Source organism: Kitasatospora sp. NPDC059088 (genome assembly GCF_042738155.1).
GTDB lineage: Bacteria > Actinomycetota > Actinomycetes > Streptomycetales > Streptomycetaceae > Kitasatospora.
In genome coordinates, this window is sequence record NZ_JBHYGR010000077.1 from 1 (window position 1) to 42,740 (window position 42,740).

At 73.7% G+C, this 42,740-nt stretch carries 37 protein-coding genes and 1 tRNA gene; 18 read left to right on the forward strand and 20 right to left on the reverse strand.

Annotation, left to right across the window (positions count from 1 at the left end):
* Positions 1 to 320: 320 nt before the first annotated feature.
* From ACFWXO_RS28810 to ssd, 5 genes are all read right to left on the reverse strand, one after another.
* A complete protein-coding gene (locus ACFWXO_RS28810) occupies positions 321 to 890 on the reverse strand; it encodes a type II secretion system F family protein (RefSeq protein ID WP_380527141.1) in 570 nt (189 codons plus the stop codon).
* Positions 891 to 1,141: 251 nt separating this feature from the next.
* Positions 1,142 to 2,164 carry a type II secretion system F family protein gene (locus ACFWXO_RS28815; RefSeq protein ID WP_380527143.1) on the reverse strand — a complete coding sequence of 341 codons (1,023 nt, stop codon included), beginning with the start codon at positions 2,162 to 2,164 and terminating at the stop codon, positions 1,142 to 1,144.
* Between the two features lies 1 nt (position 2,165).
* Positions 2,166 to 2,387: a hypothetical protein gene (locus ACFWXO_RS28820; protein ID WP_380527145.1), complete on the reverse strand. Its 222-nt coding sequence runs from the start codon at positions 2,385 to 2,387 to the stop codon at positions 2,166 to 2,168.
* Positions 2,384 to 3,637 (reverse strand): TadA family conjugal transfer-associated ATPase, encoded by a 1,254-nt coding sequence (locus tag ACFWXO_RS28825; protein ID WP_380527147.1) that lies wholly within the window; start codon positions 3,635 to 3,637, stop codon positions 2,384 to 2,386. Before ACFWXO_RS28825 ends, ACFWXO_RS28820 begins: the two co-directional genes overlap by 4 nt.
* Before the next feature lie 83 nt (positions 3,638 to 3,720).
* The gene (gene ssd, locus ACFWXO_RS28830; RefSeq protein WP_380399521.1) at positions 3,721 to 4,845 is read right to left on the reverse strand and encodes a septum site-determining protein Ssd; all 1,125 of its coding nucleotides are present in this window, start codon (positions 4,843 to 4,845) and stop codon (positions 3,721 to 3,723) included.
* 873 nt (positions 4,846 to 5,718) lie between these two features.
* On the opposite strand from ssd, the gene ACFWXO_RS28835 reads away from it, so the two are divergent.
* A complete protein-coding gene (locus ACFWXO_RS28835; protein WP_375887701.1) occupies positions 5,719 to 6,516 on the forward strand; it encodes an HAD family hydrolase in 798 nt (265 codons plus the stop codon).
* Positions 6,517 to 6,922: 406 nt separating this feature from the next.
* On the opposite strand, the gene ACFWXO_RS28840 is transcribed toward ACFWXO_RS28835, so the two are convergent.
* Entirely contained in the window at positions 6,923 to 7,813 is an 891-nt protein-coding gene (locus ACFWXO_RS28840) for an oxidoreductase (RefSeq protein ID WP_380527150.1), read from the reverse strand.
* A gap of 219 nt (positions 7,814 to 8,032) precedes the next feature.
* Between ACFWXO_RS28840 and ACFWXO_RS28845 the strand changes: the two genes are divergently transcribed.
* From ACFWXO_RS28845 to acs, 3 genes are all read left to right on the forward strand, one after another.
* A complete protein-coding gene (locus ACFWXO_RS28845; RefSeq protein WP_375887599.1) occupies positions 8,033 to 9,040 on the forward strand; it encodes an ATP-binding protein in 1,008 nt (335 codons plus the stop codon).
* A 501-nt stretch (positions 9,041 to 9,541) separates the two neighbouring features.
* Complete coding sequence (locus ACFWXO_RS28850; RefSeq protein ID WP_375887601.1) at positions 9,542 to 11,905, forward strand: SulP family inorganic anion transporter; 2,364 nt, start codon at positions 9,542 to 9,544, stop codon at positions 11,903 to 11,905.
* 483 nt (positions 11,906 to 12,388) lie between these two features.
* Complete coding sequence (gene acs, locus ACFWXO_RS28855; protein WP_375887603.1) at positions 12,389 to 14,356, forward strand: acetate--CoA ligase; 1,968 nt, start codon at positions 12,389 to 12,391, stop codon at positions 14,354 to 14,356.
* Positions 14,357 to 14,459: 103 nt separating this feature from the next.
* Here the strand turns inward: acs and ACFWXO_RS28860 are convergent, their stop codons facing one another.
* On the reverse strand, positions 14,460 to 15,869 hold the full coding sequence (locus ACFWXO_RS28860; RefSeq protein ID WP_380527153.1) for a serine hydrolase domain-containing protein: 1,410 nt from the start codon (positions 15,867 to 15,869) through the stop codon (positions 14,460 to 14,462).
* Between the two features lie 368 nt (positions 15,870 to 16,237).
* Here ACFWXO_RS28860 and nhaA point away from each other — a divergent pair, with 368 nt between their 5' ends.
* The 4 genes from nhaA to ACFWXO_RS28880 all read left to right on the forward strand — a co-directional run bounded on the left by nhaA (position 16,238) and on the right by ACFWXO_RS28880 (position 19,870).
* Complete coding sequence (nhaA, locus tag ACFWXO_RS28865) at positions 16,238 to 17,632, forward strand: Na+/H+ antiporter NhaA (RefSeq protein WP_380527155.1); 1,395 nt, start codon at positions 16,238 to 16,240, stop codon at positions 17,630 to 17,632.
* Positions 17,633 to 17,913: 281 nt separating this feature from the next.
* Positions 17,914 to 18,390, forward strand: coding sequence for a phage holin family protein (locus ACFWXO_RS28870; RefSeq protein ID WP_375887612.1), 477 nt, complete (start codon positions 17,914 to 17,916; stop codon positions 18,388 to 18,390).
* Positions 18,391 to 18,473: 83 nt separating this feature from the next.
* A complete protein-coding gene (locus ACFWXO_RS28875) occupies positions 18,474 to 19,517 on the forward strand; it encodes an alpha/beta fold hydrolase (protein ID WP_380399505.1) in 1,044 nt (347 codons plus the stop codon).
* 143 nt (positions 19,518 to 19,660) lie between these two features.
* Entirely contained in the window at positions 19,661 to 19,870 is a 210-nt protein-coding gene (locus ACFWXO_RS28880; RefSeq protein ID WP_380527157.1) for a hypothetical protein, read from the forward strand.
* Positions 19,871 to 19,950: 80 nt separating this feature from the next.
* Here ACFWXO_RS28880 and ACFWXO_RS28885 read toward each other — a convergent pair whose 3' ends face one another.
* From ACFWXO_RS28885 to nth, 4 genes are all read right to left on the reverse strand, one after another.
* Entirely contained in the window at positions 19,951 to 20,652 is a 702-nt protein-coding gene (locus ACFWXO_RS28885) for a metal-dependent hydrolase (protein ID WP_375887618.1), read from the reverse strand.
* Positions 20,653 to 20,795: 143 nt separating this feature from the next.
* Positions 20,796 to 21,980, reverse strand: a complete 1,185-nt coding sequence (locus ACFWXO_RS28890; RefSeq protein ID WP_375887619.1) for a MarP family serine protease — start codon at positions 21,978 to 21,980, stop codon at positions 20,796 to 20,798.
* Between the two features lie 46 nt (positions 21,981 to 22,026).
* Positions 22,027 to 22,761 carry an NUDIX hydrolase gene (locus ACFWXO_RS28895; protein WP_375887621.1) on the reverse strand — a complete coding sequence of 245 codons (735 nt, stop codon included), beginning with the start codon at positions 22,759 to 22,761 and terminating at the stop codon, positions 22,027 to 22,029.
* A complete protein-coding gene (gene nth / locus ACFWXO_RS28900) occupies positions 22,758 to 23,672 on the reverse strand; it encodes an endonuclease III (RefSeq protein ID WP_380527160.1) in 915 nt (304 codons plus the stop codon). Before nth ends, ACFWXO_RS28895 begins: the two co-directional genes overlap by 4 nt.
* 210 nt (positions 23,673 to 23,882) lie before the next feature.
* On the opposite strand from nth, the gene ACFWXO_RS28905 reads away from it, so the two are divergent.
* Positions 23,883 to 24,509: an RraA family protein gene (locus ACFWXO_RS28905; protein WP_380527162.1), complete on the forward strand. Its 627-nt coding sequence runs from the start codon at positions 23,883 to 23,885 to the stop codon at positions 24,507 to 24,509.
* Between the two features lie 77 nt (positions 24,510 to 24,586).
* Here the strand turns inward: ACFWXO_RS28905 and ACFWXO_RS28910 are convergent, their stop codons facing one another.
* The gene (locus ACFWXO_RS28910; protein ID WP_380527164.1) at positions 24,587 to 25,405 is read right to left on the reverse strand and encodes an isocitrate lyase/phosphoenolpyruvate mutase family protein; all 819 of its coding nucleotides are present in this window, start codon (positions 25,403 to 25,405) and stop codon (positions 24,587 to 24,589) included.
* A gap of 112 nt (positions 25,406 to 25,517) precedes the next feature.
* Between ACFWXO_RS28910 and ACFWXO_RS28915 the strand changes: the two genes are divergently transcribed.
* Both ACFWXO_RS28915 and ACFWXO_RS28920 read left to right on the forward strand, forming a co-directional pair.
* On the forward strand, positions 25,518 to 26,555 hold the full coding sequence (locus ACFWXO_RS28915) for a DUF5937 family protein (RefSeq protein WP_380527166.1): 1,038 nt from the start codon (positions 25,518 to 25,520) through the stop codon (positions 26,553 to 26,555).
* A 152-nt stretch (positions 26,556 to 26,707) separates the two neighbouring features.
* On the forward strand, positions 26,708 to 27,382 hold the full coding sequence (locus ACFWXO_RS28920; RefSeq protein ID WP_030288117.1) for a Crp/Fnr family transcriptional regulator: 675 nt from the start codon (positions 26,708 to 26,710) through the stop codon (positions 27,380 to 27,382).
* A 102-nt stretch (positions 27,383 to 27,484) separates the two neighbouring features.
* On the opposite strand, the gene ACFWXO_RS28925 is transcribed toward ACFWXO_RS28920, so the two are convergent.
* The 5 genes from ACFWXO_RS28925 to ACFWXO_RS28945 form a co-directional block, all read right to left on the reverse strand.
* Positions 27,485 to 28,318 carry an MBL fold metallo-hydrolase gene (locus ACFWXO_RS28925; protein ID WP_375887634.1) on the reverse strand — a complete coding sequence of 278 codons (834 nt, stop codon included), beginning with the start codon at positions 28,316 to 28,318 and terminating at the stop codon, positions 27,485 to 27,487.
* Between the two features lie 40 nt (positions 28,319 to 28,358).
* Positions 28,359 to 28,532 carry a hypothetical protein gene (locus ACFWXO_RS28930; RefSeq protein WP_375887636.1) on the reverse strand — a complete coding sequence of 58 codons (174 nt, stop codon included), beginning with the start codon at positions 28,530 to 28,532 and terminating at the stop codon, positions 28,359 to 28,361.
* Positions 28,533 to 28,676: 144 nt separating this feature from the next.
* On the reverse strand, positions 28,677 to 29,546 hold the full coding sequence (locus ACFWXO_RS28935) for an NUDIX hydrolase (RefSeq protein WP_380527169.1): 870 nt from the start codon (positions 29,544 to 29,546) through the stop codon (positions 28,677 to 28,679).
* 69 nt (positions 29,547 to 29,615) lie between these two features.
* A complete protein-coding gene (locus tag ACFWXO_RS28940) occupies positions 29,616 to 30,083 on the reverse strand; it encodes a RidA family protein (protein WP_360227042.1) in 468 nt (155 codons plus the stop codon).
* Complete coding sequence (locus tag ACFWXO_RS28945; protein WP_094743074.1) at positions 30,080 to 30,238, reverse strand: DUF4177 domain-containing protein; 159 nt, start codon at positions 30,236 to 30,238, stop codon at positions 30,080 to 30,082. Before ACFWXO_RS28945 ends, ACFWXO_RS28940 begins: the two co-directional genes overlap by 4 nt.
* A gap of 350 nt (positions 30,239 to 30,588) precedes the next feature.
* Here ACFWXO_RS28945 and ACFWXO_RS28950 point away from each other — a divergent pair, with 350 nt between their 5' ends.
* Positions 30,589 to 31,662, forward strand: a complete 1,074-nt coding sequence (locus tag ACFWXO_RS28950) for an ArsA-related P-loop ATPase (RefSeq protein ID WP_375887644.1) — start codon at positions 30,589 to 30,591, stop codon at positions 31,660 to 31,662.
* Positions 31,659 to 32,900 carry an ArsA family ATPase gene (locus tag ACFWXO_RS28955; RefSeq protein ID WP_380527172.1) on the forward strand — a complete coding sequence of 414 codons (1,242 nt, stop codon included), beginning with the start codon at positions 31,659 to 31,661 and terminating at the stop codon, positions 32,898 to 32,900. Before ACFWXO_RS28950 ends, ACFWXO_RS28955 begins: the two co-directional genes overlap by 4 nt.
* Before the next feature lie 157 nt (positions 32,901 to 33,057).
* Here the strand turns inward: ACFWXO_RS28955 and ACFWXO_RS28960 are convergent, their stop codons facing one another.
* Positions 33,058 to 33,381, reverse strand: coding sequence for a WhiB family transcriptional regulator (locus ACFWXO_RS28960; protein WP_033333275.1), 324 nt, complete (start codon positions 33,379 to 33,381; stop codon positions 33,058 to 33,060).
* Between the two features lie 504 nt (positions 33,382 to 33,885).
* Between ACFWXO_RS28960 and ACFWXO_RS28965 the strand changes: the two genes are divergently transcribed.
* A complete protein-coding gene (locus ACFWXO_RS28965; RefSeq protein WP_380527174.1) occupies positions 33,886 to 36,141 on the forward strand; it encodes a transglycosylase domain-containing protein in 2,256 nt (751 codons plus the stop codon).
* A 156-nt stretch (positions 36,142 to 36,297) separates the two neighbouring features.
* On the opposite strand, the gene ACFWXO_RS28970 is transcribed toward ACFWXO_RS28965, so the two are convergent.
* A complete protein-coding gene (locus ACFWXO_RS28970) occupies positions 36,298 to 36,750 on the reverse strand; it encodes a GatB/YqeY domain-containing protein (RefSeq protein WP_375887651.1) in 453 nt (150 codons plus the stop codon).
* A gap of 141 nt (positions 36,751 to 36,891) precedes the next feature.
* Here ACFWXO_RS28970 and ACFWXO_RS28975 point away from each other — a divergent pair, with 141 nt between their 5' ends.
* From ACFWXO_RS28975 to ACFWXO_RS28985, 3 genes are all read left to right on the forward strand, one after another.
* A complete protein-coding gene (locus ACFWXO_RS28975) occupies positions 36,892 to 37,626 on the forward strand; it encodes a CGNR zinc finger domain-containing protein (protein ID WP_380527176.1) in 735 nt (244 codons plus the stop codon).
* 24 nt (positions 37,627 to 37,650) lie between these two features.
* Entirely contained in the window at positions 37,651 to 38,595 is a 945-nt protein-coding gene (locus ACFWXO_RS28980; RefSeq protein WP_380527178.1) for a metallophosphoesterase, read from the forward strand.
* Positions 38,596 to 38,695: 100 nt separating this feature from the next.
* A tRNA-Pro gene (locus ACFWXO_RS28985) sits at positions 38,696 to 38,769 on the forward strand.
* A gap of 275 nt (positions 38,770 to 39,044) precedes the next feature.
* Here ACFWXO_RS28985 and ACFWXO_RS28990 read toward each other — a convergent pair.
* The gene (locus ACFWXO_RS28990; RefSeq protein WP_380527180.1) at positions 39,045 to 41,861 is read right to left on the reverse strand and encodes an AAA family ATPase; all 2,817 of its coding nucleotides are present in this window, start codon (positions 41,859 to 41,861) and stop codon (positions 39,045 to 39,047) included.
* A 178-nt stretch (positions 41,862 to 42,039) separates the two neighbouring features.
* Between ACFWXO_RS28990 and ACFWXO_RS28995 the strand changes: the two genes are divergently transcribed.
* Positions 42,040 to 42,417, forward strand: a complete 378-nt coding sequence (locus ACFWXO_RS28995) for a nuclear transport factor 2 family protein (protein ID WP_380527182.1) — start codon at positions 42,040 to 42,042, stop codon at positions 42,415 to 42,417.
* Positions 42,418 to 42,740: the final 323 nt, after the last annotated feature.

Genomic DNA, 42,740 nt, shown 5'->3' on the forward strand with positions numbered 1-42,740 from the left:
GACATACGTGAGTCCGCTCATCAAGGTGCGCTCCCTCTAGGCGATGTGACCTAACGAGACACGACCACTGTGGGACACGGCATGTGCCGCGATACGCCTCGTGGTCATCCCGGCGTCCGAACGCCCGCGGTACCGCGCCACCCTGCGTACCCGGCCGGCGACCCCGCGGCTCTTCCGCCGCCACGCTCCCGGCAGGTGCTGGAACGGACGCCCGATGCTGGGCCTGGTCGCGAAAACTGCAGTCATCGATCTCTCCTGTCTGGATACTTACCGGTCCCTCTCGCGGGTCCCGGCCCGACGGGCCCGGACCCGACACCCACTCACATCGACCACCCGAAACGGCTGGTCAGGCCGATCACCACCGGCACCACTCCGATCAGGACGAAGGCCGGCAGGAAGCAGAGTCCGAGCGGCGCGGTGGCGAGCACCGCGGCCCGGCGGACCCTGACGTGGGCCGCCCGGGCGGCGGCGGTCCGCTGCTCCCGGGCCAGTTCGACCAACGGACCGGTCGCGGGAGCTCCACCGAGGCTCGTCCGGACCAGGCACCGCGCCAGCGGCGCCAGCGCCGCGTGCCGTGCGCCCAACCTGGTCCAGCAGAGCTCCGGCGGTGCACCCAGGACCAGTTCGGCCCCGATCGCGACCAGCCTCGGCCCCAGCGGTGCGCCCACGCTCCGCCCCACCGCCGCCACCGCCGCCGAGGGCAGCGCCGCCGCTCCGAGGCAGGCCGCCAACAGATCGGCGCCCAAGGGAAGTTGCCTGAGCAGCAACTGCTCCTCCAGCATCGCCCGGCGATCCGTCGGCGACCTGGCCCGGGCCGACCACCGGTGCACGCCCACCGCTGCCAGCACCCCGGCCACCGCACCGGGGCCACCACCGACCAGCGCCGCCACCGCCAGCCCCGCGACGACCGCCGTCGCCAGTCGCCGCCGGGGTCCAACCCCGCTGCGCCCAACACCGGTGCGCCCAACATCGCTGCGCCCGGGCCCGGTTCGACTCCGCACCTCCTCTCGTTCCCGCTGCCAGGCGAACGCCCTCCGTCCGGCGCTGCGCCCCGCCCCGTGCCGGGCCACCCCGGCCGCAGCCGCCGATAGCGCCACAGCCGTCACCGAAAGCCCGGCCGGCACCCACCCGCCCAGTCGCATCACCCCGCCCCCGCTCCGACATCGAGCGCCCACAGGCCCCCTCGCCGCCCACCGCCGCGCCGAGGCAGGCCCGTCACCCCAGGACGGCTCCCCACACCCCAGGGGGCCTCCAACGCGCCCTGGGCCGCCGCCCGGACGATCCGGGCCGTCCAGAGCACCCCCAGGCCCTCCAGCACCGCCCCCGCCCCCAGACAGCCGAGTCCGGCCGGGGTGTGCAGCAGGACCTCCACCGGACGGGCCCCGAGCGCTCCGCCCAGGAGCAGCCCCGCGCCCGGCAGGGCGGCCAGGACCGCGATCGTCGCGCGCGGTCCGGCCAGCTCCCCCGCGATCTCCTCGGTCAACGCCCGCTCGCCGCGCAGCGCCTCCGCGACCCGGTCCAGCGCGGCGGCCAGCCCCGACCCGCCGTCGGAGGCCACCCGCCAGCAGGCCGCGATCGCTGCCGCCCCGCTGCCTCCGGGCAGTTCGGCGAGCAGCTGGAGCGCAGCGGGGACGTCCCCGCCGTAGCGCCCCGCCGCCAGCCGGGCCACCGGCTCCGCGCCGAGCCGGCGCAGCCCGTCCGGGTCCGCGGCCAGCCGGGCCGTGACCAGGTGCAGGGCCTGCTCCGGGGTCGCACCACTGCGCAACTCCCCGGCCAGCGCGGCACACAGCTCCACCACCGCGGCGGCCCGCCGCCCGGCCTCGGCCTCCCGTCGCCGCCGCAGCCGCCACCTCCTCAGGGGGAGGACGGCCAGCACTCCCGCGAGCACCGGCACGGGCGAGGCGGTCGCCTGGCCGGCGACCAAGCCCACCGGCAGCGCCAGTAGTTCGGGCGCCAGCAGCCCAAGCAGCCGACCCCGCACCCGGCCCACCTCCTCCGGCTGCGGCCCGTGGACCGGGGGCCCGTACACCGGGGGCCCGCTGCCCGCCGGCACCAGCCTGGAGCGCCGCCCACCGGGTAGCTGCTCCTGGACCGCCCGCCACCCGACGGCGGCCAGCAGGCACAGCAACGTCACCCAGCAGAGCGCCGGTTGGACCTGCGTCATGTCACCCACCTCCCTGCCCTCGACCCTTCCGGCCCGCTGCCCCGAGCAGCACCAGGGCGCCCGTCGCACACGCGACCAGGAACAGCACGAACCCGATCTCCACCAGCCGCAGCTCCCGCTCGGCCCGGCCCGCTCCCGTCAGCGCCACCGCCGCCGCCACCGACACCTGGGCCGGCACCCACACCGGCACCACGGTCGAGACCGCCGCCACCACGGCCCTCATGGCGTCACCGCCCCGATCGCCACCCCGCGAGCGGCCAGCAGCCCGACCAGCCGTTCCCAGCCCGCCCCCGGCACCAGGCCGCCCGCGGATGGGAACCGCACCGCCGGGGTGGTCACCGCCAGCCCGTTGCCGTCCCCGGCCAGTGTGTGGATCTCCGCCACCCGGCGCCGCCCCGAGTCCGAGTCCCGGACCAGGTGCACCACCACGTCCAGCGCGGCCCGCAGTTGGCTGTGCAGGGCCGGGCGGTCGAGCCCGGCGAGCGAGCCGAGCGCCTCCAGCCGGACCGGCACGTCCGCCGCCGTGTTGGCGTGGACGGTCCCGGAACCGCCCTCGTGGCCGGTGTTGAGCGCGGCCAGCAGGTCCGACACCTCGGCCCCGCGCACCTCGCCGATCACCAGCCGGTCCGGCCGCATCCGCAGTGCCTGCCGGACGAGGTCCCGCAAGGTGAACTCGCCCAGCCCCTCCTGGTTCGGCGGTCGGCTCTGCAGTCGGACCACGTGCGGGTGGGCCGGCCGCAGTTCGGCGGAGTCCTCGGCGACCACGATCCGTTCGTCCGGACCGACCAGGCCGAGCAGGGCCGCGAGCAGGGTCGTCTTGCCCGAGCCCGTCCCACCCGAGACCAGGAGCGACAGCCGCGCCCGCACGATGCCGGCCAACAGCTCCGCGCCCTCCGGTGGCAGCGCGCCGCCCGCCACCAACTCGTCCAGCGTGAACGGCCGGGGCCGCCACACCCGTAGCGAGATGTGCGTGCAGCCGGCCGCGATCGGCGGCAGCACCGCGTGCAGCCTGGTGCCGTCCGGCAGTCGGGCGTCCACCCAGGGCCGGGCGTCGTCCAGGCGCCGCCCGGCCGCAGTGGCCAGCCGGTGGGCCAACCGCCGCACCGCCTCGGCGTCGGCGAACCGGACCCCGGTGGCCCGGTGCAGACCGCCGCCACGGTCGACCCACACCTCGTCCGGACCGTTCACCAGCACGTCCGTGACGTCGGGCGCCGCCAGCAGCCGCTCCAGCGGGCCCGCACCCACCAGTTCGGCGCGCAGCGAGCGCACGGTGTCCAGCACTTCGTCCCCGCCGAGCGGTGGCCGGGTGGCCCGCAGCACGGCTGCCACCGAGCCCGCCGTCGGGGCGGCCCCGGACTCGGCCAGCCGCAGCCGGACCGCGTCCACCAGCTCGGCCGACCGCTCCTCGCTGGCCGTCCGACCGTACGGGCAGGGCCCGTGTCCGGCCGGGCCCGGCCCGCCGGGCGGCGGCACGCTCCGGAGCGGCCGGTGCTCCCGCGCACCGTCGCCCGGGGCCGGGGCACCACCCCGCGTTCCTGTCCTGCGCAGACGGACCATCAGTACGCACCTCCTCCGACCGCCGACACCGGCGGCAGCACCTCGTTCAGGAAGCTCGCGCAGAAGCGCGCGAGCGGACCGCCCTCCCGTGTGCCGGGCGGGACGCCCTTCTCGACGTCCTCGGTCAGCCCCGGCTCCGGTTCCAGCTCCCCCGCCAGCTCCAGCCGCAGCCCGCGGGCGATCCGGTGGGCCGGGAGCCCGCCGGCCCGCACCGGCCGCACCACGGCCCGGACGTCCCCGAGCCGCATCCGGGCCGCCGCCGCGACCCGGTCGGCGGCCGCCACCGCACGCAGCTCGGCCGGGACGACCAGCAGCGCCAGGTCGGACTGCTCCAGCGCCTGCCCGGCGGCCGCGTCCAGGTGGCGCGGCACGTCGACCACCACCAGCCCGCCGCGCCGTCGGGAGGCGGCGAGCACGCTGCGCATGGCGGCCGGCGGCACCGTCAGGGTGTCGCCGCGGTCCCAGGACAGGCAGGACAGCCCGGAGAGCCGTTTGAGGGCCGGCAGCGCCCTGGCGAGTTCGGCCCCGCTGACCCGCCCGCGCGAACCGGCCAGGTCGGGCCAGCGCAGCCCGCGGGCCGTCTCGCCGCCGAGCAGGATGTCCAGGCCCCCGCCCAGTGGATCGCCGTCGAGGAGCATGGTCCGCCGCCCGGTCCGCGCGGCCGTGACCGCGAGGGCGCAGGCCAGGGTCGAGGCCCCGGCCCCGCCCCGGCCGCCGAGCACCGCGACGGTGACGGCCGGGGAGCCGACGCCCTCGGCCGCGTCCGCGATCCGGTCCAGCAGCCAGGCCTCGGCGTCGGGCAGGAACAGCACGTGCTCGGCGCCGAGTTGGACGGCTCTGACCCACACGCCGGGGTCGTCGAGGTCCAGCCCGAGCAGCAGGACCCCGCTGCGCCGGCCCAGCCCCGCGCAGTGCTCCGCCCGGTCGTCCCCGACCAGGACCAGCGGGGCGGCCTCCCACAACTCGCGCGGCGGCGGCGCGCCCCTGATCAGCCGGGGCTCGGTGCCCGCTGCCGCGCAGACCCGCAGCAGGTGCTCGGCCAAGTCCTCGTCCCCGGTGACCACGAGCGGCCCGGTGGCCGCGGGGCCCTCAGCGGTGACGTGGGAGGTGATCGGCGTCGACATGGTGTTCTCCCCTCTGTGCCGCGGCCACCAGGGGCTGCCGCGGCACGCGTCGGACGGTTCCGACGGACGGCCGCCAGGCAGACCTCTGGGAGAGGAAGGGGTGAGGCCCTGCCCGGCGACCGCCGCCGACCATCACGGTGGGGGGAGATCCGGATTCCGTCATCCACGTTCCGATTGCCTGTGGATAACTCGGGGGTTGTGGATGAAAACGTTCACTCGGACGGGGGGCTATTCGTCGAAGAATTGACGAAAGGGGGTCGCGGGGACGGCCCGGCCGTCCATCGCCCCCAGCCGACCACCCTCCCCACCCCCGCCCCAGCGGCCCTGCGCGCGCCATCAGGACGGCCCCGCGCGCCCCGCCAGGACAGTCCCGCTCACCCCCGCCGGAACGACCCCGGGGAGCCGATCGGAACCAGCCGTGGGCATCCTGCGCGTCATGAGCAAACGGCAACGCAGAGTGACGAAAGGTGGTGGACGGATCGAGCCGTCGACACCACCTGTACACCTCGGGAAGGACCGCGCGGAAGCCTGCGCGAAGGGCCTTCAAGCCCTGAAAATGGCCCCGGACGTGCGACGACCCCCGCCGGGGGGGAGAGCGGGGGTCGTCTATCCACAGCCCGACTCGGGGGGGAGGAGCCGGACCGGGTTAGCACGGTCGCGAACGATCCGTGACTTCCATGGTGTACCCGAGCGGCCAGAAACACAAACCCGCACGCCCACGAGTACACCGAATGGCGGGGTGTTTTGCGGCTCCCTCTATCCTCGGTTCCCGTGGACACCACCGAGAACGCCGACGACCACGCCGACGAGTCCCAGGGCGACCCCACCGGGCCCGAGGAGCCGAGCGCACCCGCCCGCCCCCGGCCGACCGGCCTGCGGACCGCCGCCTTCTTCGACCTCGACAAGACCATCATCGCCAAGTCGAGCGCGCTGGCGTTCAGCCGGCCTTTCTACCAGGGCGGCCTGATCAACCGTCGGGCCGTACTGCGCAGTGCGTACGCCCAGTTCGTCTTCCTGGCGGGCGGCGCGGACCACGACCAGATGGAGAAGATGCGCGAGTACCTCTCCGCGCTCACCCGGGGCTGGAACGTCCAGCAGGTCCGCGAGATCGTCGCCGAGACCCTGCACACCCTGATCGACCCGATCATCTACGACGAGGCCGCCTCACTGATCGAACAGCATCACGCGGCCGGCCGGGACGTGGTGATCGTCAGCAGCTCCGGCTCCGAGGTGGTCGAGCCGATCGGCGAACTGCTGGGCGCGGACCACGTGATCGCGACCCGGTTGAAGGTCGAGGACGGCTGCTACACCGGCGAGATCGAGTACTACGCCTACGCGGAGAACAAGGCCGCGGCGATCCGGGAGTTGGCCGGGACGGAGGGCTACGACCTCGCCGCGTCGTACGCCTACAGCGACTCCTCGACCGACCTGCCGCTGCTGGAGGCGGTCGGCCACCCCTCCGCCGTCAACCCCGACCGCGCGCTGCGCAAGGAGGCGCAGGCCCGGGAGTGGCCGGTGCTGGTCTTCGACCGGCCGGTGCAACTGCGACGGCGGGTGCCGGAGTTCTCCGCGCCGAGCGGTTCGGTGCTGACGGCCGTGGCGGTCGGGACGGCCGCGGTGACCGCCGGGGTGATCTGGTACCTGGCCCGCCGGCGCCGCCCGGCCGCCTGAAGCGCCCACCGGAAGACCTTGATCCACCGCAATCCGGTGCGATCCACCGGGAAAGCCCTGAAACGGGCAGATCAGCACAGACTTCCCGTTTCGGGTTCCCCTTTCGGCCGAAACGCGATACAAAGGAAGCACGGCCCGCGAGACCCGGTCAGGACCGAAGAGGTCAAACCGACAACGCAGTTCAGGCCCCACGGACCGCACGTACAGACATCCGAGCACCCACATGCAGCCGACCCGCTGTCGGGCCGCCGGACCAGACGAACGGGCAGGATCCCCGTCTGATCGGCACTTCCGGTGCATGCTTGGTCACCCGGCTGTCTGCACCAGCGGCGGCACCCAGCAGGATCAGGTGCCGCCGCATCTTCGTGTCCGCGGGGTTCGCGTCGCGCGGACTCTCCGCCCGGGCTCAGGCCATGCCGCGCTGCATCGCCTCGCAGACCGCCGTGCTCTCCCGCACCCCCAGTCGCAGCGCCCGCCCGCAGTGGGCGATCCAGGCCGCCATGCCCTCGGACGTGCCCGCCAGGTAGCCCGCGAAGGCCCGCCGGTAGGTGTCGGTGCCCAGCTCGGCCAGGCCAACCTCGGTGGGGCAGATCGACTTCGGGTCGAGGCCCTCGGCGATCAGCACGATCCGCTGGGCGGCCCGCGCGATCATCCCGTTGTGACTGCCGAACGGCCGCAGGGCGAGCAGTTCGCCGTGCACCACCGACGCGACCACCAGGGCCGGCGTCCCCACGCCCTGCCCCTCCGCGCGGGCCACCAGCAGCCGGGAGAGCTGGTCCAGCCGAGCCGCGACCTCCTCCGCGCCCGGCGCGGGCGGCAGCACGGGCGTCGGCCCGACCGCGGCCTCGACCTCGACGCTCTCCACCGGTTCGAGCTCCAGCGGGAAGAGCTCCTCGGCCCCCTCCCCCGCCCGGCGCGGCCGGCCGGCGGCCGGGTCGGTGTCGCCGACCGCGAGCAGGTGCAGCCGGGCCAGCACCTGGAGCGGCGAGTGCCGCCAGACGCTGAGCAGCTGACCCGCCTCGGCCGTGATCCGCAGGGCCGCGCCGACCGTACGGGCCTCGGCGTCCGCGCTGAAATCGGTCCGCCGGCGGACCTCCTCCAGGGGCCAGTCGGCCCCGGCCACGGCCGCCGACGCGCGGGCGCCGCGCAGCGCGGACTCGGAGGTGACCTCGGCCGCGCGGCGGCGCATCACCCGGTGGCCGTAGAGCCGGTCGACGGCCTTGCGCACCTCGGCCACGGCGTCGGGCACCCCGGGGAGCTGGGCCAACGGGGCGAGGGGATCTGTTCCAGTGCTCACCTACCCGAGAGTAATGAACGGGCGGCCCCTCCCGGAACAGCAACCCCGCATCACCCGTTAGAGGCAATCCTCACTTCCCTCCCCCGGCGGACCCCAAACCCCGGCTAGCATGGCCACTATCGGAGACGATAACGATTTCCAGTTAGAGGGCGCCCCCACCTGCGCGCCCCTGAGCACGCGGCCCGCCCCCAGGGCCCAGAGCGAGAGCCGGAGCCCCAGATGAAGATCGCCTTCGTCGGCAAGGGCGGCAGCGGGAAGACCACGCTGTCCGCACTGTTCATCCGCCACCTGGCCGCCATCGGCCGACCGGTGATCGCCGTCGACGCCGACATCAACCAGCACCTCGGCCCCGCACTCGGCCTGACGGACGCTCATGCGGCCGCCCTGCCCTCGCTCGGCGCACACCTGCCGGAGATCAAGGAGTACCTCCGGGGCAGCAATCCGCTGATCCGTTCGGCCGACGAGATGATCAAAACCACGCCGCCCGGGCACGGTTCGCGCCTGCTGCGGATCGTCGAGGAGAACCCGGTCTACGCCGCCTGCGCCCGCCCGATCGCGCTGGACGAGGGCTCGGTCCGGCTGCTGGCGACCGGCGCGTTCACCGAGGAGGACCTCGGGGTGGCCTGCTACCACTCCAAGGTCGGCGCGGTGGAACTGCTGCTCAACCACCTGCTGGACGGCCCGGACGAGTACCTGGTCACCGACATGACGGCCGGCTCGGACTCCTTCGCCTCCGGGCTGTTCACCCGCTTCGACCTCACCTTCCTGGTCGCCGAGCCCACCCGCAAGGGCGTCTCGGTCTACCGGCAGTACAAGGACTACGCCCGGGACTTCGGCGTGCAGCTGCGGGTGATCGGCAACAAGGTGCAGGGCCCGGACGACCTGGCGTTCCTGCGCCGCGAGGTCGGCGACGACCTGCTCACCACCTTCGGGCAGTCGGACTGGGTACGCCGACTGGAGCAGGGCGCCGAGCCGCCCTTGAGGTCGCTGGAGCCGGCCAACCGGGCCGTGCTGGAGCAGCTGCGGGTCGAGGCCGAAGCCGCGTACGGGCTGCGCGACGAGCACCGCTACACCGCGCAGGCGGTGCTCTTCCACCGGCGCAACGCGGAGAGTTGGGCCAACGCCAAGGTCGGCATCGACCTGGCGACCCAGGTGGACGAGGACTTCGTCCTCGGCGGAATCCCGAGCGGCCGTCCGAGCGGACTCCCGGCCGGAGCCCCCGTCTGACATCACCGCGCGGTCCCGAGCACGGCACCGCCACCGACCGGACGGGCCGCGGCCTCCCCCTCACCCCGGGGGACGCCGCGGCCCGTTCGCCGTTCCGGCCCCACCCCCGGCCGACGTCCCAGGGCCGCCCAAGGAGCGTCCAGGGACCGGCCCGAGCCTCCCACCAGCAGATTCCCGTCCGTTCGAACACCACCCAATGGGGTGAACCGGCGATTTTCCGCTTCCCTCCGAGAACAACGCTGTGCAAAGCTTTCATTACCCTCGGTTTACCGAGTCTTGATGGCCCGTTCCGGCGGCCTTCGGCGAGACATCCCGCTCCTCGCCCTGGCCCCTGGCGGGCCCAGATGGTCGACGCCGGCCGGTGACACCCGCATTCCCCGCCGCGCCCACGCCATCCCGCCACACCGTCGCGACCCACGACAGCCGATCCGCCCCGGAGCCCCACCCCGGACTCACCACCGGACCTGACTGCGTTCGTTCCCCCGGACAGACGGGAAGACCATGACCCTCGACATCTCCAGCGCACCCATCGCCTCCGACACCACCGACCACGCGCCACCCGGCCCCGGCTCCCGGGCTCGGTGGGCCCAGGACCTCTCCGCCTCCGTGGTGGTCTTCCTGATCGCCGTGCCGTTCTCCCTCGGCATCGCGCTCGCCACCGGCGCCCCGCTCACCGCCGGGCTGGCAGCAGCGGCCGTGGGCGGCATCGTGGTCGGGCTGTGCGGCGGCACCCCGCTCATGGTCAGCGGCCCCTCAGCCGCGCTGACCGTGATCACCGCCGGACTGATCGCCCAGTACGGCTGGCGGGCCACCTGTGCCATCACCCTCGCCGCCGGACTGCTCCAACTCCTGCTCGGTGCACGCCGGGTGGCCCGGACGGCGCTCGCCGTCTCGCCCGCGATCGTGCACGGCATGCTGGCCGGGGTCGGGCTGACCATCGCCATCGCCCAGCTGCACGTCGTCCTCGGCGGCTCCCCGCAGAGCTCGGCGATCGCCAACCTGCTGGCGATGCCCGGGCAGTTGGCCGGTCCGCACCCACCCGCCCTGCTGGCCGGCTCGGTGACCGTGGCCGTGCTGCTGGGCTGGCCCAGGCTCGGCCGACTCCCGGGCCGCGCGGGCGAGTTCGGTGCCCGCCTCACCAAGGTGCCCGGCCCGCTGGCCGCCGTGGCCGTCGCCACCGCGCTCGCCCTCGCCCTGGACCTGCAGCTCGCCCACATCGAACTGCCCGCCTGGCAGCCGCACTCACTGGTGCCCGCGCTGCCGCACGGTTCGCTCGCCGGGGTGCTCGCCGCCGTCCTCACCGTCACCGCCGTCGCGAGCGTGGAGTCGCTGCTGTCCGCCGTGGCGGTGGACCGGATGTCCCAGCGCACCGGCGACCTCGACCGCGAGCTGCGCGGGCAGGGCCTCGCCAACCTGGTCAGCGGGCTGGTCGGCGGACTGCCGATCGCCGGCGGCGCCGTCCGCAGTACGGCCAACGTCCGGGCCGGCGGGCAGAGTCGGTGGGCCTCGGTCATGCACGGGGTCTGGGTGCTCACCGCCGCCCTGGCGCTGACCGGTGGGCTGCGCCGGATCCCGCTGGCCGCACTGGCCGCCTTGGTGCTGGTGGTCGGGCTGCAGATGGTGAGCTTCGCGCACATCCGCAACGTGCACCGGCACCGCGAGTTCCCGGTCTACCTGACCACCCTGCTCGCCGTGGTGGCCTTCGGCGTGCTGTGGGGCGTCGGCCTCGGCGCGGCCACCGCCGTGCTGCTCGCGCTCTACCGGCTCACCCGGGCCCACGTGGACGTCGCGACCGGCCCCGACGGCTCGGTCACCGTCCAGACCCACGGCCCGCTCACCTTCACCGCCGTCCCCCGGCTGAGCCGGGCGCTGGCCGGGATCCCCAGGGGCGCCGAGGTCACCGTCGTGCACGACGGTTCCTTCCTGGACCACGCCGCCTACGAGACGCTGCACGACTGGCGAACGGGGTACCAGGCCGCGGGCGGTCAGGTCTCGCTGGTGACGCGGCGCCAGGACGACGAGGTGCTCGACCCCGACGGCACCGTCCGCGCGGGCAGTTCCCCGGGCCCGCACCGCTGCCGGGCCTGGACGCCGTGGGGCGGCCACCACTGCATCGAGCAGCAGGAGGACCCGCACGGCCGGCTGCTGGACGGCGTCCGGGTGTTCCAGCAGCACACCGCCCCGCTGGTCAGGCCCGAACTCGCCCGGCTGGCCCGGGAGGGGCAGACGCCGTCCCAGCTCTTCCTGACCTGCGCGGACTCCCGGATGGTGACCAGCATGATCACCAACAGCGGGCCGGGCGACCTCTTCACCGTCCGGAACGTCGGCAACCTGGTGCCGGCCCCGTTCGAGCCCGGTGCGGCCGACGACTCGGTGGCCGCCGCGGTGCAGTACGCGGTCGAGGCGCTGGAGGTGCGCTCGATCACGATCTGCGGCCACTCCGGCTGCGGCGCGATGAAGGCCCTGCTGGACGGCGTGCACGAGCGCCCCGGGTCACCCACCCCGCTGACCCGCTGGCTGCGCAACGGCCGCGGCTCGCTGGACCGGCTCCGCCGGGCCCCGGCCGAGTTCGCCGACCGGCCGGTGGTGGACCTCGCGGAGCAGCTCTGCATCACCAACGTGGTGCAGCAGTTGGACCAGCTGATGGCGAACCCCGCGGTGGAGCGCCGGGTCGAGGAGGGCACCCTGCGCCTGGTCGGCATGTACTTCGACTTCGCCACCGCTCAGGCCTACGTCCTGGACCGCGCCGCCGGGACGTTCAGCCCGGTCGAGGCCCGGCCGGAGGGCGATTCGGCCGAACGGGTGAGAAACGACGCCCGGATTCCGGCCGCCGGCAGCGAGGAGGGGCCCCAGCTGGCTGCCTGAGAGCCGGGTCCGTGTCTCCGCCGGGCGGGCCGGGACACGGGCCCTCCGACCGCCGTACGGCCTGCCGCCTCCGGGCAGCGGGCCGTACGGCGGTCGTGCCGCAGTCGTGCCGCAGTCGTGCCGCGACCGGGCTGCGGTCGAGCTGCGGTCGAGCTGCGGTCGAGCCGTGATCGGGCTGCGGTCGAACCGACATCGAGCCGGGATCGCCGCCGGGGCCACCACCATGACCGTCACCACCGTCGTGACGGGCATCATGATCACCGTCGTGACCGGCACCACAGTCGTGGGATCGTCGTACCAGGATCGGCCCACCGTACGGCGGATTCGGCGATCGACCGTTCGACGATCGGTCAAAGGTCTACACCAATTGCAAGGAGCCTCTTGTCAACTGGCCCGTTCGCCTGGTGAGCTGTGCGCTGGGACACACGGGACAATCCCCACGCACGGGATCGCCCCAGATCATGACTCGATGAGGAGTGCGCGTTGAGCAACGAGAGCCTGGCCAACCTGCTCAAGGAGGAGCGGCGTTTCGCCCCGCCGGCAGAGCTCGCCGCAGCGGCCAACGTCACCGCGGCCGCGTACGCCCAGGCCTCCGAGGACCGTCTGGGCTTCTGGGCCGAGCAGGCCCGTCGCCTGAGCTGGGCCGTCGAGCCGACCGAGACGCTCGACTGGTCCAACCCGCCCTTCGCCAAGTGGTTCGCCGACGGCAAGCTCAACGTGGCCTACAACTGCGTCGACCGCCACGTCGAGAACGGCCTCGGCGACCGGGTCGCCATCCACTTCGAGGGCGAGCCCGGCGACAGCCGCTCGATCACCTACGCGCAGCTCAAGGACGAGGTCTCGCAGGCCGCCAACGCGCTGCTGGAGCTCGGCGTCCGCAAGGGCGACCGGGTCGCCGTGTACCTCCCGATGATCGCCGAGGCGGTCGTCGCGATGCTCGCCTGCGCCCGGATCGGCGCCACCCACTCGGTGGTCTTCGGCGGCTTCTCCGCCGACGCCGTCGCCTCCCGCATCCAGGACGCCCAGGCCAAGCTCGTCATCACCGCCGACGGCGGCTACCGCCGCGGCAAGCCCTCCGCGCTCAAGCCGGCCATCGACGAGGCGCTCACCAAGGTCGACGGCGTCGAGCACGTCCTGGTGATCCGCCGCACCGAGCAGGAGATCGCCTGGACCGAGGGCCGCGACGTCTGGTGGCACGAGATCACGGCGCGTCAGTCCACCGAGCACGCCCCCGAGGCGCACGAGGCCGAGCACCCGCTGTTCATCCTCTACACCTCGGGCACCACCGGTAAGCCCAAGGGCATCCTGCACACCTCGGGCGGCTACCTCACCCAGGCCAGCTACACCCACCACGCGGTCTTCGACCTCAAGCCGGAGACCGACGTCTACTGGTGCACCGCCGACATCGGCTGGGTCACCGGCCACTCGTACATCGTCTACGGCCCGCTCTCCAACGGCGCCACCCAGGTCATCTACGAGGGCACCCCGGACACCCCGCACCAGGGCCGGTTCTGGGAGATCGTCCAGAAGTACGGCGTGACGATCCTCTACACCGCGCCGACCGCGATCCGCACGTTCATGAAGTGGGGCGACGACATCCCCGCGAAGTTCGACCTGTCCTCGCTGCGGGTGCTGGGCAGCGTCGGCGAGCCGATCAACCCCGAGGCGTGGGTCTGGTACCGCGAGCACATCGGCGGCGGCAAGGCCCCCATCGTCGACACCTGGTGGCAGACCGAGACCGGCGCCATGATGATCAGCCCGCTGCCGGGCGTCACCGAGACCAAGCCGGGCTCGGCCCAGCGCGCCCTGCCGGGCATCGCGGCCACCGTGGTGGACGACGAGGCCAGGGAGGTCCCGAACGGCTCCGGCGGCTACCTGGTGCTCACCGAGCCGTGGCCGTCCATGCTCCGCACCATCTGGGGCGACGACCAGCGCTACATCGACACCTACTGGTCGCGCTTCGAGGGCCGCTACTTCGCCGGTGACGGCGCCAAGAAGGACGAGGACGGCGACATCTGGCTGCTCGGCCGGGTCGACGACGTCATGCTGGTCTCGGGCCACAACATCTCCACCACCGAGGTCGAGTCGGCCCTGGTCGGCCACCCGACCGTGGCGGAGTCCGCCGTGGTGGGCGCCGCCGACCCGACCACCGGCCAGGCCATCGTCGCGTTCGTGATCCTGCGCGGCGGCGTCACCGAGACCCCCGAGCTGGTCGAGGAGCTGCGCGCCCACGTCGGCCGCACGCTCGGCCCGATCGCCAAGCCGAAGCAGATCAAGGTCGTCGGCGAGCTGCCGAAGACCCGTTCCGGCAAGATCATGCGCCGTCTGCTGCGCGACATCGCCGAGGGCCGCGAGGTCGGTGACACCACCACCCTCGCCGACAGCACGGTGATGAGCCAGATCCAGGCCCAGCTGCCGCCGCACGGCGACGGCAACAGCAACAACGGCTGATCGAGGCGTCAGAAGCCTTTCAGCAGCCATACGGAGCGGGGCCCCGGGCGGTGCGTGACCACCACCCGGGGCCCCGCCGTCACGTCGTCACAGCATCAGGCCGTCACAGCGTCACGTCGTACGGGGCTCGCCCCTCCACCGCTGCGGTACCGGCCACCGTGCCGATCGCCGTGCCGCGCTGGGCGGCCAGGGTGCGCAGGGTCTCGTAGGCGCCCTGGACGATGCCCCGGCCGCGCAGGACCCGCACTCCCGTCCATGCTCCGGCCAGCACCGCCAGCCCGACCTGGGCCCGCGGACTGAACCCGACGAAGGTGCTGAACCCCCGGGTCGACCCGACCTGGAACACCAGCTCCTCGGCGCCCTCCCCCGCGGCCGGCACCCCCACCGCGTCGACCGCGGCCAGTTCACCGACCGAGCCGATCGCACCGGCCTCGCCGCCGGCGCCGTCCGCGCCGCCCCCACCCTGGCCGGCACCCAGCACACCGCCCGGCCCCCACTGGTTCCAGCCCACGCAGAGCCGGGTACCGCCCCGGCGCCGCCCCACCCTCGGCCGACGGACCTCGCCGAGCGCCGTGCGCAGCGCCGCCGCGTCGGCCCGCTCGGGCAACGGGACGGCGTCCAGCGACAGGTGGGCCTGGAGGTAGCGGAGCATGTCGTCCGCGGTGGAGCGCAGTGCCGAGGCGCCCGGCAGGGCGGGCAGCCGGAAGGACGGCACCCGTCGGCCGCGCCGGTACCCGCTGACGTCCTCCCGGCCGGGGCCGCTGGAGGTGTCCAGCAGGCCGAGCGGCCCGCAGACCCGGGTGGCCAGCAGGTCGTCGTAGCGCTGTCCGGCCGCGTTGGCCAGCAGCAGTCCGAGCAGCCCGGAGCCGAGGTTGGAGTACCGCACCTGGGTGCCCGGGGTGCCCCGGACGGGGGTCCGTGACAGTGCGTCGAGCAGGTGGGTCGGCCCGAACGTGGCGTACGGGCGGGTGAACCACCGGGGTGCCGCGGCCGGCAGCAGGCCGACCGGCAGTCGGGGCAGGCCGGAGGTGTGGGTGGCCAGGTGGAGCAGGGTGATCGGCCGCTCGTGCGGGTAGCCGGGGACGGCGTTCGCGGGGAGGTAGCGGTCGATCGGGTCGTCGTAGCGGACCTCACCGCGGGCGGCCATCTCGGCGAGCAGCAGTCCGGTGAAGGTCTTGGTCACGGACCCGAGCTCGAAGCGGGTGTCGGCCCGGACCGGGTGGCGGCCGGAGCGGTCGGAGTGCCCCCGGCAGGCGACCGTCCGCTCGTCGCCGCGGATCACCACGACGGCGACGCCGCCGTCCGGTCCGGCGGAGCGGAACAGCGGACGGAGCAGCCGGTCGAGGTCCGCCGGGACGTCCTCGGCGGCCTCCGCACGGCACTTCGGGGCGAACTCCGGGGCGAATTCCGGACGAGGGTCCGGGTGGAGCACCCGGCCGGGATGCCGGTCGGCGTCGGCGGGCTCACCGGGTAAGAGGGGCGGTTGGGGCAGGGTGGTGCCACCACCGGACATGGTCGTGCCTCCAGCAGAAACAGCGGGAACAGCTAGAACAGCTAGAACAGCGGGAACCGAAGGGCTGCGCACCGGCCCGGATCGGGCGGGCGCCTGCGATCGACCTTAGGGAGCCGTTCACCCGACTGCACTCGGCCTGGGCCGTTCGGGTACCGGTCCGCTGCTCCTCGGGAGTGCAGTAGCGGCCCTCAGGGCTTAAGTCATTTACTAGGACAATCCGGATGTCACCTGAACGTCCCGCTAGACTGTTAAGGACGCATCAAGGCCCTTGACAGGATCCGCGGGCGTCACAGGGCGCGCCGGGAAGTCTGGTCGGCAACTGCACCACCCGTGCATCCGTTTGCCGCTCCCAGCACCAGGAGGTCCCCGTGACCGACCAGCCGCCCGCCCACGAGCCGACGACCCGCCGCCGGCAGTTCCTCGGCCGGCTGTCGCTGCCCGAGCGCACCTTCGTCACCAACGCCCTGCGCACCGAGACGGTCGGCGGGATGCTGCTGCTGGCCGCCGCCGTGGTCGCGCTGATCTGGGCCAACGTCTGGCCGAACGCGTACGAGAGCGTGCTCGACCACCGGATCGGCCCCTCCGCCCCGCTCCACCTCGACCTCACCCTGGCCAACTGGGCCAAGGACGGCCTGCTGACGGTCTTCTTCTTCGTGGCCGGCATCGAGCTCAAGCGCGAGTTCGTGGCGGGCGAGCTGCGCACCCCGAGCGCCGCGCTGCTGCCGGTGATCGCCGCCGTCTGCGGCGTCGCCCTGCCCGCGATCCTGTTCGCCCTGGTCAACTCCGGCAGCGGCGGCCACCCCGGCGGCTGGGCCATCCCGACCGCCACCGACATCGCCTTCGCCCTCGGGGTGTTGGCCGTGGTCGGCAGTCACCTGCCCTCCGCGCTGCGCGCCTTCCTGCTGACCCTGGCCGTGGTCGACGACCTGATCGCGATCCTGATCATCGCGGTCTTCTACAGCTCCGGGATCAAGTTCTGGGCGCTCGGCCTGGCCTTCGCCGGTCTGGTGCTGTTCTGGTTCCTGCACCGGCGCGGGGTGAAGGGCTGGTACCTGTTCGTGCCGCTGGCCCTCGTGGTCTGGGCGCTGATGCACGAGAGCGGCATCCACGCCACCGTCGCCGGCGTCGCGATGGGCCTGATGCTGCGCTGCCACCGGGAGGGCGACGAGCAGCACTCCCCCGGCGAGCACATCGAGCACCTGGTCCGCCCGCTCTCGGCCGGACTGGCCGTCCCGGTGTTCGCGCTGTTCGCGGCCGGGGTGACGATCTCCGGCCCGGCCCTGCGCGAGGTGTTCACCCAGGCCGCCCCGCTCGGCATCGTGATCGGCCTGCTGGTCGGCAAGACGGTGGGCATATTCGGCGGCACCTGGCTGGCCGCCCGGTTCACCCGGGCCGAGCTGAACCCCCAGCTCAAGTGGGCCGACCTGTTCGCCGTCTCGGTGCTCGCCGGGATCGGCTTCACCGTCTCGCTGCTGATCAGCGAACTGGCGTTCCCGGACGACCTGGCGCTGGCCGACCGCTCCAAGACGGCCGTCCTGGTCGGCTCGCTGCTCTGCGCGGTGGTCGCCACCGTGCTGCTCAAGCTGCGCAACCGGCACTACCGCGCCCTGTGCGAGGAGGAGGACCGGGACGAGGACGGCGACGGCATCCCGGACGTCTACCAGCAGGACGATCCGGCCTGGCGGGCCCGGACCGCCGACCGGGCGGCGCTCGCCGAGGCACCCCGGCCCCGGCCGGGCGAAGGTCCCGGCAGCGACCGCTGAGCCCCGCCGAGGGGCCCGCACCGCACCGCACCGCACCGCACGCCGCACCCCGCGCCGCACCGCACTCCACGCCGTACCGCACCCCGCGCCGCACCCCGCGGCCGCCTTCCGAAGCCAGGACACGTCCCTCCGGCGGGGCCCCGGAGTGGTGTCCGACTGACCGGTAGGGGCATGATTCTGAGCTGTCGACACACCACTGACGCCTCCGGATCCCCCACCGGCCCCGGAAACCGCGCCCCGCGACGGCGTCACGCCGCAACAGCCGCAGAGGAGAACCGCTGATGCCCACAGGAGCCGCAGACCCGTCCAGCAACGGCCGGGCGCCCTACGAGGGCGAGCGTTCGGTGGGGCAGCTGTTCGCGGCGGCCACCGCCGACCTGAGCGCACTCGTCCACGACGAGATCGCGCTCGCCAAGTCCGAGATCAAGGCGGACGTCAAGCGCGGCGTCGCCGGCGGTGTCTCGGGCGCCGTCGCCGCCGTGGTGCTGCTGTTCTCCGTTCCGATGCTGAGCGCCGCGTTCGCCTTCGGCATCCACGCGCTGGGCCTGTCGCTCGGCTGGTCCTTCCTCATCGTGGCAGCCGCCTACTGGGTGCTCGCCGCCGTCCTCTTCCTGCTGGCGGGGCGCTTCTTCAAGAAGATCCAGAAGCCGGAGCGCACCATCGAGGGCGCCCAGAAGACCGCCGAGGTGCTGAGGAACGCCCGGCCGCGCCCGGCCACCCAGGAGGAGATCGACCGGGGCCTGGGCCGCATCCCGTAACCGCCCCCGCCCGTACGTGCCCGGACCCGCCCGCAGCGAGTGCCGGGCACGTGTCCTTCGCACGGATGTGACACGCTCTCGGTATGCCGCTCGACCAGAAGCCCGCTCCCGCGCAGCCGTCCGCCGTCTCCGGCCCCGCCTCGGGGCCCGAGGGCGGCCCGGAGACCGGCCCGGAGGCCGTCGAGGGCGCCGCCGCCCCCGGGCGGTCCGAGGACGCCGCTGCCGAGGCGTGGAGCATCCGGCAGTCCGGTCCGTGGAAGCACCGCGACCTGGCGGCCAACGGCGCCCGTTTCCACATCACCGAGCTGGGCTCCGGCCCGCTGGTGCTGCTGGTGCACGGCTGGCCCGAGTACTGGTGGGCCTGGCGCCACCAGCTGACCGCGCTGGCCGAGGCCGGCTACCGCGCCGTGGCGCTCGACCTGCGCGGCATCGGCGGCAGCGACCGCACCCCGCGCGGCTACGACCCGGGCAACCTCGCCCTGGACATCACCGGGGTGATCCGCTCGCTCGGCGAGCGCCGCGCGCACCTGGTGGGGCACGCCTCCGGCGGCACCCTGGCCTGGGTGGCGGCGGTGATGCGCCCCTCGGTGATCCAGAGCCTCACCGCGGTCTCCGCGGCGCACCCCCGGGACCTGCGCCGGGCGCTGCTGACGGACCGCAAGCAGATCGCCGCCTTCGACCACGTCCTGGGCTTCCAGCGGCCGTGGATACCGGAACGCCGCCTGGTCGCCGACGACGCGGCGCTGGTGGGCCGCTACCTGGACGAGTGGGCCGGGCCGAACAAGCTGGACGGGGCGGCGGTGCACGCGTACCGGCAGGCGATCCAGATCCCCAGCACCGCGCACTGCTCGATCGAGCCGTACCGCTGGCTGCTGCGCTCGATGGCCCGGCCGGACGGCATCCAGTTCGCCCGCCGGATGAAGAAGCCGATCACCGCACCGACCCTGCACGTCCAGGGCGCCGCGGACCCGGTGCTGCTGTCGCACACCGCACTGGGCGGCGGCGAGTACGTGGCGGCGCCGTACCGCTGGCGGCTGCTGCCGGGGGTCGGGCACTTCCCGCACGAGGAGGCTCCGGAGGAGTTCACGGCGGAGCTGCTGGACTGGGTCGGTCGCCACAAGGAGTGACGACCGGAGGGCCCTCCCCAGGGCTCCCGGAAGGGGTCGGAAGTCCCAACTCCCTTGATGTTGCGCTCATATGACATGCGCATGGGCCAGTTTCGGCGCACCCGGGCGGTTACTCCCTCCGGCCCAGGGGCATCCATTCCGGTATGACCTGGATGCCCGATCGCGACGACGCCCCGCGCGGCCGACGCCACAACAGTCCCCAGCGCCCCGCACACCTCCCGGACCGGGCGGAGGACCTCGGCTTCGAGGGCCTCGACCGCCGCCAGCGCGGGGCGCAGCGGCAGCTGGGCATCCCGCGCATCCTCGGCCGGCGCGCCCGGTGGGTGGGCGCACGGCTGCGGCGCGAGACCTGAGGCCCCGCGCCGCTTCCGGCCGCCGTTCAGTTCACGCTCTGCGGCTGATTCACGTTCTGCGGCTAGTTGGCGTTCTGCGCCTAGTTCACGATCTGCGGTGACAGCGCCGTGAACCAGAGCAGCACGAAGGTCGCCACCGACATGATCGGCACCAGCACCTTGGTCTCGACGTTGTTGCCGCTGCGCTTGATCAGCACGATCTCGTAGCGCTCCTTGTGCGGCCACAGCAGCGGCGCGCCCTTCTTGGTCAGGCAGTCGCCCAGCAGGTGCGCCAGCGTGCCCAGCCCGACCGCGTACGGCAGCCAGCCGGGCGCGTTGGGCATCCAGGTGTTCATCCCGAAGGTGCCGAGCGCGGCCAGGCCGATGACGGTGATCCACGCCTCCGGGCCGTTGCTCGGCGGGCAGAGCCGCAGCGCCTTGACCGCCAGCGCCAGCAGGAAGAACGTCACCGTGAGGGTGAAGTAGCGGCCCAGGAAGGTGACGCCGGCCCAGGTGCCGCCGCCCATCAGCGCCACGAACAGCAGCGAGTGGGTGGCGTGCCGGTGCCCGCCGGAGGCCCAGGCCACGAAGCGGCAGAGCGCCTTGGAGAGCGGGCCGAGGAAGTTGGCGATCGAACCGTCGTGGTGGTCGAGGTCCGGCAGCAGTGCCGCGCCCGCGCACAGCACCGTGCCCATCAGTATGTCCGCCGGCTGCAGCGTGGTGTGCAGCAGCAGCGGGGGCAGGAACGGGGCCGAGGCCGCGTACAGCATCGCCCCGCTCACCGCGTGCGAATGACCCATCATCGGACTACCACGACCTCCCGTTGACTCACTCCGGGACGGCAACCCGGTTGAGCCGAACGGGTGAGCGCCGCCGAGGCTACCAGGGCGGCCTGACGGTACGACGGATCCCGCACCGGCGGGCCCCGCGGTTTCGGGGCGCGGTCTCAGAGCGCGCAGCCCTGGGTGTCCACCCGGCCGCTCGCGGTGCTGCCCGCCGTCGCGTCCTCGCGCACCTCGGCCGAGGTCAGCACGTACCCGGTGTCGGCGCTGTCCAGGGACTTGGCGAAGACCACGCCGTACACCTGGCCGTCCGGGGTGAGCAGCGGGCCGCCGCTGTTGCCCTGGCGGACCAGCGAGCGCACCGAGTAGACGTCGCGCACCACCTGGCCGCGGTGGTAGATGTCCGGGCCGTTGGCCTGGATCCGGCCGCGGATGCGGGCGGGCTGGACGTTGAAGGCGCCGTTCTCGGGGAAGCCCGCGACGATCGCGCTGTCGTTGGTCCTCGCCTCGCCCGCGAAGGTCAGTGCGGGCGCGTTGAGCTTGGGCACGTCCAGGACGGCGATGTCGCGCTGCCAGTCGTAGCGGACCACCGTGGCGTCGTACAGCTGGCCGACGCCGCCGATCTGCACGGTCGGCTCGTCGACGCCGCCCACCACGTGGGCGTTGGTCATCACCCGGTGCGGGGCGAAGACGAAGCCGCTGCCCTCCAGGGTCTTGCCGCAGGAGGTCGCGGTGCCGACCACCTTGACCAGGCTCTGCCGCGCCCGGGCCACCGCCGGGCTGTTGGCCAGCGCCGGGTCCGGGGTGTCGACCTGGGTGATCGGCTCGTGCTCGAAGGGGTTGAAGACCTGCGGGAAGCCGTTGCGGGCGAGCACCTTGGAGAAGTCGGAGAACCAGTTCGGCGCGTCACCCGGCAGCGCCTCCTGGACGCCGCTGAGGATCGCCGAGGAGCGGACCTGCTTGGAGACCGTCGGCAGGGACGTGCCGGCCAGCGCGGAGCCGATCAGCCAGGCGACCAGCAGCATCGAGATCACGTTGACCACCGCGCCGCCGGACGCGTCCAGCACCCGGGCCGGACGGCGGTCGATGTGGCCGCGCAGCTTCCAGCCGTAGTGCGCGGTGACCGCCTGGCCGATCGCGGCGCAGACGATCACCACCACCACGGCCACCACCGAGGCCGTGGTGCCGGGGCTGAGGTGGTCGAGCAGCAGCGGCAGCAGCTGGACGGCCAGCAGGCCGCCGCCGAGGAAGCCGACCAGCGACAGGACGCCCACCACGAAGCCCTGCCGGTAGCCCGAAATGGCGAATCCGACGGCGGCGAGGACCAGCAGCACATCCAGCACGTTCACTCCGACACCCTCCCACGCTTCGCGACCGTGCCGCGCCGACGGTCCGTCACGAACCGTCGGCGCCGCCGCCCGGCAGGACCCGGGAGTGCTCGAGGTCGCCCTGGACGAGCGCCAGGGCGTCGTCCGAGAGGTCGACGACCCGGGACGGGTCCCACGGCCGCTCCAGCCCGCTGTGGTGCAGCACCCGGTCGATCACCCCGGCGGTGAACCCCCAGACCAGCCGCCCGGCCACCGCGAAGGCCGGCCCGACGTGCCCGGACGGGTGCCGCAGCCGGACCCGGTTCGCCGGGTCGGCGAGGTCGGCGATCGTCACCCGGAACACCGCGCCGGTCTCGCCCCGGTCCACCGGCCGCACCGGCGACTCCTCGCGCCACCAGCCCAGCACCGGCGTGACCACGAAGCGGCTCACCGGGATGTACAGCCGGGGCAGCGCGGCGAAGACCTGCACCCCGGCCGGGTCCAGGCCGGTCTCCTCCCAGGCCTCGCGCAGCGCCGCCGCGATCGGGCCGGAGCCGTCCGGGTCGCCGTCCTCCGGGTCCAGCGCGCCGCCCGGGAAGGACGGCTGGCCGGCGTGCGAGCGCAGCGAGCGGGCCCGCTCGATCAGCAGCAGGTCCGGCCCGTCCGGGCCCTCGCCGAACAGCATCAGCACCGCCGCCGCCCGACCGCCCTCGCTCGGCGGCAGGAAGCGGCTCAGCTGCTCCGGCAGCACCCGCTCGGCCGCGTCCCGGACCGGCTCCAGCCAGCCCGGCAGGTCGTTCCGCTCGACAACACCCTCGGTCACGCTTCCACCCCCTGGTCCGCGGCCCGCCCCTGGTGGGCGGTCGCGTCGGCGCGGGCGGCAGCCTCGCCGGGGAAGTCCGACGGCGGCCTGAGCCGCTGGCCGGGCTGGCCGCCCATCTCGTACTTGAGCAGCTTGCGGGCCTTCTCCGGATCCAGCTCGCCCTCCCCGTACGCGGGGCAGAGCGGCGCGATCGGGCAGGCCCCGCAGGCGGGCTTCTGGGAGTGGCAGATCCGCCGGCCGTGGAAGACCACGCGGTGCGACAGCATCGTCCACTCCGACTTCGGGAAGATCTCGGCGACGGCCAGCTCGACCTTCACCGGGTCGTCCTCGGTGGTCCAGCCGAACCGGCGGGCCAGCCGCCCGAAGTGGGTGTCCACGGTGATCCCGGGGACTCCGAAGGCGTTGCCGAGCACCACGTTGGCGGTCTTGCGACCGACCCCCGGCAGGGTCACCAGGTCGGCCAGCCGGCCCGGGACCTCACCGCCGAACTCGTCGCGCAGCGCGGTCGAGAGGCCGATCAGCGACTTCGCCTTGTTCCGGAAGAAACCGGTCGGGCGGATGATCTCCTCCAGCTCCTCCGGGTTAGCCGCCGCCATGTCCTCGGGCGTCGGGTACTTCGCGAACAGCGCCGGGGTGGTCTGGTTCACCCGCAGGTCGGTGGTCTGCGCCGACAGCACGGTGGCCACCAGCAGCTGGAACGGGTTCTCGAAGTCCAGCTCCGGGTGGGCGTACGGGTACAGCTCCGCCAGCTCGCGGTTGATCCGCCGGGCCCGCCGCACCATCGCCAGGTGCGACTCGGGCTTCCTCGGCCTCACCGCCGTCTTCTCGGCCACCGTCTTCTTCGCGGCCGTCTTCGCAGCGGGCTCCGCCGCCGGCTTGGTCGCGGTCTTCCGGGCCTTGCTCTCTGCCATGCACGAAGGCTACGCCGAGCGGCGGACCGCTTGGGGCGGATCAAGGAGGAAGAGCGGACGGCCGTGCTCCGGGTCGGCCGAGGAGGTGGCGGGCGGGTGCCGGCGCGTAAGGGCGCGGACGGGCGCCAGGGTTCCGGTGCTCCGTCGACCGGCCCGTTCTAGTCTTCCGATCGTCCGACCATCGAGGGAACGATCGAGGAAAGAGGAAGCATGGACGGGGACTTCAAGGACTTCGCGGACATTCCCACCACCACCCTGGCCGACGTCCTGGGCCGCGCCCGGGTCATGGACATCGGACTGCGTCCGCTGTGGGCGGGCATGCCCCGGGTGGCCGGACCGGCCTTCACCGTGCAGTGCCCGCCCGGCGACAACCTGATGCTGCACGCCGCGATCTACCGGGCCGAGCCCGGCGCGGTGATCGTGGTGGAGTCCGGCGACCTGGACTACGCGCTGGCCGGCGGCAACGTCTGCGCGGTGGCCCAGCGCCGGGGCGTCGCCGCCTTCGTGGCCGACGGCCTGATCCGGGATCTCGCCGAGGTCCGCGACCTGGGCTTCCCGGTGGTCGCCCGGGGCGTCATCCCGATCCCCGGCGCCAAGAAGCAGCTGGGCGCCCACGGCGTCCCGGTGCGCTGCGGCGGCGTGCTGGTGGCTCCCGGCGACATCGTGGTGGCCGACGAGGAGGGCGTCGTGGCGGTGCCCGCCGCCGAGCGGACGGCGGTCCTGGAGGCGGCCCGGGCCAAGCTGGCCAAGGAGGCCGCCGAGACCCTGGACGACTGGGAGGCCGCCCACCGCGCCCGGATCGAGCAGAGCCTGGCCGGGCTGGGCTTCACGGGCTGAGCTCTCACAGAGCCTGTAGGCCGGTACGGGCTGTACGGCCCGTACGGCCCGTACGGCCCGTACCGACCGGTAGCGGGTCAGTAGAGCCCGTTCAGCTCCCCGAAGCCGAGCGCCCCGTCGAGCTCCGCCAGCGTCCCGGCGCCGAGCAGCTCGACGGCGGCCCGGTGGGCCACCGTGTACGCGGCCTGGGCGAGGCCGGTGCCGACGCTGATCCGCCGTACCCCGGTGGCGGCCAGCTCGGCGACGGCCGGCCCGCCCGGCCCGGCCATCGCGTTCACCGGCAGCGGGGAGCGCCGGCACAGCTCGGTGAGGGTGTCGAGGTCCAGCAGCCCGGGGACGAACAGGCCGTCGGCGCCCGCCTGCGCGTAGGCCTCGGCCCGGTCCAGGACGTCGTCGAGCCCGCCCAGTCCGAACAGGAAGACGTCGGTCCGGGCGTTGACCAGCAGCTCGGGCAGTCCGGCCGCCGCGGCCGCCGTCCGGGCCGCGCGCAGCCGCTCGGCCTGCTCGGCCACCGGGAACAGCGGCCCGCCGACGGCCGTCGAGTCCTCCAGGTTGACCCCGGCCGCGCCGGCGCCGACCAGTTCGGTGACGGTCGCGGCCACGTCGGCGGGCAGCGGCCCGTAGCCGCCCTCGGCATCGACGGTGACCGGCAGGTCCACCGCGGCGACGACCCGGCGGGCCGCCGCGACCGCTGCCGCCCGGTCCATCCGCTGGCCGTCGCCGTGTCCGAGCGACCAGGAGACGCCGCCGCTGGTGGTGGCGATGGCCCGGGCGCCGGCCGAGGCGATCACCGCGGCGCTGCCCGCGTCCCAGGCGTTGGGCAGGACGAGCACGCCCTCCGCGAGGAGTTCGCGCAGCCGCAGCGCCCGCTCGCGGGCCTCGGGGATGGTGGACATGGTGGTCACCGGCTTTCGTACGGATCGGTGGGAACACAGGCATCCTGCGCCCCGCTCCGGGCCCGCCACCAGTGATTAAGCTGGGGCCGAATCTTCCGAAGGGAGCCACGGCGTGCGGACGGAACTCCACTTCTCCACCCAGGACTTGGCGCTGACCCGGTTCGCGGTCAGCCCGATGCAGGAGGTGGTGACCAGCCTGCGCGCCCTGGCCCGCTCCCCCGTCCCCGCGCTGCACCGCCGCTGGGCCGGCCAGGTGCGCGGACGGCTGGTCGCCGCCGGACTCGACCGGGGACGACTGGCCGCGATGGTCCCGCCCGAGGGCCACCTGCCCGACTTCCTCAACCCCGCCCCGGCGGGTTGCTCGACCACCCTCGCCGAGGAGCTGGCCGCGATCACCGCGACCGGCGCCGGGCAGGTCCGCGCCGACCTCGACATCCTGGCCGCCGAGGCCGGCGGCAGGCTGCCCGCCGGCCTGGAACCGCTGCACCGCGACCCGGCGGGCCAGCTGCCCCGGCTGGCCGCCGAGATCGAGGCGTACTGGGAGCTGGCGCTCGCCCCGTACTGGGCCCGGATCAGCGCGCTGCTGGCCGCGGACGTCTTCCACCGCTCCCGGCAGGCCGCCGAGCACGGCAGCGCGCGGATGCTGGACGACCTGCACGGGACGGTCCGCTGGGACGGCACCGCACTGCGGCTGGAGGACCGCCACTGCGCGGTGAACCGGCTGAACGCCGCGGCCGGACTGCTGCTGGTCCCCTCGGCCTTCGCCTGGCCGCGGGTGCTCACCCGGGTGCTGCCGCCGGACCCGCCGCAGCTGGTCTACCCGGCGCGCGGCACGGCCGCGCTCTGGGAGGAGCGCCCGGGCTCGGCCGCGCGCACCGACGCGCTGGCCGCCGTCCTCGGCCGCTCCCGGGCCCGGCTGCTGGCCGAACTGGACTCCCCGGCCTCGACCACCGAGCTGGCCCGCCGGACCGGACTGTCCCCGGCCGCCGTCTCCCAGCACCTCACCGCCCTGCGTACGGCCGGCCTGACCAGCGCCCACCGGGCCGGGCACGCCGTCCTCTCCGCCCGCACCGCCGTGGGCGACTCCCTCTTCGATCAGGACGGTCGGGAAGGCGACCGGACGGCCGCCGCCGGGCGCCCCGCCCCGTGACCCGCCGGTACGAATGGCCCCGCACGGCACACCCGGACACACCCCCTCCTCATATGATCGGAGCGACATGCGCCATGCTTGGTGATGCAGAACACTGAACGGAACTTGCGCCGGACGGCCCACCCGCCGGACGGCCGAGAAGGAGGAAGCACGTGGACGACGTTCTGCGGCGCGCCGCACTCTTCGCGGCACTCGACGACGAACAGGCCGGCGAGCTGCGCGCTTCCATGACCGAGGTCACCCTCGCCCGTGGTGAGTCGCTGTTCCACGAGGGCGACCCGGGCGACCGGCTGTACGTCGTCGCCGAGGGCAAGGTCAAGCTGCACCGTGCCTCGCCGGACGGCCGCGAGAACATGCTGGCCGTGCTCGGCCCCAGCGAGATGATCGGCGAGCTGTCGCTGTTCGACCCGGGCCCGCGCACCGCCACCGCCAGCGCGCTGACCGAGGTCAAGCTGCTCGGCCTCGGCCACGGCGACCTGCAGCCCTGGCTGCACGCCCGCCCCGAGGTCTCCATCGCGCTGCTGCGGGCCATCGCCCGCCGACTGCGCCGCACCAACGACGTGATGTCCGACCTGGTCTTCTCCGACGTGCCCGGGCGTGTCGCCAAGGCCCTGCTGGACCTCTCCCGCCGCTTCGGCGTGCAGTCCGAGGAGGGCATCCACGTCGCCCACGACCTCACCCAGGAGGAGCTGGCCCAGCTGGTCGGCGCCTCCCGTGAGACGGTCAACAAGGCGCTCGCCGACTTCGCCGGCCGCGGCTGGTTGAAGCTGGAGGCACGCGCGGTGGTCCTGCTGGACGTCGAGCGGCTGTCGCGCCGCTCGCGCTGACGCTCCGAGCACCGCGAAGGGCCCGTCCGAGCCGGACGGGCCCTTCGGCGTTCCCCGACCGGTCCGGGACCGGTCGGGGACCGGTGAGGTCCCGGACCGGGGTCAGCCCTGGTCCGGGATCAGCCCGTGGTCCTCCAGGTACTCCAGCTGGGCCCGCACCGACAGCTCGGCGGCCGGCCAGAGCGCCCGGTCCACGTCCGCGTAGACCCGGGCGACCACCTCGGCGGCCGTCCGGCAGCCCGCCTCGACCGCGGTCTCCACCTGGGCGAGCCGGGTGGCCCGGTGCGCCAGGTAGTAGTCGACCGCGCCCAGCGCGTCCGCGAGCACCGGCCCGTGGCCGGGCAGCACCGTCCGCACGCCGTGCGCGGAGGCCATCGTGTGCAGGTGGCGCAGCGAGTCCAGGTAGTCCCCGAGCCGGCCGTCCGGGTGGGCGACCATCGTGGTGCCACGGCCGAGCACGGTGTCCCCGGTGAGGACCGCGCCGTCGTCCGGCAGGTGGAAGGTCAGCGAGTCCGAGGTGTGGCCGGGGGTGGCGACCACCCGCAGGTCGAGGCCGCCGACGTCCAGCCGCTGGCCGCCGACCAGGCCCTCGGAGCCCAGCCGGTGCGCCGGGTCCAGGGCCCGCACCTCGGTGCCGGTCAGCTCGGCGAACCGGGCCGCGCCCTCGGAGTGGTCGGCGTGGCCGTGGGTCAGCAGGGTGAGCGCGATCCGCTTGCCGCGCTCCTCGGCGAGGTCGAGCACCCGGCGCAGGTGGCCCTCGTGCAGCGGGCCGGGGTCGATCACCACCGCGAGGTCCGAGCCGGGCTCGGAGAGCAGCCAGGTGTTGGTGCCGTCCAGGGTCATCGGCGACGGGTTCGGCGCCAGCACGCACAGCGCCCGGGCGGTGGCCTCCCCGCCCACCACCGCGGCGGGGTCGCCCGGCAGGACTCCGCTCATGCCGCCACGCGCCCCTCGACGATCCGCCCGCTCCGCCCGCTCACCGGTTGCCCTCCAGGCCGCGGTGCAGGGCCCGCAGCGGCAGGGCCCGGACGAGGGCGCGCTGGGCGACCTCGACGAACGGGACCGGACCGTCACAGGCCGCGGAACGGGGGATCACTCGGCGGGCGGGCAGCTCGGGGGCCGTCCGGCGAGCCACATCGTCGTGGTCCATCGGTCGTCGGTCCTTTCCGGTCGGCGTCTCTCGAAGTCGTCGTGCAACGGTTCGTACCAGGGGTCGTACGAGGGTCGTACGAGGGGTTCGTACAACGGTTGGTACGAGGGGGTCCGTACGGAGGGGTCCTCGTACGGAGGGGGGTCAGGATTCCTCGGCGGGGAACTCCCCGTCGATGGTCAGTTCGTCGTACCCGGGCCAGCGGACCGTCATCCGGTCGCCGCGGACCTCGGCCCGGCCCAGCACCGGCTCCAGCACCCGGTCGGCGGCCGCGTCCAGTGCCTCGGCGGCGGTCCGCACCGACGACAGCTCCCGCAGCACCGTGACCGTCGGCGGCAGCATGCCGAACCGGCCCTCCCGGTGCCCCCGGACCGCCTCGGCGGGCGTCAGCCAGGCGACCCGGTCGGCCTCGCCGACCTCCAGCGCCGCGCGCTGCCCGGCCGGCAGGGCGGCGACGAAGAACCAGGTGTCGTAGCGCCGCTCCTCGAACTCCGGGGTGATCCAGCGGGCCCAGCCGCCCAGCAGGTCACTGCGCAGCACCAGGCCGTGGTCCCGCAGGAACTCGGCGAAGGACAGCTCGTGCGCCTCCAGCGCGGCCCGCTCCGCGGACCAGTCGCGCGGCGCGGCGACGCTCTCCGGGTCCGGTCCGGCCAACAGCACGCCGGCCTCCTCGAAGGTCTCGCGCACCGCCGCGCAGACCACCGCCCGCGCCGTCCGGGCGTCCACCCCGAGCCGCTGCGCCCACTCCTCGGGCGAGGGCCCGGCCCAGCCGGTCTCGACCTCGGCGTCCCGCGGGTCCACCCCGCCGCCCGGGTAGGCGTACATCCCGGCCGCGAAGGCCATCGAGGTGCGGCGGCGCAGCAGGTAGGCCTCCGGTCCGTCGGCGGCGTCGCGCAGCAGCACGACCGTCGCGGCGGGTCTGGCCACCGCCGGGGTGAGCAGGCCGGAGTCGACCGCCCGGATCCGGGCAGGCCAGCCGGGCGGCATCGGGAGCGTCGTTGCTCGATGGTCCATGCCCGGATGCTAAGCGCACGAAGGCGGGGTTGGACAGGCCCGACCCCGCCTTCGTGATCACGCTCGGGGTCAGGCGCTCTTGACGCGCACCTGGAGCTCGACCTCGACCGGGGCGTCCAGCGGCAGCACCGCGACGCCGACGGCGCTGCGGGCGTGCACACCGGCCTCGCCCAGCACGGTGCCGAGCAGCTCGCTGGCACCGTTGATCACGGCGGGCTGGCCGATGAAGTCGGGGGCGGAGGCGACGAAGCCGACCACCTTCACGACCTGCTCGATCAGGTCCAGGTCGCCGATCACCGACTTCACGGCGGCCAGGGCGTTCAGCGCGCAGGTCTGCGCGAGCTCCTTGGCCTCCTCCGGGGACACCTCGGCACCGACCTTGCCGGTGCTCACCAGCTTGCCGCCGACGACCGGCAGCTGGCCGGAGGTGAACACGAACTCACCGGACCGGACGGCCGGCACGTAGGCGGCGACCGGGGCGGCCACCGGCGGCAGGGTCAGGCCCAGCTCGGCGAGCTTCGACTCGACCTTGCTCATGCGTTCTTCTCCCGCTTGAAGTAGGCCACCAGCTGCTCCGGGTTCGGGCCGGGCACGACCTGGACCAGCTCCCAGCCGTCCTCGCCGAAGTTGTCCAGGATCTGCTTGGTGGCGTGCACCAGCAGGGGCGCCGTCATGTATTCCCACTTGGTCATGGCCAGACTCTAGACGAGGTGTCCCGGCGATCGCCGCCGCCCGGGCCGCCGTACGGGCCGCCGCACAGGCCGCCGCCTGGGCCGCCGTACGGGCCCTCGCCGACCGGCGTGTGAGGTGGAGCACAAAGGGGGCATGATTCAGTCCTGGCACCCCAGGTGCTCCGGGCATCGGGAGCGCTCCCTGGTTACCCTCGCGAGAGGGCGTCCTCGCGAGAGGGCACCCGCAGGGAGGGGCGTCCGTACGGAGCGGCACCCTCGTGGAGGGGCGCCCTCGTCCGCGAGCGGCCCCCTCGGCAGGGGCACCCCGCAGGAGGGGCGCCCGCAGGGACGGAGACGGACGGAGACGCAGCGTGGCACGCACCCCCGGCCAGGCGACCCGGCGCGACCCCGACTGGGAGGGGGTCCGGCTGCACGTGGTCAGCGGCAAGGGCGGCACCGGGAAGACCACGCTGGCCGCCGCGCTGGCGCTGGCCCTGGCCGCCGACGGCGGTCGGGTGCTGCTGATCGAGGTCGAGGGGCGGCAGGGCATCGCCGAGCTGTTCGGGATCGCCGCCCTCCCCTACGAGGAGCGCCGGATCGCCTCGGTCTCCCGCCCCCAACTGGGGCTGCCGGCCGGCGAGGGCGGGCCCGGCGAGGTGCTCGCACTGGCGATCGACACCGAGCTGGCGCTGCTCGAGTACCTGGAGATGTTCTACAAGCTCGGCCGGGCCGGCAAGGCGCTGCAGAAGGTCGGCTTCGTCGACTTCGCCACCACCGTCGCCCCCGGCGTACGGGACGTGCTGCTCACCGGCAAGGCCTGCGAGGCGGCCCGCCGCAAGGGCCCGGACGGGCGGCGGCGCTACGACGCGGTGGTGATGGACGCCCCGCCGACCGGGCGGATCACCCGGTTCCTGAACGTCAACTCCGAGGTCGCCGGGCTGGCCCGGATCGGCCCGATACACACCCAGGCGCAGGCCGTGATGCGGGTGCTGCGGTCCCCGGAGACGGCGGTGCACCTGGTCACCCTGCTGGAGGAGATGCCGGTGCAGGAGACGGTCGACGGCTTCGCGGAACTGCGCGAGGCGAAGCTCCCGGTGGGCGGGGTGATGGTCAACATGGTCCGGCCCCCGCTGCTGGACGCGGCCGCGGTGGCCGCAGTGGACGGGGACCACCGCGAGGAGGTCGCGCTGGCGCTCGGCGAGGCCGGGCTGGGCGGGCGCTCGCGCAAGGCGGAGACGGTCCGGGCGGCGGTCGAGCCGCTGATCGACCCGCTGCTGGAGCAGGCCAGGGAGCACGCCGAACGGGTCGAACTGGAGCGGGCGCAACGGGCCGACCTGCAGCAACTGCGGCTCCCGACGTACGAACTCCCCTTGCTGGGCGAGGGCGTGGACCTCGGCGGGCTGTACCGGCTGGCGGGCGAACTCAAGCGGCAGGGGGCGGCGTGACTCCGGCGAACGGCGGCAGCGGTGGCGGCGGCGAGGGCCGGGGTGGTGGTGGCGTCGGCCGGGGTGGTGGTGGCGTCGGCCGGGGTGGCAACGGCGGGAACCGGCTCGCGGTGGACGAGCTGATCGACGACCCGAAGACCCGGATCATCGTCTGCTGCGGCTCCGGCGGCGTCGGCAAGACCACCACCGCCGCGGCGATCGGCCTGCGGGCCGCCGAGCGCGGCCGCAAGGTCGTGGTGCTGACCATCGACCCGGCCCGGCGGCTGGCCCAGTCCATGGGTCTGACCGAGCTGGACAACACCCCCCGGGTGGTCAAGGGGGTGGCCGGGGACGGCCGGCTCCACGCCATGATGCTCGACATGAAGCGGACCTTCGACGAGGTCGTGCTGGCCCACGCCGAGCCCGAACGGGCCAAGGCGATCATGGAGAACCCGTTCTACCAGTCCCTGTCGGCCGGTTTCGCGGGCACGCAGGAGTACATGGCGATGGAGAAACTCGGGCAGCTGCGCGCCGCCGAGGAGTGGGACCTCATCGTCGTGGACACCCCGCCGTCCCGCTCGGCACTGGACTTCCTGGACGCCCCCAACCGGCTCGGGTCCTTCCTGGACGGCCGGGTGATCCGGATCCTGACCGCGCCCGCCAAGGTCGGCGGCCGCAGCGCGATGCGCTTCCTCAACGCCGGGATGGGCCTACTCACCGGCACCCTGGGCAAGATCTTCGGCGCCCAGCTGCTCACCGACGTACAGACCTTCGTCAGCGCGATGGACTCGATGTTCGGCGGCTTCCGCGAGCGCGCCGACCGCACCTACCAGCTGTTGAAGGCGCCGGGCACGGCGTTCCTGGTGGTGGCGGCGCCGGAGCGGGACGCGCTGCGCGAGGCGGCGTACTTCGTGGACCGGCTCGCCGCGGACCGGATGCCGCTGGCCGGACTGGTGCTCAACCGGGTGCACAGCACGGGCGCGCCGCAGCTCACCGCGGAGCGGGCGCTGGCGGCGGCCGAGGCCCTGGAGGAGAACGGCTCGGAGCACTCCTCGCCAGAGGCGGAGCTGCTGGCGGCCGGACTGCTGCGGCTGCACGCCGAGCGGATGCAGATCATGGGGCGCGAGCGGCGGACCCGGGACCGGTTCGTCTCGGTGTACCCGGACGTGCCGATCGTGGAGGTGGCCGCGCTGCCGGGTGACGTCCACGACCTGGACGGGCTGCGGGCCATCGGGGGCCGGCTCAGCGGCGCGGCGTAGTCCGGGCCGGGGCCGGTGGGGGCCGGCTGGTGGCGCGACGCAGTCCGGGCGCGGCGCAGTCCGGGCCGGGTAGGGGTCGGTCCGAGTGGTCCGGGCACTCCGGCCGGGTGGTCCGGGCCGGAACGGGGGAGCCCCGGACCGCGAGGTGCGGCCCGGGTCAGCCCGCCTGGGCGTAGTCCGTCAGTATCACGCCGGTCGCGAGGGACTCCTCGTACTCGGTGCGGGCGGTCTCCAGCAGCCTCCGCCACGACATGACCGTCGGGCGGCGGCGCAGCAGCGCCCGGCGCTCGCGTTCCGTCATCCCGCCCCACACCCCGAACTCCACCCGGTTGTCCAGCGCGTCCGCGAGGCACTCCGTCCGGACGGGGCACCCACTGCACACCGCCTTCGCCCGGTTCTGTGCCGCCCCCTGGACGAACAGTTCGTCCGGATCACTCGTGCGGCAGGCGGCCTGCGCACTCCAGTCGTCAACCCAGCCCATGCCGGCGCCGTCCTCTCCCGATGATTCGAGGCTCCCCCACGGCGGCAACGGCATATTCACCGTTGCCAGTTGAGGACGTTACGGAAGATGGACTGCTTGCAACAGCCCCTTCGGGCTCAATCTCGAATGACCCGATCGGACTATGGGTATCTGTCATCTCACTCGTTGGAGTGATCGCAGGTCGCGGCACTTGCGAGCCGCGAGGCCCCCACTCTCGCCACAGGCGCCGTCACGCAGCGCAACCGTTCACTCGAACACAACAGGCCACAGCTGCCTCAAAACCCGGACAAGGGTGAGCAATTCGGGCAAGTCTCCGCACTCACAAGAGTGAGCGATGTTGACGCACCGAAGCTGTCGCAAGCTTGTGACAAGCCTAGGCGAACACCTGCCCCGATGTACGGGAATCGGGGACGTAGGGTTCTCCCCATGGCACCGAAGCGCCCATCGGCACCCCAGCCCCCAGGCAATCCCGGAGCTCCGCGACGCAAGAGCGGCGGATCACCGATGGACCACGTCGGCAACGGCGTGAAGTTCCTGGGCGTCAGCGTGCTCTCCGGAGTCCTGCTGGCAGGCCTCGCCCTGCCTGCCGTCGGTGCCATGGGCCTGACCGCCAAGGACACGGCGGAGAGCTTCCAGAACATCCCCGACGACTTCAAGACCCCGCCGCTCACCCAGGCGACCCAGATCTTCGACGCCAAGGGCGGCCTGATCGCCAAGGTCTACGAGCGCGACCGCACCGTCCTCACCGCCGACCAGATGTCGCCCTTCATGCGGCACGCCCAGGTGGACATCGAGGACGCCCGCTTCTACGAGCACGGCGCCGTCGACCTCAAGGGCGTCCTGCGCGCCGTCGGCAAGAACGCGGAGAGCGGCACCGCCTCCCAGGGCGCCTCCACGCTGACCCAGCAGTACGTCAAGAACGTCAACGTGGAGAAGGCCGGCGACGACCAGGCGGCCGTCCTGGAGGCGCAGCGCAAGACCCTGGGCCGCAAGATCCAGGAGCTCAAGGTCGCGATCAAGCTGGAGGAGGACCTGACCAAGGATCAGATCCTCACCAACTACCTCAACATCACCTTCTACGGCCACCAGGCCTACGGGGTCGAGGCCGCGTCCCAGCGCTACTTCAGCAAGAGCAACAAGGACCTGACCGTCGCCGAGGCCGCCACCCTCGCCGGCGTGGTCCAGAACCCGTCGCAGTACGACCCGGTGCGCTACCCCGACAACACGGTGAAGCGCCGCAACGTCGTCATCGACAAGATGCTGGAGAACAAGCACATCACCCCCCAGCAGGCGGCCGAGGCGAAGGCCGCCCCGCTGGGTCTCAAGTACAAGGACCCGCAGAACGGCTGCATCACCGCCCAGGCGGGCATGGGCTTCTTCTGCGACTACGTGCGCCACGTGGTCAAGCAGGACCCGGCCTTCGGCAAGAACGCCGACGACCGCAAGAAGCTGTGGGACACCGGCGGCCTGAACATCTACACCACGCTGGACCCGGACAAGCAGGCCGCCGCCCAGAACGCCGTCACCAAGAAGGTCAACGTGACCGACCAGGTGTCGGCCGCGGCGACCATGATGGAGCCCGGCACCGGCAAGATCCTGGCGATGGCCCAGACCCGCCCGTACGGCCTGGACCCGAACAAGAACCAGACCGTCGTCAACCTCAACGTCGACGCCTCGATGGGCGGCGGCAACGGCTTCCAGACCGGTTCGACCTTCAAGCCGATCCTCGCTGCGGCGGCGCTGGAGGCGGGCATGTCGAACACCCAGTCGTTCCCGTCCGAGAACAAGATCGACTACCCCCAGATGTCGACCTGCAACAGCACCTGGAAGAACACCGACAAGCCCAAGGCCACGGTGAAGAACGAGTCGACCGGCGAGGTCGGCCCGTACGAGCTCAAGCAGGCCATGGCGCTCTCGGTCAACACGTACTTCGTGCAGATGGAGCAGCAGGTCGGCCTCTGCGCGATGAAGCAGATGGCCAACAAGCTGGGCATCACCCAGTCGGCGAAGGGCGACCAGTTCCAGGAGGTGCCCTCGATGGTCCTCGGCACCCTGGAGCTCTCCCCGCTGACCATGGCGAACGTCTACGCGACCTTCGCCGCCCGCGGCAAGTACTGCACCCCGATCGCGATCAACAAGATCACCACGGTGGACGGCAAGGACCTCAAGGTCCCGCAGTCCCAGTGCAGCCAGGCCTTCTCCGAGTCGACCGCGGACTCGCTCAACACCGTCCTGCTCAACGTGACCGAGAAGGGCACCGCGGCCGCCCTCGGCCTCGACGACGGCCGCAAGATCGCCGGCAAGACCGGTACCACCGACGAGAAGAAGGCCGCCTGGTTCGACGGCTACACCCCGTCGCTGGCCACCGCGGTCTGGCTCGGCGGCCCCGCCGGCGGCGTCAAGATGAAGAACATCAACATCGGCGGCAAGCACTTCGACGAGGTGTTCGGCGCCGACGGCCCCGGCCCGATCTGGCAGATGGCCATGAACCAGGCGCTCAAGGGCTCGCCGCTGGAGTCCATCCAGACCACCAACATCCCGGACCCCCAGCCGGCCACCCCGCCGGCGGGCGCCAGCCCGACGACCGACCCGAACGCCCAGCAGCCGGGCGCCCAGAACCCGCCGCCGCCCGCACCGGGCGGCGGGAACCCCGGCAACCCCGGTGGGGTGATAGGGGGAGGGTTCACCCTCCCGCCGGGCATGATCGGCGGGGGCGGTAACGGCAATGGCAACGGGAACGGCAACGGCGGCAGGCACTGACCGACCCGGCACCGCCCGGTACGACGGCGAAGGGGCGCCCTCCGGATCTTCCGGAGGGCGCCCCTTCGCCGTGTCGGTGTCGGCGGTACGGCCGTCACTGCGGCGGCAGCGGCGACGGTGACGGCGGCGGCGGTGACGGCGGCGGTGACGTGCAGCTCAGAGCAGCGCGGCCTTCACCGCGGCCGCCACCCGGCCGCCCTCGGCCAGACCGTCCACCTTCGGCTTCACCAGCTTCATCACGGCGCCCATCGCCTGCGGACCGCTCGCCCCGCTCTCGGCCACGGCGGCGGCCACGATCGCGGCCAGCTCCTCGTCCGAGAGCTGCTTCGGCAGGTAACCCGCCAGCACCTCGCCCTCGGCGCGCTCGCGCGCGGCCTGCTCCACCCGGCCGGCCTGGTCGAAGGCCTCGGCCGCCTCGCGGCGCTTCTTCGCCTCGCGGGTGATCACCTTCAGCACCTCGGCGTCGGACAGCTCGCGCTTCTCCTTGCCCGCCACCTCCTCGCTGGTGACGGCGGAAAGCGTGAGCCGGATGGTGGACGAGTGCAACTCGTCCCGGTCCTTGATGGCAGCCGTGAGGTCCTCCTGCAGCTGCGCCTTGAGCGTCGTCATGGGCCCGAGTCTCCCACCTGGGGCGTTCCGTCGCTTGCCATTAACGACTGCCGTCAACGCTTGCCGTCAACGGCTGCCGTCAAGCACCGCCGTCAACGGTCGGCCGCGACCGCCGGGTCCGTAACCACCTACCCTGGTTACATGACCGACGGAGACGGCGCAGCGGAACACCCGACCGGCCTGGTCCTCACCACAGCCGCCGGCGCCCGCTTCCACTTCGACCCCGGCGCCCTCTGCCTGGAACTGCTCACCACCGGCGGCCCCGGCCCCTACGCCCGGTTCGAAGTGCTGCACCGCCCGTCCGACCTCACCGACTGGCTCACACGCTCTCGGCTGCGGCTGCCCGCCGGCACCGTACGGATCACCGAAGGCCAGCTCGGCGCCGCCCGCACCCTGCGCGACGCCCTCTGGCGCCTGGCCGCCGACCGCGCCCACGGCCGCCCCGGCGACCCCGCGGACCGCGCCGCCCTCAACCGGGCCGCCGCCCACCCCCCGCTCGTCCCCCGGATCGCCCCGGACGGCACCGCGGCCGCCCCGCTGCCCGCCGACGGCGCCCAGCTCGTCTCCACTCTCGCCCGGGACGCCATCGCCCTGCTCACCGGCCCGCACGCCGACCGGATCCAGGAATGCCGGGCGCACGACTGCCGGCTGCTCTTCGTCGACACCTCGCGGCCCGGACGGCGGCGCTGGTGCTCGATGGAGCGCTGCGGCAACCGCAACAAGGTCCGGGCCCTGCGCGCCCGCCGGGACACCGACCCCACCGCCCCGGTCGACCCGATTGCCCCGGTCGACCCGATTGCCCCGGTTGCCCCGGTCGACCCGGTGCAGGTCACGGTGGCCGTGTCCGCACCGCGCCACCGGACGTTCACCAGCTGATCCACCGTCTGAGAGCATGGGCTGATGCGACCGCTGTACTCCGTCCCCCTCGGTGTCGCCGCTGCCGGCGCCGCCTGCCTCGCCTACTCCGTCGGGTACGAGGTACGTGCCTTCCGGCTCCGCCGCGTCGAGGTCCCCGTCCTGCCCCACGGTGCCAAGCCCCTCCGGGTCCTCCAGGTGTCCGACATCCACATGGTGGCCGGGCAGGGCAAGAAGCAGCGCTGGCTGCAGAGCCTCGCCGGCCTGCGCCCCGACCTCGTGGTCAACACCGGCGACAACCTCTCCGACCCGCTCGGCGTCCCCGCCACCCTCGACGCCCTCGGGCCGCTGATGGACTTCCCCGGCGTCTACGTCTTCGGCTCCAACGACTACTACGGGCCGGCCCGCAAGAACCCCGCCCGCTACCTCCAGGCCATGCGCAGCGGCGTCCACGGCATGAACAACCCCGACGGCACCGGCAACCGCGGCATCAGCGGCGCCGTGCACAACCCCTGGGAGAAGCTCCGCGACGGCTTCGACGCGGCCGGCTGGCTCGACCTGACCAACACCCGCGGCCGCCTCACCGTCAACGGCCTCGACCTCGAGTTCACCGGCCTCGACGACCCGCACATCCGCCGCGACCGCTACGCCGCCGTCGCCGGCGGCCCCTCCGCCGACGCCGACCTCTCCCTCGCCGTCGTGCACGCCCCCTACCTGCGCGTCCTCGACGCCTTCACCGCCGACCGCTACCCGCTGATCCTGGCCGGCCACACCCACGGCGGCCAGCTCTGCATCCCCTTCTACGGCGCCCTGGTCACCAACTGCGACCTCGACACCCGCCGGGTCAAGGGCCTCTCCACCCACAAGGCCGGCGGCCACCGCTCCTACCTCCACGTCTCCGCCGGCTGCGGCACCAACCGCTACACCCCGATCCGCTTCGCCTGCCCCCCGGAAGCCACCCTCCTCACCCTCGCCCCGGCCCCCCGCTGACCCCGACCGGACGCCCGCCCGAAACCGGATTTCGTGTCTCGGCGAGCGTCCGGTAGAGTTCTACTCGTCGCGAAGGAGACGGAGCGACAAACAGAATGACCGGGGTGTGGCGCAGCTTGGTAGCGCGCTTCGTTCGGGACGAAGAGGCCGTGGGTTCAAATCCCGCCACCCCGACCCAGTACAGAGGGCCCATCGGAGAGATCCGATGGGCCCTCTGACGTTGTATCCGGAGGAGCTCCGGAACCCCGTCCGCTGCCCGTGTACATCCGGGGCCCGTCGGGGGCGGGGTGCGGCCGGGGTGCGGCGGGGCGATCGCCTTCACCGGTCGGGGCGATCGCGGCCCGCTGGGTTCCTTGCGGGGGCCGAGGCCCGGACAGGGCGGCTCCGCTCTGCGTGCCCGCCGGGTGCCCGTACGGGTCGGTCCGCGATGGCTGCTGCCTCTCCCCGTGTCAGAGCGTGGTGGGGAGGGCGGTGCGAGAGGTGATGCCGAGTTTGGGGTAGGCCTTGTAGAGGTGGTGGGCGACGGTGCGGGGGCTGAGGAAGAGTTGGGCGGCGATGTCGCGGTTGGTGAGGCCCTGGGCGGCCAGGCGGGCGATCTGGAGTTCCTGGGGGGTCAGGGGGTTCGGGAGGGTCTGGGAGGGCCGGGGTGTGGGGGCCGGGGTGCCGGTGGCGGAGAGTTCGGTGCGGGCGCGGGTGGACCAGGGGTGGGCGGCGAGGCGGTCGAAGACTTCGAGGGCGGCCGTGAGGTGGGGGCGGGCGTCGGTGCGGCGGCGGGTGCGGCGGAGCCATTCGCCGTAGAGCAGGGCGGTGCGGGCCTGTTCGAAGGGGCGGTGGGTGGTGGCGTGGAGGTCGAGGGCGGCGCGGTAGGCGGGTTCGGCGAGTTCGTCCGGGCCGAGCAGGGCCTGGCAGCGCAGGCGTAGTGCCTGGGCCCAGGGGCGGTCGGCGGCGGTGGTCCAGCGGGCGAAGCGTTCGTAGGCCTCGGCGGCGCGGTCCGGGGTGCCGAGGCGGACGGCGGCTTCGACCAGGTCAGGGACGGCTCGGGTGGCGCTGACGTGGTGCCGGTGCGGGCCGGTGGTGAGGGCCTGGAGGCGGTCGGCGGCGCCTGCGGCGCGGCCCTGGCCGAGGTCGAGCAGGGCGAGGGCCCAGTGTGCCCAGGGGCGGCCGGCGGCGGGGGCGGCGGTCTGCGGGCCGGTGGTGGCGAGCGCGGTGGTGGCCAGTTCGGTGCAGCGTTCGGTGCGGCCGTCGAGGGCGGCCAGGTAGGCGAGCAGGGCGCTGAGTTGGCTGACCCACTGGTGCTGGCCGGTGTCCCGGGCGAGGTCCAGGGCCTCGGTGGCGGTGAGTTCGGCGTCGGCGTGGCGGCCGTGGAAGAGCTCGGCCTCGGCGAGGAAGAACTGCAGGGTGGGCATCACGCCGAGGGTGCCCTTGGCGCGGGCCTCGGCGACGAGTTCGCCGCCGAGGTCGACGGTCTCCTCGTCGCGGCCCAGGACGAGGGTGGCGCCGCAGAGTTGGACCAGGTCGGCGGGGCTCTCGGCGCCGGCCCGGCGGGCGGCTTCGACGGCCTCCCGGGCCGGGGGCAGGGCGGCGGCGGGTGCCGCTGCGGCGGCGGGTCGGCCGAGGGCCGGGAGGACGGCGGCGGGGAGGTAGCGGGCGAGCGGGGCGACGGGGTCGTCGTCGCCGAGCGGGAGGGCGGCGAGCCGGTCGAGCACCTCGGCCACCGGCTCCTCCCCCGCGTACCAGGCGGCGTGGAAGGCCTGGAACAGCATCCGGGCGGCGTGGGCGGGTTCGACGACGTCGGGGGCGTCGGAAGCGTCGGGGGCGTCGGAGGAGGTGGCGAGCGCGAGGGCGGCGTCCAGCAGCAGCCGGTACGCGGTCGGGTAGGAGCCACGCCAGAAGTGCGCGGTGGCCCGGACGTGGTCCAGCAGGGCGTGCGCGAGGACGCTGTCGGTGCGGGCGGCGGCCTCGTCGGCGAGGGCCTCGGCGCGCTCCAACTCGCCTTCCTCGGTGGCGGCTTCGGCGGCCAGCACGAGTCGGCGGGTGGCCGCGTCGCGGTCGGGGGTGAGCCGGGCGGCGCGTTCGTACGCGGCCGCGCCGCCGTGGCCCCCGCGCCGGCCGGTGCGGACGGCGGTGCGTTCCAGCGCGTCGGCGAGGGCGGCGTCGGGGGCGGTGGCGGCGAGGGCGAGGTGCCAGGTGCGGCGGTCGCCGTCCGGGAGTGCCCCGGCGACGGCGCGGTGGACGGTCAGCCGCTGGTGGTGCGGGGCGCGTTGCAGGATCGCGGAGCGCAGCAGCGGGTGGCGGAAGGCGATCCGCCGGTCGGGGGTGACGGTGACCAGGCCGGATTCCTCGGCGGGGGCGAGGTGTTCGGCGCCGACGCCGAGCGCGGCCGCGGCGGGCAGCAGGACGTCCAGCTCGCCGCTCTCCTCCGCAGCAGCGACCAGCAGCAGGGTCTGGGTGGCCGGGGGCAGGCCGGTGACCTGGCCGTGGAAGGCGATCAGCAGGCGGCTGGTGAGCGGCAGCCCGCCCGCGGTGTGCGCCTGCGGGCCGGTGGCGACGGGGAGTTCGGTGAGGGCGAGCGGGTTCCCGGCGGCTTCGGCGAGCAGGCGGTCGCGAACGGCGGCGGGCAGGTCAGGGCCGGCCCGCTCGGCCAGCAGCCGGGTGGCATCGGCCTCGGCGAGGCCGGTCACCCGCACCTCGGGCAGGCCGAGTTGGCGATCGACGGAGGCGCCGGGCTCGGTGCGGGCGGCCAGTAGCAGGGCCACCCCTTCGGCCTGGAGGCGACGGGCGGCGAGCAGCAGGGCGTCCAAGGAGGCCCGGTCCAGCCACTGGACGTCGTCCAGCACGCACAGCAGCGGCTGGTCGGCGGCGAGTTCGGCGAGCAGTCCGAGGGTGGCGAGGCCGACCAGCAGCCGGCCGGCGGGGGCGGGTGCGGGTGTGGCAGATGGTGCCGCTGCCGGATCCTCGGGCGCCTCGCCGAGCCCGAACGCCGCCTCCAGGGCGCGCCGTTGCGGCCCGGGCAGGACGTCCAGCCGGTCCAGGCCGGGAGCAAGCAGCAGGCTCAGCCCGGCGAAGGGCAGTTCCGCCTCGTACTCGACGCCGGCCGCCCTGATCACCCGGAAGGCCGTCCCGGCCCGGGCCACGGCGTCGTCCAGCAGGGCGGTCTTGCCGATGCCCGCCTCACCGCGGAGCAGCAGCGCCCCGGCGCCGCCGTCCCGCGCCCGCGCCAACAGGCCGTCCACCGCGACCTGTTCGTGTTCCCTCCCGTACAGCATGCCCCGACCCTACCGAGCCGACCGCCGGCGCTCCGGCGCAACGGCTACACAGGCGGGTGCGAATACCTACGTACCCCCATGCCTATCCGTGACCGATTCGCCCGCGGCGGCCCGTCCCTACCTTTGTGAGCAGCGGGAACGACCCGCCAACGGCCCACCGGCACACGGGAGACGAACCATGACCGAGATCACCACCGCCGCCCTCCAGCAGCTCGCCGAGCGCTACCTGGCGGTCTGGAACGAGACCGACCCGGCTGCCCGCCGCAAGCTGATCGACGAGGTGTGGGCCGAGGACGGCCGCTACACCGACCCGCTGGCCGCCGTGGCCGGCCGGGACGCGATCGACGCGCTGATCGGCGCGGCCCAGGCCCAGTTCCCGGGCCTGGAGTTCACCCTCGGCCCGGTGGACGCCCACCACGACATCGCCCGGTTCACCTGGAACCTCGGCCCGGCCGGCGCCGAGCCGGTGGTGATCGGCTTCGACGTGCTCGCGGCCACGCCGACGGGCCGGATCGGCACCGTGCACGGGTTCCTGGACCGCGTGCCGGGCGCCTGAGTCCGGGACGGACGTCCGAACCGGGCGGACGTAACCAGGAAGACGGACGTACGAGCAAGACGGGCGTACGAGCAAGACGAGCGTCCAAGCCAAGCGGATGTCTCAGCAAGACGGACGTACGAGCCAAACGGACGTCCAATCCATACGTACGTCCGTACCAGACGCCCGTCCGAACACCGGACAGGCCGGTTCCAGGGGCGCCGCACCCCACGGCGGGGGGGGGGGGGGCGCCACGCCGGGGGGGGGCGCGCGCAAGACGCCGGGGAGAACCAAAGCGGGAGGCACGAGAGCGAAAGACACCACACCCCCCCACGCGCGCCAGA

Excerpts from the sequence above, each read along its gene's own strand:
- ACFWXO_RS28870 (WP_375887612.1), top strand. The coding sequence starts at position 17,914 with ATGCCCACAGGAGCCGCAGACCCGTCCAGCAACGGCCGGGCGCCCTAC.
- ssd (WP_380399521.1), bottom strand. The coding sequence starts at position 4,845 with ATGTCGACGCCGATCACCTCCCACGTCACCGCTGAGGGCCCCGCGGCC.
- ACFWXO_RS28880 (WP_380527157.1), top strand. The coding sequence starts at position 19,661 with ATGACCTGGATGCCCGATCGCGACGACGCCCCGCGCGGCCGACGCCAC.
- ACFWXO_RS28815 (WP_380527143.1), bottom strand. The coding sequence starts at position 2,164 with ATGACGCAGGTCCAACCGGCGCTCTGCTGGGTGACGTTGCTGTGCCTG.
- ACFWXO_RS28845 (WP_375887599.1), top strand. The coding sequence starts at position 8,033 with ATGAAGATCGCCTTCGTCGGCAAGGGCGGCAGCGGGAAGACCACGCTG.
- ACFWXO_RS28975 (WP_380527176.1), top strand. The coding sequence starts at position 36,892 with ATGACCGACGGAGACGGCGCAGCGGAACACCCGACCGGCCTGGTCCTC.
- ACFWXO_RS28930 (WP_375887636.1), bottom strand. The coding sequence starts at position 28,532 with ATGGACCACGACGATGTGGCTCGCCGGACGGCCCCCGAGCTGCCCGCC.
- ACFWXO_RS28945 (WP_094743074.1), bottom strand. The coding sequence starts at position 30,238 with ATGACCAAGTGGGAATACATGACGGCGCCCCTGCTGGTGCACGCCACC.
- ACFWXO_RS28860 (WP_380527153.1), bottom strand. The coding sequence starts at position 15,869 with ATGTCCGGTGGTGGCACCACCCTGCCCCAACCGCCCCTCTTACCCGGT.
- ACFWXO_RS28925 (WP_375887634.1), bottom strand. The coding sequence starts at position 28,318 with ATGAGCGGAGTCCTGCCGGGCGACCCCGCCGCGGTGGTGGGCGGGGAG.
- ACFWXO_RS28885 (WP_375887618.1), bottom strand. The coding sequence starts at position 20,652 with ATGATGGGTCATTCGCACGCGGTGAGCGGGGCGATGCTGTACGCGGCC.
- ACFWXO_RS28965 (WP_380527174.1), top strand. The coding sequence starts at position 33,886 with ATGGACCACGTCGGCAACGGCGTGAAGTTCCTGGGCGTCAGCGTGCTC.
- ACFWXO_RS28910 (WP_380527164.1), bottom strand. The coding sequence starts at position 25,405 with ATGTCCACCATCCCCGAGGCCCGCGAGCGGGCGCTGCGGCTGCGCGAA.
- ACFWXO_RS28820 (WP_380527145.1), bottom strand. The coding sequence starts at position 2,387 with ATGAGGGCCGTGGTGGCGGCGGTCTCGACCGTGGTGCCGGTGTGGGTG.
- ACFWXO_RS28875 (WP_380399505.1), top strand. The coding sequence starts at position 18,474 with ATGCCGCTCGACCAGAAGCCCGCTCCCGCGCAGCCGTCCGCCGTCTCC.
- ACFWXO_RS28990 (WP_380527180.1), bottom strand. The coding sequence starts at position 41,861 with ATGCTGTACGGGAGGGAACACGAACAGGTCGCGGTGGACGGCCTGTTG.
- nth (WP_380527160.1), bottom strand. The coding sequence starts at position 23,672 with ATGGCAGAGAGCAAGGCCCGGAAGACCGCGACCAAGCCGGCGGCGGAG.
- ACFWXO_RS28995 (WP_380527182.1), top strand. The coding sequence starts at position 42,040 with ATGACCGAGATCACCACCGCCGCCCTCCAGCAGCTCGCCGAGCGCTAC.
- ACFWXO_RS28960 (WP_033333275.1), bottom strand. The coding sequence starts at position 33,381 with ATGGGCTGGGTTGACGACTGGAGTGCGCAGGCCGCCTGCCGCACGAGT.
- ACFWXO_RS28850 (WP_375887601.1), top strand. The coding sequence starts at position 9,542 with ATGACCCTCGACATCTCCAGCGCACCCATCGCCTCCGACACCACCGAC.
- ACFWXO_RS28935 (WP_380527169.1), bottom strand. The coding sequence starts at position 29,546 with ATGGACCATCGAGCAACGACGCTCCCGATGCCGCCCGGCTGGCCTGCC.
- ACFWXO_RS28940 (WP_360227042.1), bottom strand. The coding sequence starts at position 30,083 with ATGAGCAAGGTCGAGTCGAAGCTCGCCGAGCTGGGCCTGACCCTGCCG.
- ACFWXO_RS28905 (WP_380527162.1), top strand. The coding sequence starts at position 23,883 with ATGGACGGGGACTTCAAGGACTTCGCGGACATTCCCACCACCACCCTG.
- ACFWXO_RS28980 (WP_380527178.1), top strand. The coding sequence starts at position 37,651 with ATGCGACCGCTGTACTCCGTCCCCCTCGGTGTCGCCGCTGCCGGCGCC.
- ACFWXO_RS28970 (WP_375887651.1), bottom strand. The coding sequence starts at position 36,750 with ATGACGACGCTCAAGGCGCAGCTGCAGGAGGACCTCACGGCTGCCATC.